The organism is Paraburkholderia sp. AV2 (genome assembly GCF_054968425.1).
Map to the genome: position 1 here is coordinate 71,859 of NZ_JBANLK010000006.1, position 56,584 is coordinate 128,442.

Here is a 56,584-nt window from a genome sequence, read left to right on the forward strand (position 1 = left end):
GAGTACTTGGCTACGAACCAAGGGGTCGTGGGTTCGAATCCTGCCAGCCGCGCCACTTATTCAGAGGGCCTTCCTCATACGAAGGCCCTTGTCTTTCCTGGCGGCGATTTCGTGGCTGCACCAGAAAGGCGGAAGTAGTACAGTTTTAGCGTGCGGCTGTAGCTCAGTTGGATAGAGTACTTGGCTACGAACCAAGGGGTCGTGGGTTCGAATCCTGCCAGCCGCGCCACCTCTCGAAAGGCCTTCCTGATGATTCAGGAAGGCTTTTTGTCTTTCAGCTCGCTCTTCCTCTTGTTCCGCGGCCGCCTGCGCCAATGCCCTAGCGCGGCGGCGAGCCGATATCGCCTATCTGGGCATCCGGGCGCGGCAGATCTTCGACGTCGCCGATATCGCTCGGCTCCCCCACCTGCTCGGCATGCGGGCCGTTCAGCGCCTGCGGCTGCCGCAACATCTCGCCCACCGTATCGCCGTAGCGGCTCATGACGAACGCCCGCAGCAGCGCAACGCGCACCGAGTCGCCATGCGCCTCGGCCGTCCGGTGACTGCCCGTGAATTCCGCAACGCAGAACGCCTTCGCGCCGTCACGCCGCTCGCGCAATTCGAAACGCCGCGCGCGATCGAGCACGACACCCGCCGCCTCCCACGACGTCGAGGGCGCAAAGCGCCCATCCCACGGTCGTCCACGGTCATTGCCGCGCACCGCAACCTTCGTGCCGCTGTCGGTGAAATAAATTTCGCGGACGAAATCATGCAGGCTGCGGGCCACCCAATAGTCGAGCGTCATGCCCGTCAGATCAGCTACGTTCATCGCAACTCCCTACGGGCGGAGTCCCGCCCACCGCTCAGTAGTCGCCGCGCTCGCGTTCGATCCGCATGCCGCCATCGTGGCGGTGGTGCCCTTCGTCGCTCGGACGTTCACGCACGATGCGCATCACGTCCGGGTTCGTGCGCACGCGGCGCATCACGTTCGCGAGGTGTACACGGTCGCTCACCTGGATCACGAAGCGCAGGAGGTTCGACTCCTGTGCGAGGTCGTCGTCCATGGCGATATGCACGATGTTGGCGTCGGCCGACGTGATGTCGGCGGCCACGCGTGCGAACACACCCTTCGTGTTCTTCACGAGCACCTTCACGGCCACGTCGAACAGGCGGCCAGGCTGCGGCGCCCAGGCCACGTCGATCCAGCGACCCGGGTCGCGCTTGTGAATGCGCTGCGCGACGCGGCAGTCGGTCGTGTGGATCGCCATGCCGAGGCCAATACCGATATAGCCCATGATGTCGTCGCCCGGAATTGGGCGGCAGCAGGCCGAGAGCTGCACCGACATGCCTTCGGTGCCCGTGATGACCACGGGCGGCGCATGCGGCGCGTTCGGATCGCGCGGCGTATGGTGGTGCTCGTCGTCGTCGGCCTCGAGGCCGTTGATCAGCACTTCGATACGCTTGGCCATCACGGCCGCTACGCGCCGACCCAAACCGATGTCGGCAAAGATTTCCTGACGGTCCTTGTTACCGGTCCACTGCACGAGCTTTTCCCACACTTCCGGCGTGACATCCGAAAGCTGGTAGCCATAGCCCTTGAGCGCCTGGTCGACGAGCCGCTCCCCCAACTGCACGGACTCCGTGAGCCGCATCGTCTTCAGATAGTGACGGATCGCGGAGCGCGCCTTGCCGGTGCGCACGAAGCCGAGCCAGGCGGGATTCGGCTTGGAGTACGGCGCCGTGATCACCTCGACGATGTCACCGCTCTTGAGCTCGGTGCGCAGCGGCAGCAACTCGTTGTTGATCTTCACCGCGACGCACTGGTTGCCGAGGTCGCTGTGAATCGAGTACGCGAAGTCGAGCGCCGTGGCGCCGCGCGGCAGTGCCATGATCTTCGACTTCGGCGTGAAGACGTAGACCGCGTCCGGGAACAGGTCGATCTTGACGTGTTCGAGGAACTCGCTGGAATCGCCCGCTTCGCTCTGGATGTCGAGCAGCGACTTGAGCCACTGGTGCGCGCGCTTCTGGACGTCGTTCAGATCGGCGCCGCCGTTCTTGTAGAGCCAGTGCGCCGCCACGCCCGCTTCGGCGATTTCGTGCATCTTGCGCGTGCGCACCTGGAACTCGATCGGCGCGCCGAACGGGCCCACGAGCGTGGTATGCAGGGACTGATAGCCGTTCACCTTCGGAATGGCGATGTAGTCCTTGAACTTGCCCGGCACCGGCTTGTAGAGCGCGTGCAGCGCGCCGATGCAGGTATAGCATTCGAGCGCCGACTCCACCACGACGCGAAAGCCGTACACGTCGAGCACCTGCGAGAACGACAACTGCTTGTCGCGCATCTTCTTGTAGATGCTGAAGATGGTCTTCTCGCGGCCGGTGACTTCGGCGCTGAGCTTCGCGTCCGCAATGGCGCGCTGCACCGCTTCCAGGATCTTTCCCACCACTTCGCGACGGTTGCCGCGCGCTGCCTTCACGGCCTTTTCCAGCGTGGCGTAGCGGTTCGGATTGAAATTCGCGAAGCTCAGATCCTGCAGTTCGCGATAGGTGTTGTTGAGGCCAAGGCGGTGCGCGATCGGCGCGTAGATATCGAGCGTCTCGCGCGCGACGCGGCGGCGCTTGGCCGGCGGCACCGCGCCGAGCGTGCGCATGTTGTGAAGCCGGTCCGCGAGCTTCACGAGAATCACGCGCACGTCGCGCGCCATCGCGAGCAGCATCTTGCGGAAGTTTTCCGCCTGCGCTTCCTCGCGGTTGCGAAACTCCATCTTGTCGAGTTTCGACAACCCGTCCACCAGTTCCGCGACCTTCGCGCCGAAGCGCTCGGCGATCTCCGCCTTGGTCACGCCCTGGTCCTCGATCACGTCGTGCAGCAGCGCGGCCATGATCGACTGGGCGTCGAGCTTCCAGCCGGCGCAGATTTCCGCGACGGCGACAGGATGGGTGATATAGGGTTCGCCGCTCTGACGATATTGCCCGAGGTGGGCCTCGTCGCTGAAGTGGAACGCCGCTTTGACTTCCTTGATTTCCTCGGGTGTGAGGTAAGCGGAAAGCGCGGCGGTCAGATTGGCGATGGAGACGACCCCGTGCTTGCGGGGCTGCTCCGGCGTCGCGGTGGGTCCGAACAGATGGCGAAACGACTGTTCGAGGACCGCGTCGATGTAGTTGCGCGCGGTGCTTGCGGTCTCGGCTTCCTGGTCCACCTCGGTGGCCGGCGAGGGCGTCGTGCTCATGTTCCCCTCCGTATCAGGTTGGCGTTGACGTGAAAGCGGCTCGCGCGCGTGACGACTTCAGGCCTTGGCAGAAATACGGACGAGGCGCCGTTAAACAGGCACTTTTTTCAGCATTTCCAGGCCGACCTGGCCAGCCGCGATCTCGCGCAGCGCGACGACGGTGGGCTTGTCGCGGCTTTCGATCTTCGGCGTGTGACCTTGTGCGAGCTGGCGCGCGCGATACGTCGCGGCGAGCGCCAGTTCGAAGCGGTTCGGAATCTGTTTCAGACAATCTTCGACGGTGATGCGGGCCATGTCGGTTTCCTTCTCATTCTCAGCAGGTTCTTATTCTACCTTATGTGCCCGACGACCCGGGCTGCGGCTGATGGATACCGAGCTGCACGAAGAGCCCGGTATGACGCGCGTATTGCGAGGCGAAGCGCAGGCGCGTTGCGGCCACCACGTTACGCAGTTCCTGCAGCGCGCGATCGAAGTTCTCGTTGATCACCACGTACTCCGATTCGCTCGCGTGCGCCATCTCGCTACCGGCTGCCAGAAGGCGCCGCGTGATGACGTTGGGCTCGTCTTCGCCGCGCTTTCTGAGGCGATCGGCAAGCGCATCGAGCGACGGCGGCAGAATGAAAATCTCTACCGCGTTGCGGAACTGCTTCTTCACCTGCTGCGCGCCCTGCCAGTCGATTTCCAGCAGCACGTCGTGGCCGATCTTCATCTGATCCTCGATCCACACGCGCGAAGTCGCATAGTAGTTGCCATGCACTTCGGCGCTTTCGAGAAACTCGCCGACAGCGTGGCGCGCGAGGAAATCGTCGACGGTGGTGAAGTGATAGTGCTCGCCGTCGCGCTCCTTCGAGCGCGGCGCTCGCGTGGTGTAGGAGATCGACAGGCGGATCGCGCTGTCCTCGGCGAGCAGCGCGTTGACGAGCGTCGACTTGCCGGCGCCCGAGGGGGCCACCACCATGAAGAGGTTGCCCGGATAGACGCCCGCATACGGATTGCGCGGCTTCGCTGCACTGGTCTGGTCGGTCATGTTCGTGGCTTCCTTCATTCGAGATTCTGCACCTGCTCGCGCATCTGTTCGATGAGGAGCTTGAGCGTCATCGACGCGTCCGCGAGTTCCTTCGCCGCCGCCTTCGAACCGAGCGTGTTCGCTTCGCGGTTGAGCTCCTGCATCATGAAGTCGAGCCGCTTGCCGACCTTGCCGCCTTTCTCGATCACGTGGCGCGTTTCGTTCAGATGCGCCGTGAGACGCGACAGTTCTTCGGCGATATCGATACGAATGCCGTACATCGTCACTTCCTGGCGGATGCGCTCGGCGATCTCCTCGCGCGAGACGCCACCGATCGTGCCGTTGCCGTTCGCCTCCGGCGCCGCAATGCCGAGCGCCTCCTGCAGCCGCTCGACGATCTTCTGCTGGTGCTTGACGATCAGGTCCGGCACGAGGGGCGTGATTTTCGCGACGATCGCTTCCATTTCGGTCACGTTCGCGAGCAGCATGTTCGCGAGCTGCGCACCTTCGCGCGCACGCACGTTGATGAGTTCGGCAATGGCCTCCTTGCCGCAGCCGAGCACCGCATCGCGCAGCACCTCGGGCGCGACCCCGCTTTCGGCCAGCACACCCGGCCAGCGCAGGATCTCGCCCGTGCGCAGATGCCCCGACTCCGGAAACGCTTCGAGCACGGCGCGCTCGAGCGCGGCGAGCTGATCGAGCGCATCGCGGTTCAGCGCGCCCGCGTTCGCGGTCTGCTCGCTGCGCTGCACGTTGATGCGGATATCGACCTTGCCGCGCGACAGCTTCGTCATCAGCATTTCGCGCAGCGTCGGCTCGCAGACGCGCACGTCTTCTGGCATGCGGAAATTCAGGTCGAGAAAACGCGAGTTCACGGTGCGCAATTCGACGGACACGCTGGCGCCGCCCGTACCCGAAGCCGAAGCAAGCTCGCGCGTGACGCTTGCGTAGCCGGTCATGCTGTAAATCATGGTTCGTCTCGCGAATAAAACCGTGGCGTCGCGCGTAGCGATGCGCGGGACACGGCGGAAGGATCGAGGCGCCCGGCGTGTTCATGATGACGCGGGGCGGAGAAACCGTATTATCCCATTTTGGGGGGCGGCCCGCCCAGATCGGCCCAGCCCGGGACAGGACGCGCGCCGCGCCGCCGCCCTGGCGCGGCGGCCCCGCGCGCGAGCCCGGACGCCGTTCCTCGCGCGTCGCGTCGAGGCGGTAAAATTGTGTTTTCCCCTCCCCTTTCGTGCCCGTGCGCACGCTCTCACGATGACCCAATCGATCCAGCGCCCGAGCGGCCGCCCCGCCGACCAGCTTCGCGACGTCCGCATCACCCGCCACTACACGAAGTACGCCGAAGGGTCCGTGCTCGTGGAATTTGGCGACACGAAGGTGCTGTGCACCGCGAGCGTTTCCGAAAGCGTGCCGCCCTTCCTGCGCGACAAGGGCCAGGGTTGGCTCACGGCCGAATACGGCATGCTGCCGCGCGCCACCCACACGCGCAGCGACCGCGAAGCCGCGCGCGGCAAGCAGACGGGGCGCACCCAGGAAATCCAGCGCCTGATCGGCCGCGCGCTGCGCGCCGTGTTCGACCTCGAGGCACTCGGCGCGCGCACCATCAATCTCGATTGCGACGTGATCCAGGCCGACGGCGGCACGCGCACCGCCAGCATCACGGGCGCGTTCGTCGCGGCGCACGACGCGGTGTCGAAGCTGATTGCCGACGGCCGCCTCGCGCGTTCGCCGATCACCGACTACGTCGCCGCGATCTCGGTGGGCGTGTACGAAGGCATGCCCGTCCTCGACCTCGACTACGCCGAGGACTCGGAATGCGACACCGACATGAACGTCGTGATGACGGGCTCGGGCGGACTCGTCGAAGTCCAGGGCACCGCCGAGGGCGCGCCTTTCTCGCGCGCCGAAATGGACACCCTGCTCGACCTCGCGCAGAGCGGCATCCGCTCGCTCGTCGAGAAGCAAAAGGCGGCGCTGGGGATCGCGCATGGCTGACGGCCGGAATACCCGCGGTGCCGCCGCCGGCGCGCTCTCGCGCGTCGTGCTCGCCTCGAACAATGCCGGCAAGCTGCGCGAATTCGCGGCGCTGTTCGGCACGGTCGGCATCGAGCTCCTGCCGCAGGGCCAGTTCAACGTGCCCGAGGCGGAAGAGCCGCATCCCACCTTCGTCGAAAACGCACTCGCCAAGGCGCGCCATGCGGCGAAGCTTACGGGGCTGCCCGCGCTCGCCGACGACTCGGGCCTGTGCGTGCGCGCGCTTTTCGGCGCGCCGGGCGTGTACTCGGCGCGCTTCGCGCAGCTCGCCGGCGGCGAGAAGAGCGACGCGGCCAACAACGCGCTGCTCGTCGAGCGCCTGAAGGACGAGGCGGACCGCCGCGCGTACTACTACTGCGTGCTCGCCCTCGTACGTCACGCCGCCGACCCCGAGCCGCTCATCGCCGAAGGCCGCTGGCATGGTGTCGTGCTCGACTCGCCGCGCGGCGCGAACGGCTTCGGCTACGACCCGTACTTCCTCCTGCCCGAACTGAACGCCACGGCCGCCGAACTCGATCCGGCCGTGAAAAACGCTTCGAGCCACCGCGCGATGGCGCTCAAGCACCTGCTCGCGCGCCTCAAGGAGGACGCGTGAGCGACCCGCATCAAACCGGCCTGCGTGTGATCCAGGCGTTCTCGACGCCTGGCAGCACCCGCCTGACCTCGCTGCCACCGCTCGCGCTCTATGTGCACTTCCCGTGGTGCGTGCGCAAGTGCCCTTACTGCGACTTCAACTCGCACGAATGGAAAGGCGAGCGCTTTCCCGAGGACGATTACCTCGACGCGCTGCGCTCGGATCTCGAGCAGGCCCTGCCGCTCGTCTGGGGACGCCAGGTGCACACGGTGTTCATCGGCGGCGGAACGCCGAGCCTGCTCTCCGCCGCGGGGCTCGATCGCCTGCTCTCGGACGTGCGCGCGCTGCTGCCGCTCGACGCCGACGCCGAAATCACGCTTGAAGCCAATCCGGGCACGTTCGACGCAGCAAAATTCGCGCAGTTTCGTGCAAGCGGCGTCAACCGCCTTTCTGTAGGTATCCAAAGCTTCAACGAAGCGCATCTGAAAGCGCTCGGCCGTATCCACGACGCGGTGCAGGCGCGCCACGCCGTCGAAGTCGCGGCGAATACCTTCGAGAACTTCAACCTCGACCTGATGTTCGCGCTGCCGCAGCAGACGCTCGCCGAATGCCAGGCCGACATCGAAACGGCGCTCTCGTTCGCGCCGCCGCATCTGTCGCTCTATCACCTGACGCTCGAACCGAACACGCTGTTCGCGAAGTTCCCGCCGGCACTGCCCGACGACGACCAGTCGGCCGACATGCAGGACTGGATCCACGCGCGCACGGCCGAAGCCGGCTACGAACGCTACGAGGTGTCGGCCTATGCGAAACCGGGCAGGCAGAGCCGCCATAACCTGAACTACTGGCGCTTCGGCGACTACCTCGGCATTGGCGCGGGCGCGCACACCAAGCTGTCGTTTCCCAACCGCATCCTGCGCCAGGCGCGCTACAAGCACCCGGCAACGTTCATCGAGCAGGCGCGCGCCGGCACGCCGGTGCAAGAGGAACGCGAGGTCGGTTCGCGTGATCTGCCGTTCGAGTTCATGCTCAACGCGCTGCGGCTCGTGGAGGGCTTTCCGGTGCACCGGTTCGTCGAGCGCACCGGCTTGTCGATGACGTCGATCGAGCCCGCGCTGCAGGAAGCCGAGCGACGCGGTCTGATTGTGCGCGATTACGAGAAAATCGCGCCGACCGAACTGGGGCAGCGCTTTCTGAACGACCTGCAGGAGATGTTTCTCAAAGACGCGGAGTGAGACGCTGCTGGCCGGCAGACCTTTTGGGTTACAATGCGCGGCTCCGGAGGTGTGGCAGAGTGGTTGAATGCACCGGTCTTGAAAACCGGCGAAGGGGTAACCCTTCCGTGAGTTCGAATCTCACCGCCTCCGCCAGGAGTGGAACATAAACCCCTGCAAATTCAGATATTTGCGGGGGGGTTTTTTCAGCCCATCATCACGCACAAACTCGCGGCCTTCCTACGCGTTTCAGATATCTGCGCGGCCCGTATCGTTGCCGCGACAGTCCGCTAGAATCCGCTCATTCATGTTTCCCATCGCGGGACACTTCATGGACGAGTTCGATCTCTGCAGGATCGCCGATACGTTTTCGCTTGCGGGCGCGGCGGCGTTGATTTGCGGCATCCGACCTAGCCGCGTCCAGGGGCCTGACGAATACGGCCAAAAAACTTGCCACATTCCGCGCCAGGCGAGCTTCACGGAGTTCGAGACCGGCGAAGAGGTCCAGGACGACACCCCTGAAAAGTTCAGGACCGTTCTACAGGCGTTGATGCACGCAGCGGAACGGAGAACGCTGACCGCCAATAAGGTCTACTTGGGCAAGTACACCCATATTCGATACATCAACGATGATTCAGAAGGTTATTGGGACCCCGTAGGCGAAATCGACCCACAGCGGACGACCGTCGATGTTGAAGTCCTGAAAACGTGGCTCGCGTCGCGCGGGGTAACAACGGGGTTCTTCTTCCCCGGTGCGAGTGATACGCCGGACTACCTGAACGCCGAGCATCCGCGCTATGCACGAAGGCTCGCTGCTGCCGTCAATGCGTGGCTGGCGGTTACACAGGCCAGCGGCAAAAGCGTGAAAGACGCGATCAAGAAATGGTTGCGCGAGCACGCGGCGGAATATGGGCTCACGAACGACGACGGAAATCCGAACGAGACCGGCATCGAGGAAGTCGCGAAGGTCGCCAACTGGCAACCGACAGGCGGCGCGCCGAAGACGCCCGGCCAGTAACCTACCCCGCCCCTTAAGCCTTGCTGCTATTGGGTTCGCTCGTATCGCGCACGCGAACCCACCTACCCATTCAGCACAAACCCACCCACCCCTTTGACCGTTAGCAGGGGGTGGGTTTTCTCAACCTGCCTGGCTATTCGCTGCCTACGCGCAGGAATCAAATACCGCCATGCCGCGCCAGCCCGGCGCGCACCACCACAAGCTGAGGTGCAGCATGGCCGATCAAACCATCCCCGTTCTGATTCCCCGCTCGCGCGTCTCCGCGATTACGGGACTCCAGCGCAGCGCGCTCTATGACCGCATCGCGCGAGGCGAATTCCCGAAGCCCGTCACCATCGGTTCCGCCGCCGTGCGCTGGATCGAGTCCGAAGTCGCGACCTAGGTGCAGCAGCAGATCGACGCGAGCCGCGCGCAACAACCGGTCAAGGCTGGCCGCCGTGTCCGCGCCTGAGTCCGCCAGCAACGAGGCGAGTCGCGACGATACCGACGTTTATCGTGCTAGCACGATAAAGCGCCAGCGGCGCACTCGTAGCGAACTGGATCAACTGGACGCGCAGATCATCGAGGTCCTGTGTGCCGACCACCCGCAGTCGGTGCGGCACGTTTTTTACCAGATGACGAACCCCAGGCTGGCGGTTCCGGTCGAGAAGTCGGACCGGGGGTATCGCCATGTCCAGGAACGTTGCGTCCGGCTGCGCCGCGCGGGCGTATTGCCGTACGACTGGATCGCCGATATGTCCAGGCGTGGATACTTCGTCGACACGTTCAGCGGCGCGGGCGATTTCCTTCGGCGCATGCGGGGGCTTTACCGCGCTGACCTCTGGCGCGGTGCCGACTGCCGGTGCGAAGTCTGGGTCGAATCGCGCTCGATCGCTTCGGTCGTGCTGGACGACTGCCAGGAACTGGCCGTCCCTCTCTACCCATGCGGCGGGTTCAGTAGTGTGAGCTTCGTCCACGAAGCGGCCGCGCAGCACAACGACAGCGACGATGGTCGCCCGCTCGTCGTGTTCTACGTCGGCGATTTCGACCCGGCGGGGGTACTAATCGACCGGTCGCTGGAGCGCGAGTTGCGTAAGCACCTCGATTCGGCAATCGACCTCGATTTCGCGCGCATCGCGATCAACGAAGAACAGATCGCTCAGTACGACCTCCCGACCAAACCGCGCAAGGTCACGGACCGCCGTTCGCCGGAGGTTGCGGCAACGGTTGAAGCCGAAGCGATGCCTGCCAGCGTTCTGCGCGGTCTGTTGCGCATCGCGATTGAGGAACTGTTGCCCGAGAACGCGCTGGCGGTCGCGAAGGTTGCCGAAGAGTCGGAGCGCGAGCATATCGGGCGCATGGCGGCGCTGTTCAACGGAGCTAACGAATGAAGCGAGCTAACCATGCCGAGGTCCGGGGGGACCGCCGCCAGCATCCACCACGCACGGTGGACGCGCTTGAGGCTTACGCACAAAGTCTGCTGGCCGTCGAACTGGCCCGATGCGAACGCGCCATGACGGCGGAACAATGGGCTGAGCATCGCGAATGGGTCGAGGAGAACGCACGCGCGTCGCTGGTGGCGGCGCTGCGTGAACGCGCGCAACGGGGGGAGCTATGAGCAACGACTTTTGCCGTGCAACGTTCGCGGAGATCGTCGCAACCGATGAGGTCGCGAGGCGGGAACGCGCCGAGCGTGAGGCTATCCAAGCGAAGCGTGAAGCCTTCTTCACTCGCGCGAGCGCCGTGGCGGACGATCCGCCAGCCTGGCCGCAACCGCAGCCGTTGACGGTACGGGTAGAGCCGGAACCCTATCCGGTCGACGCCTTGCCGCCAGCTATACGCGCCGCCGTGGAAGAGGTGCAGTGCTACGTTCAGGCTCCCTTGCCGATGGTCGCGTGTTCCGCGCACGCCGCGCTCAGCGTGGCCATACAGGCGCATGTCGACGTGCAGCGTGATAGCCGCCTGAGCGGGCCGGTAAGCCTGTTCGTGGTGGTGATCGCGGACAGCGGCGAGCGCAAGACGACGTGCGACAGCTTTTTCATGCGTGCCATACGTGACTACGAACGCGAACAGGCGGAAGCCGCCAACGATCCAAGAGCCACGTCCGACAAATGTGCCGGTGCGATGATCGACCCGGACGGCGGACCTTACCTGCCGTGGGGGCCGTATCTCGCGGAGGACAACGTGCGGCGGTTGCGCGCCGAACTGTTCGCGATGGTGGACGAACTTGCGCGTGCTGAGGGATGGACGCGCGAGCGTCACGCCGAAACGTTAGGGCGAGCCGCGAACGGCCCGCTCTCGGACCTGCTGCCGAACATCGCGTACTTTCACGCGAAAGTGATTGAGTGTCGCGCCGAAGCTGAGGCGCAAGTCGCAATGGCAGCGAGTGGCTGGCGGTACGATCCAGCCGGGCGCTAAGGCGTCACGAACAGGCGCATGGGTCCTTCCTGAGACCATCCGCAATGCGGGCGCGAAGACTCGCGAAATGTCCGTAGCCAAGGGTCCGCAAAGGTGTCCGCATCGGGCAAGGGGTACGCATCCATGCAAGGCCAAAGGAATCCGACACGGGCGCGGACAATGCGGACCCGTCGCGCATTTCCTCATTCGGATTCAACATATGTTGCGATACGCATGATTTTCGCACCGAGGGTACTTTGAACAACGGCGAAGCAGGACAGGCGGCGTTTGAGCGAGTCCCCCGCGAGAACGAGACCGGACTCGCGCACTGGGTCGAACGTGAAGGCGGGCACGGCCCATATCGCTTGCGGGCAACCCGCCAGCCAGCAGCCAACGCCTAAGACGATGGCGAATACACAGTCGACGGTCCGCCCGTCTAAATTAGAGAAAGTTAGATCGGAGGGAGTAGAACTATGGCTCTCGGACGCAAAACGGGCGGTCGCCTGCCCGGCTCGTTAAACAAAACGACGCTGAGGATGCGCGATCTCGCCGGGCAGCATGCACCTGCCGCCATCGAAACGATCATCGCGATCATGCAGCACGGCACAACTGAAGGGGTGCGCCTTTCTGCTGCTTGCGCGATTCTCGACCGTGCCTATGGCCGCCCGACGGTCTGCACCGAAACCGACAAGGACGACGACATTCTGTTCGCCAACCTGTTTGGAAACGGCCACGACGAAGCGGACGAAACCGGGACGACCTAGGTGATTGCACCGCTTTAAAAAAGAAGCGCACAGCGCCCGGCGAACGGCGGCGTATTCGAGCGGCGACCACCGATAACCATCTCAAAAACAATGCCCTCCGGCTTACGTCCGGTTAGGCGAGGCTCAACATTGCGCCCTGACAATTGTTGACCAATTTTCTGACGTTTCCGTATTGAGGCACTGCGTATTGCGCGTTATAAGCCGTGAAGAGCGGAAATAGCTTCGTATCGCGGCCTGCCTTGTCTTTGCAGTCCTGATGTATTGGGCCGCGTCTCCCCCAATCCAGCAAGGAGGCCAGCCTATGGCAGACCAGGACGCGTCGCACGCGATATCCAGGCACCAACCGCATTTCCACAACACGACACCCTACAGGTGCTCAATTGCATACTCGCGCACGGTCGCGCTTGCCGCTGGCGCACTGCTCGCCCTGTCGGCCTGCACGGCGGACAGCGCACTGGTGTCCGACGATCCGCTCGCGAGCGAGCACCCCCTGTACATGGTCCCGATCAGTCAGACCGACCAATGGGCGATCAACATGGCTGTTGACCATTATGGCATGGGGGGCAGCCCACCACATGGCGGTGGTGGTGCAGCGGCCTGCTGTTATCCCAGCCCCAAGGACTGGAGCGAACCGGTAACAGTTCATTGGACGTGGGGCACGGAACTCGACCCGAAGACGAAGGCCGTCATCAAGCCGCGCGAACCCCATTCTGCTGTCCTGCATTTCCCACCCGGTGGCCCCGCGAAGGATGACCGCTACCTCTGCTTGATCGTGCGCGACCGTGATACGGCCGAACTGGCGTTTGCACGAAGCCGCACGCGCTGCGCCACAAAATAACCCCGCAACCATAAGGAATTCAGCATGACAGTACGCCAGGCGGGCGCACCTGTGAGTGACGCCGAACTGGACCGCGCTACTGCACGCGGAATGAGCAAACGGATCGCCGCCGAACTCCCCAGCGACCCGAAGGCTCGCTTGCAGTGCCGTCTTTATCCGAAACTCAGTTTCTTCTTTGACGGCACTGGCAACAACATGTATCAGGAACTGGAGAAGCCTGAGCACGAACAGGCGCTGTCGAACGTGGCTAAGCTCTTTCTGGCCGCGATTGACGATCCGGCCAGACAGGGTGCCACGCCCACTTACATCTCCGGTGTCGGCACCCCGTTCCAGGTTCCCCGGCGAGTGCCCGGTTACTTTACCGAACTGCTGCGCAATGACGACGGCGGGGCGTTGGGTCTCGGCCTGGGTGCTGGAGGACAGACGCGCATCGATTCGGCGCTCGCCACATTTGACATGATTCTTGGGGAGGACTGGAGCGAGGGAGCACGGCAGCATATGCCGTTTATCAGTGTTGCAGTGTTTGGCTTCTCGCGCGGTGCGACCGAGGCGCGGGCTTTTGTGCGGAAGCTGCTTTCGCGATGCGTCGATAAGGACGGTCAACGGTGCTGGATAGGAAAGGACATGTGGCGCATTCCGCTACGTATCACGTTCCTGGGTCTGTTTGACACGGTGGCGTCGGTGGGCGGGCCGGGGCTGCACCTGGACTGGGCGTCCGAACTGGCGATACCGCCCGAGGTCGAGCGGTGTGTGCACTACGTTGCCGCCCACGAGGTCCGTGAAGCATTCCCGCTGGATTCCGTGCGTGTGAACCGGACCTATCCTGGCAACTGTGAGGAGGTGGTTTATCCTGGCGTGCATTCGGACGTGGGTGGCGGCTACGCGCCAGACGAACAGGGCCGCAGCAACCGTCTCTCGCGCATCCCGCTACGCCACATGTACGCGGCAGCGCTGGAAGCTGGCGTGCCGCTGCTGTCGCTGGACAAGATGCAGCCAGACTGGCAAGGCTATTTCGCACTCGCAAATACCGAGCCTGTGCTGAAGCTCTATCAGGACTATATGGCGGCTCTGCCTGCCGCCGAAGGCGACGATGTGGAATCGCTGATACACGTACACCGTCGCCTGAATTTCCAGTGGCGCGGCGGTCTTGCCCGAAAGGACGGCGACAACCATGTGCTCGGGGAGTTGTACGGGAAGCATGGTGTGTCCGCGTCGGCCTGTGAGGCTGTACCGGCGGCCACCGACGAGGACCACCCCGAGTGCGATCCGACCGGCTGGACGTACACCCTCCCGCGAAACCCGGCAAAGCAGGCGACCCAGTTACTAGGTGAACAGCGGCGGCTGGAGCGCCGGGTCGCCTTCCTGCGCAATCCTGTAGAACGCCATGCGGGCAGCCGGGACTGGCCGCCACCGGAGCCACGCAAGCGCACTCCTTATGAAGACCTCATTCTTGCCGCGTGGGACGATCCCGCTGCTGTCCCGCCCGCCGTGGATGGCCTGCTGGCGGAACATGTTCACGACTCAGTGGCGCACTTCACTTCGTGGCCGTGCGCCCTGTACGATCCACGGAGCGTCTTTTGTGACCGGGTGCGATACCTGGCCGAGAGGCCGTGGCTTGGACCACAACCGGAAGTCATGACCGCTTGACCCTCTAAGGTCCATACCCCCGGCTCGCGATAATCGCGATGCCGGGACCCAATCATTCCGCCGTACCGCAAACATGCGACGCCCACGCTTCCATCATTGGGCGGCGCAATTCCAGCAGGTCGGTCCGGTGATACGCCGCTTCAACCTTATTCGAGACCGTATGTGCGAGCGCCCGCTCGGCAAGGTCGCGTGCGTAGCCGTTTTCGCTGGCCCAATCTCTGAAACTTGACCGATAGCCGTGCGCGGTCGCGACGCGGCCCGGCGTATCGCTTTTCGCTTTCACCCGGCGCAGTAGAGCGGTCAAGGTCATATCGGATAGCACCTTGCCACGCGGCGACGGGAACACCAACGTCTCGTACTGCTTCTGTTCCTTCAGCTGCTTGACGAGCGCGTGCGCGGCCGCCGGGAGCGGGACGCGGTGCGGTATCTTCGCTTTCATACGTTCGCCTGGGACGGTCCAGATACCGGCGTCGAGGTCGAACTCGCCCCACGTCGCGCCGCGCACTTCGCCGCTACGCGCCGCCGTGAGAATCAGGAACAGCAAGGCCACCCGCGTGTTGTCGCCGGGTTCGATATCACGTAACTGAGCCTTCGCGAACGCCGGAACTTCGCGCCACGGCATCGCCGGTTGATGTTCTTTTTTTGCGCCCTGCTTCGGCAGGATATGGTCAACTACGCTAACCGGGTTCGCCGAGATATGGCCGTGCGCCCAGGCCCATTGCATGACGGCGTGCATACGCTGGCGGGTACGACTGGCGGTCTCTGCCTTGTCTAACCAGATAGGCCGCAACGCGTCCGCGCAGTCGGCGGGCGTGACCGCGTCGAGTGGCTTGCTGCCGATCCTCGGGAACACGTAAGTCTCAAGCGTGCTAATCCATTGGGCGGCGTGCTTCGCATTCCGCCAGCCGGGCTTGAGCTCTTCGTGGACAGTGCGCGCGGCTTTCTCGAACGTTAGCGCGGAAGCGGCGACACTCGCGGCTTGCTGTTCGCGGTCGCGTTCATCGATTGGGTCTTTCCCCGCGTCGAGTTGGGTGCGCATGGCAAGCGCCTTGTTACGCGCGTCCAGTATCGAGACTTCAGGATAGACGCCGAGACCCGCATCGCGCCGCTTGCCCGTTACCGGGCTTGTGAAACGTAGCGTCCACTTGCTGCCCGTCTTGCCTGGCGTGAGCATCAACCCCGTTACCTTCCCGTCGAATACCGGCTTGTCGCCGGGTTGCAGCCCCTTTGCCTGTCTGTCCGTAAGTGCCATTTCAGCCCATCGTCTAGCCCATCGCAAAATGGCGGATAGCGCCGGAATATTGTAGCCTGTTACAGTAGTAATATGGCTTTAACCCATTGATGTAATTGAATTCTACGGAGTGGCACGGAAATTCTCGGAATGTATTTTGGCGGTCACCGCCTCCGCCAGAACATTCCTGCACTCGGCCGTCTTCCCCCTAGAAACCTCTGGCCCAGTCGCCAGAATTCCACCCGACAAGCCTCTCCAGCATCCACTCTTCATCGAGCGTCAGACGTCGACAGCGCTACACGGAAGACATCGATCCCGAAAATTTCGCATTCCTTGACAATTCCCAGGTCTGATTGCCTTCAGCATGCGACTCCAGAGGCCAGCTTACGCGACTGGTATAGCGGACGAGCCAACTCCAAAATAAATAAGGGTTGAATCAAAACACACCCCGAAACACGGAACTAGGTGAAAACCCTAATAACGCGGTAAAATCCCACGCATTCCGGGAAATCACCACCATGCCGCACCGTTACCAAGTCCTCGAAAAGATCGCCTTCACGCTCGTCGTGTTATCTGCCGTGATGTGCTCCGGCTTCATCGCCTGGGAAAGCTCGCCCGACTTCCGCGCGAACTTCCAGCAGGGCAAGGATCTGTTCCTGAAGAGCGGGGAGTACTCGTATGCCTGCGCAACGATCGCGACCGACCCGTGCGCGCAGTTCCCGGTCGAGTAAGCCTCGGCCCGTCCCGCCTCGTTTCACCGGCGTCGCCGAATGTCCGCGCATGATACGGGCCGCTGCGGACCACCGCGGGTTGCATCCGCGAGCATTTCGACTAAGCTCGAATCTGGTCTCGCCTCCGAGCTTGTTCGACAATGCTCATCCGTGCCTGCCCGCCTGACGGCCCCGCCGCGTCATGCGCCAATCTGCTGCGGCGCGTCGGTTTCGCTTTGCCCCTGCTGATCGCAAGCGCCTGCACCATTACGCCGCCGCAGCGTCCGCTCCTGATCATTCCGCCCGCAGCCATCAACAGCAACACGCTCGACCAGTACCGAACGGCCGTTGCCCACCGCATCGTTGATCGCAACCCCTCGTATATCCTGCATGGCTCGCCCCAGGCGATGCTGCGTTCGCTCGTGGTCGTCTCCTTCGTGGTGGACCGCAACGGCCAGATCGTGAAGTCGTCGATCTACCGCACCAACGGCGACGACGAGGCCGAAGCCACCGCGCTCTCCACGCTGCGCCGTGCGGCACCCTTGCCCGTGCCGCCGGAACGGCTGCTGAACTCGGCAGGTCAACTCGAGATGTTCGAAGACTGGCTCTTCAACGACAACGGCAAATTCCAGTTGCGCACGCTCGCGTCGCCGCAGGCCCAGAACTTCGACTGAACGGCCGCCCAGCCGCCCCGCCTTTCCGCCGCCTTGCTGCGCACAACTCACGGTCGTTATAATTTTCCGCTACCCCGCCGGCCTTTGCGCCGCGAATAAAGACGTGCACCGCCCAAGCGACGACGAACCCGGCGACAACGCGCCTTACAACGACTGGAGACTCCGTACATGTCGACTTCCCCGATTTCGCCCGCGCGCGCCGGCGAGGACGGCGCCGGCGCGACGCGCACGTCGCACGTGATCTTCGCGAGCTTCATCGGCACCGCGATCGAGTTCTACGATTTCTATGTGTACGCAACGGCCGCCGCGCTCGTGATCGGCCCGGTGTTCTTCCCGCACGGCTCGGCGACGGCGCAGGCGCTTTCGGCCTTCGTCACGTTCGGCATCGCGTTTGTCGCGCGGCCCATCGGCTCCTTTCTGTTCGGTCATTTCGGCGACCGCATTGGCCGCAAATCGACGCTCGTCGCCTCGCTGCTCGTCATGGGCCTCTCCACCACGCTGATCGGCTTCGTGCCCGGCTATGACGCGATCGGCAGCCTCGCGCCGATCCTGCTGTGCGTCCTGCGCTTCGGTCAGGGAATCGGCCTTGGCGGCGAATGGGGCGGCGCCGCGCTGCTCGCGACCGAATACGCGCCGGCCGGCAAGCGCGGCTGGTTCGGCATGTTCCCGCAGCTCGGGCCGTCGGTGGGTTTTCTCGCCTCGAACGGCCTCTTCTTCGGCCTCGCCTCGACACTCTCCGACCAGCAGTTCCGCGACTGGGGCTGGCGCGTGCCGTTCGTCGTTTCGGCCGTGCTCGTCGCGCTCGGCCTCTATGTGCGTTTGAAGATTGCCGAGACGCCCGCCTTCAAGGCAGCCATCGAGCGCGAGGAGCGCGTGCGCGTACCGGTCGCGACGCTGCTCGCCGATCACTGGCGGGCCACGCTCCTGGGCGCGCTCGCCATGGTCGTCTGCTACACGCTGTTCTACAACGCCACGGTGTTCTCGCTCTCGCACGGCGTAACGGCGCTGCATATTCCGCGTCCGACTTTCCTTGGCATGCTGTGCGTCGCGGTCGTCTTCATGGGTCTCGCCACGCCGCTTTCGGCATGGGCCAGCGACCGCTGGGGCCGCAAGCCGGTGCTGGCCGCCGGCTGCATCGCAGCGATCGCCTCGGGCTTCACGATGGCGCCGCTGCTCGGCAGTGGTTCGCTGCCGCTCGTGCTGCTGTTCCTCGTGATCGAGCTGTTCCTGATGGGCGCCACCTTCGCGCCGATGGGCGCGCTCCTGCCCGAACTCTTCCCCACGAGCGTGCGCTATACCGGCGCGGGCGTGGCGTACAACCTGGGTGGCATTCTCGGCGCTTCGGTGGCGCCGTATATCGCCCAGGTGCTCGCTGCGCGCGGCGGCCTGTCGTGGGTCGGCGCGTACGTGTCGATCGCGGCTGCGATCAGCCTGTTCGGTGTCCTGTGCATGCACGAGACACGCGACAAGGCGCTGATGTAATACCCAGGGTCGCCCCTGATGAAAAAGCGGAGTCCGCAAAAGACGGACTCCGCTTTTTTTGTCCACTTTGAGCGCATGGGGTGCCTGACTATACTTCGTTCAACAGATCAGTATTTCGGTCAGCCCACGCTGTCTTCCTCATTCCGGGAGCCGACGATGAACATCCATCTGAGCAACGCCGACGTCGTCCTGATGATCGCCCTCGCGCTCGGCACTGCGCTCGTGCTGGCTTTCAGGCTGCACGCGACGAGCTGGCGCGCAGTGGTGATCGAAGCGATTGCCGCGAACGCGGCCGCCATCGCGGCGGTCGTCGCACTCGAAATACTGCTGGCCTGAGTCACCTCGTGGTGGCGGCGCGCGTGCCGCCCTCGCTCTCCCGGTCGATCCGCCTCAGTAGTAATAGCCGTGATGGTAGCCGCCATAGTAGCCGCCGGCCGGCACCACGACGCACCCGCTCAGCGCTGCCGCGAGCAATGCACCTGCAATGAGGGTAAGCGTCAGTCGTTTCACTTCATTCTCCCGTCGAGTCAATGTCTGTCGTCCTGGTGTGCCGTGTCTGGCTTCCGGACGATTCGATTGAACACGACGGCGACTTCGCCAGGCGTTGCAATTTGTAAGTAGCGATGTGACGCGTGTTACACGCGAGGCGCGATGTCCCACTGCGCCGCCGCGTACGCGGCACATTCGCCAACTCGCGGCGACACTTTTAACAAACCTGTAAACGAAAAACTACGCGAGAAGCCGTGCGAAAAGACACAAAAAAGGCGAGCGCGTGTCGCCTCCGTGTCGCGTCTGTGTCACTCACGCAGCCGAAACGGCCGAGCCTTGCAGCGATGCATCGGCACGCGGCGGATAGACTTCGCTAACGGCGTCGAGCGCAGCCTTCACAGGCGGCACGTGGTTGCCGTCTCCCACCGAAACCGATCTGCCTGGTGCACGCACGCCCGTATGTTCCGCCGACGTCGTGACGAAGATCATCACGGTGGGCTTCAGCAGCGCATGCGAGAGATGGACAAAGCCTGTATCGGTACCGACCACGAGTGCAACGTCCTCGATACGCTGCGCCACCTGCGGGACAGTCAGGCGCGGCAGGACAACGGCGCCAGGAACGATGGCGGCAATCTCTTCAGCCGTGGCGCGCTCATTATCCGAGCCCCACGGCAGTTCGATGCGCAGGCCGCGCGACTGCAGATCGCGGCAGAGTTCGCCCCAGTGCGCGACAGGCCACTTCTTTTCGTCTTTCGACGTTGCATGGAAAATCAGCGCGGTCGGCCCTTCGGGCGCGGGCAGCGCCGTCCCGTCGCGCGGGATGCGCATGTTGAACACAGGCGGCGTATCGATCGTATAGCCAAGCGCTTCGCCCGCGCTGATGCGCATGCCGAGCCAGGCATCGGTTCTCGGACGCGGTCCGAAACGCCCGTTGTACGCGAACGCCGCGCCGCGCTCGCCGAGATCCTGCGAGAGATAGCCGAAGCGTCGCTTCGAGCGCGTCAGCGCAGCGATGATGGCGCTCTTGTACACGCCATGAATGTCGACGACGGCGTCGTAGCGCACGGCGCGCAATTCGCCGATCGAAGCCCAGATGGCTTTCAGGTCGCTCCACTTGCGCGTCTTCTTGAAGCGGCGCAGCGGCGCGCAAAGCACCCGGTCGACGCCAGCGTTCCAGCGCACGATATCGGCAAACGATTCGTCCGAGGCCCAGTCCACCGTTGCACCCGGAAACTCGCGCTGTATGTCGGCCACCACCGGTAATGCCTCGACGATGTCGCCCAGCGAGGTCACCTTGATAATCAGAAACCGTTTCATTGTCCTGCCGGCTCGCTATCCATGAATTTTTTCGAGATTTTAACGGAATGCCGGCATCGTCAAGCAGATGATCCGGGCAATTCCCCAGCGATACATCGTGCCCTTGTTTATCGCGGGTAAAAGAACGGTCAGGGAAATCTCGCAGCAATCCCCAGGGGCGGCTTGCACGGACCCGCCCTATAATTTCGTCTTTGCGCCCCAACAGAGCCCATGCAACCGGTAAGCCCCGACCTTTATTCGACCTTCGTGCGGCGCGCACGACGCTTGTGGCGGCAATACGGCGTGCTGTGGCTGGGCGCGGTCGCCGTGGGCCTCGTGGCCGTGTTCTACGCCCGCCTGATCGACTGGGGCTACAACGCCTTTCTGCACCTGCAGCGCGAGCACATCTGGCTGCCTCTCATCCTGACGCCCGCCGTCGCCGCGGTCTCGGTCTGGCTCACGCGTACTTTCTTTCGCGGCGCCGAAGGCAGCGGTATTCCACAGGTGATCGCCGTACTGCACGCGAGACCCGGCGAGTCGGGCGAGCGTCTGCTCACGCTGCCCATCCTGGCCGGCAAGATCGCCGTGTCGTTTCTCGGCATTCTCGGCGGCTTCACCATCGGCCGCGAAGGGCCGACCGTGCAGGTCGGCGCCGCGCTCATGTTCCACATGCGGCGGCTCTATCCGCGCTCGAACGTGCACATCGAACGCAAGCTCGTGCTGGCCGGCGCGGCCGCGGGGCTCTCCGCCGCGTTCAACACGCCGCTTGCCGGCATCGTCTTCGCCATCGAGGAACTCACGCGCAGCTTCGAAGCGCGCGCGAGCGGCGTGGTCATCACCACCATCATCATTGCGGGCGTGATCGCGCTCGGCCTGAACGGCAACTACACCTACTTCGGCACGATCCAGATCGGCTCGCACTTTCCGGACCTGCTCGCCGTTGCGGTGCTGCTCACCGCCGTCGTCACCGGCATCGCCGGCGGCATCTTCTGCTGGCTGCTGCTCAATACCGCGCGCTGGATTCCCGCGCCGCTGCGCAAGCTGTACGGCGAGCAGCCGGTCGCGTTCGCGGCGCTCTGCGGGCTCGTCATCGCCGTGATCGGGCTCGTCTCGGGCGGCACGACGTTCGGCAGCGGCTACGCGGAAGCGCGCGGCCTGCTCGACGGCCGCGAGCATCTGTCACTCGCGTATCCGTTCCTGAAGATGGCGTCGATGGTGGGTTCTTACCTGCCCGGGATTCCGGGCGGTATTTTCGCGCCGTCGCTGTCGATCGGGGCGGGCTTCGGCAACGCGCTGCACATGGTTTTCAGCGGCATGGAGCTGCAGATGCTCATTGCGCTCGCGATGGTCGGGTATCTCGCGGCCGTCACGCAATCGCCCATTACATCGTTCGTGATCGTGATGGAGATGATCAACGGCCACGCGCTCGTGATCTCGCTGATGGCCACGGCTCTGATCGCGAGCCGCGTCTCGCGCTTTTTCGCGCCGCCGCTCTACGAGACCTTGTCGCAGCGCTACACGGCGCCGCCGCAACCGGCGGCTGCGCCGCAGCCCGCCGCAGCCGATGCGGCGCCCGCCGACGTGCCCGAGCCGCTCAGACGCAACGAGCCCGACAGCACCACCGCGAACGAAACCTCCGGTCGCTGAAACGCTGCGGGCTCGCGCTCAAGCCATTTCCTCAGGCGCGCTTTCAGGCGTGCCTCTCAGGCAGCCTCGGCAGGCTGCACCTCAAAGCAGTCCCTCAGGCTGCCCAGTGGCCGTCGACCCAGTGCCAGTTCGGGCCGTGCGCCACCCAGTGACCGGGCACCCAGTGGTAGCCCACGCGCTCGCGCTGCCAGTGGCCGGCAATCCATACGTACTGGCCGTGATCCCACCTCCAGTGGCCCTTGTCCCAGACGTAACCGGCGCGCGGTGCCGGTACCACTTCGACACGCTCGGCGGGCGGCGGAACGTTCGGTTCGACGACGACGACTGCGGCCAAGGCCGGCGCGGCGACAGCGCAAACGCCGGCGGCGAGGAAGGCGCCCTTGGCGAGCATCAGGCGGAAGGACTTTTTCATAGGGATCACCCTTGTCAGTTGTTAGACGCCAGAGTTGGCGCTACTGCAATCAATGCGCGAACCCCGGTTTTCGCTGACATGAGCGGCATTACGAGCGTGGACGAAGTGAAACCGATTGTTTCGTGCAAGGCAAATGCAGGTTTTGGGGGTCGCCGATGGCCGGCAGGCGAAGGACGCGCGTGCCGAGGAGAGCCACCGCGGCGGCACGGAACCGCCGCTTGACTGCGAAAGTAAAGCGGGAGGAGATAAGGACAACAGCGAAGCGCGCCGGCGGCAAACCGGCACGCCTCGCCGCCCCAACCATCAGGCCTGCGGAATCTCGATCTTGACCTCGAGCACTTCGAGATCGTCCTGACGTTCGAGACTCACGCGGATATCGTCGTCGGAGATCTTGACGTATTTCGAGATCACCGCAACCAGTTCGCGCTGCAACGCCGGCAGATAATCGGCGGGCGGATGGCCGCCCGCCCGCTCGTGAGCGATGATGAGCTGCAGGCGTTCCTTCGCTACCGAGGCGGACTTCTTCTTCTCGCCGAGAAAAAACGAAAGAAACGACATGACGTGCGCCTCCCTTACTTGTTGCCGAAGAGGCGCTGAAAGAGGCCCGGCTTCTGGTAATCGGTGAAACGGAGCGACTTGTCTTCACCAAGGAAGCGCGAGACGACGTCCTTGTACGACTCGGCGACATCGGTGCCGTCGAGGTGCACGGCGGGCAGGCCCTGATTCGACGCGTGCAGCACGGCTTCCGATTCGGGAATCACGCCAATCAGCTCGATGCGCAAGATTTCCTGAATGTCGGTGAGCGAGAGCATTTCGCCTTCGCTCACGCGCTTCGGGTTGTAGCGCGTGATGAGCAGGTGTTCCTTGACGGGATCCGCGCCCTCGATCGCGCGCTTCGTCTTCGAGGAGAGCATGCCGAGAATGCGGTCCGAATCGCGCACCGACGAGACTTCCGGGTTCGTCACGATGAGCGCCTCGTCGGCGAAGTGCATCGCGAGCAGCGCGCCCGATTCGATACCCGCGGGCGAATCGCAGATGATGTACTCGAAGTCCATCTTGCGCAGGTCCTCGATCACCTTTTCCACGCCCTCCTTCGTGAGCGCGTCCTTGTCGCGCGTCTGCGAGGCCGGCAGGATAAAGAGGTTCTCGCACTTCTTGTCCTTGATGAGCGCCTGGTTCAGGTTCGCTTCACCCTGGATCACGTTGATGAGGTCGTACACGACACGGCGCTCGCAACCCATGATGAGGTCGAGATTGCGCAGGCCCACGTCGAAGTCGATGACCGCGGTCTTGTGGCCGCGCAACGCGAGGCCCGATGCGAAGCTCGCGCTCGTGGTCGTCTTGCCCACGCCGCCCTTGCCCGAAGTCACCACAATGATTTTTGCCATTCCCTTAACCTTGTGTTCGTCAGTTTCTTCAGTTTGGTCCCATCGCACGCCGCCGTCCCGGCTTCTCCCGGCGCGTCAGGTGAGCCTCAACGGTTCGATCAACAGCTTTTCTTCGTCGTCCAGCCGGATCTGCACCGGCTTGCCGGCCACCTCGCCGGGAAGCGGGACTTCAGTCGTACGGTAGATGCCCGCAATCGAAATCAGTTCCGCCTCGAGACACGTGCAGAAGATGCGCGCGTCGTGGTTGCCGTGCACGCCCGCCAGCGCGCGGCCGCGCAACGGCGCGTAGATGTGAATATTGCCTTCGGCGATGACTTCCGCGCCGTTCGAAACGAGGCCAAGCACCACCAGGTCGCCCTTCGCGTAGATGCGCTGGCCCGAACGCAGCGGCCGGTCGACGACGAGCGTCGGCTCCGCACGCGCGGCGCGCGCGGCCGCGTCGCCGGCTGCCGCCGGCGTATCGGCAGGCGGCTCGCTCGCGGGGGGGAAAAGTTCGGGTTGCGCGAGCGCGGGGGACGTTGCCTGCGGCTCCACGGCGGCGGCGGCCGTGGTCACGGTAGCGGCCGGCGCGTCGGCGGCATCCGCCTCCTCCGCGGCCGTTTTGGCGCTCGCGCCGCGGCGGTCGCGCGCTTCGAGGAGCGGCAGGCCGGCCTCGGCGGCCCATGCGTGCTGCGCGGAATGCGCCACGACGCCGACCGGATGCATACGCACGCTCTCGAGCAGGCGCACGATGTCGCCAAGCGCGACCTGCTCGTTATCGCCCAGGCGCCGCACGTCGATGGCAACCGTGTCGTTCGCGAAAAATTCGGGCGTAGCTTCGAAGCGCCGCGTGAGTTCGGCGCGCATGGCATCCAGCTCGGTCGTCTTGACCACGAACAGAAGCGTATCGACTGAACCGCTCTTCAGTTCAAAATATGGCGATTTCCTGGGCGACATGGCGTTCGGCGAAAAATTTTGCGTATTTTACAGGCGTCGACGCGCACGGCCATTATTTTTAGCGGTTAAATCAGGAGCCGGTAATCCGGACCCCTCTCGCACCACGCGTGCAAACGCGAGGAAAACACGGCGTGCGCGTTCGTGCACGGGGGGCGTACCGGTGAGGGAACGATGGAAGGCGCGCGGGCCACGGCGCGCCGGGAACGCTAGTTCGATTGGGCTTGCACTGCGTCTGGTGCCCGACTGCCGACGTCGCGCATGAGCAGCGTTTCCCATTGTTCGGGCGAATGCTTGCTGCGCGCGTGATCGCCGGTCGCAATGAAGCCGAAGCGCTCGTAAAAGCGCATGGCGGTCGTGTTGTTGTCGGTGATCCAGGCGTAGACCTGCGCGGTGCCCTCGGCAACGAGCCAGTCGATCGCCGCGTTCAACAGCAGTTCGCCGCCGCGCAGGTGCCGTACGGCCGGCGCGACCCACAGCGCCGAAACGAAGGCCCGGCTTGCCGGCGCGCTCTCGAAGCTCGCGCCGATCAGCCCGGCGGGATGGCCTTCGGTGTACAGGATGAACGAGGTGACGGAATGCGAGTCCGCATAGCGGGCCGCCGCCGCATCGAAAACCGCCGCATCGGCGGAAAGCGCGTCTTCGAGCGTGGCATCGCCGAACGCGTAGGGCGCATCGCGCAACGACGCAGTTCTGAGCTCGCGAAGCACCGCACCCTGATCGGCGGCGATACGGCGAACGGTCAGTGACGGACTCATGCAGTCGTAAACCCCTATAAACCAGTAACGCGTAGCTTTAACCGAACTCGCCTGGGAGTCAAATCCTTATTTGACAAAAGTAGCCGTTCGTCGCGCCGACGCTTCACGACAGCCCCGGCACGCACGCGGCGCTTTACAGACGGCCCCGCAACAGTCATGTCCTCGCGAGAATCAGGGCGACTCGTAGTCGCCGGTACCGTCCGGCCAGGGCGTGAGGAGCTCGTAGCCTTCGTCGGTGACGGCGACCATGTGCTCCCATTGCGCCGAGAGCGAGCGGTCCTTCGTCACCACCGTCCAGCCGTCGCGCTGCACGGCCGTGCCGGCGCGGCCCGCGTTGACCATCGGCTCGATCGTGAAGACCATGCCGGGCTTCAGGCGCAGGCCATGCCCCGGCTGGCCGTAGTGCAGCACTTGCGGCTCCTCGTGGTAGACCTTGCCGATGCCGTGCCCGCAGTACTCCCGCACGATCGAAAAACCGTCCGCCTGCGCGCGGCGCTGGATCGCGTGGCCCACGTCGCCGAGCGTCGCGCCCGGCCGCACTTCGCGGATGCCGGCCACCATCGCCTCGTAGGTCGTGTCGATCAGTTGACGCCCGACCGTGCTCGGCGTGCCCACGGTGTACATTCGGCTCGTGTCCCCGAAATAGCCGTCCTTGATCACGGCGACGTCGATATTGATGATGTCGCCGTCCTTGAGGATCTCGTTGCGGTTCGGAATGCCGTGGCAGACCACCTGATTGACCGACGTGCAGATCGTCTTCGGGAAGCCGAGGTAGCCCACATTGGCCGGCACGGCCTTGAGCGTGTTGACGATGAAGTCGTTGCAGATCGCGTCGAGGTCGTCGGTGGAGGCGCCGGGCCTGACGTGCTCGCCGATCATCGCAAGCACGTCTGCGGCCAGCCGGCCGGAGATGCGCAGCCGCTCGATGTCGGCGGCGGACTTGTAGGTGATAGCCATCTGTGGACCGAAGTACGCGCGGCGCCGCTCGTCGAGCCGCGCCGCCAGTTCAAGGCAAAGGAGAGATTGTACCAGGGGGCTGAAGCCCGCCAGCCTGCGGAATCGGATATGTCCGGCTTTCCGCGCCCCTGCTGCCCTCAAGAATGGGAAATATCTTACAACGCCAGGCGCAGAACGTCCTGACCGCGATCACCGCCCCACCTTCGCGGGTGGCTCTCGCGCTTCGGCCCGCGTGCATCGTCGTCGGCCGGACGCTACGCAGTCCCGAACATCCCGGCAATACGCCTATGCCATCAAAATGCGCCGCCCAAAGCAAAACCCCCTGCAGCCTTTCGGCTTGCAGGGGGTTTTTCGTATCTGGCGGAGAGGGTGGGATTCGAACCCACGGTACGGGGGAACCGTACGCCTGATTTCGAGTCAGGTACAATCGACCACTCTGCCACCTCTCCGGTGTCCAACTACCGCGGCGAGCACTGCAAACGAGTGTTGCAAAATTTGCCACTGCTGCTTTCACCGCGATTTCGTCAGCCCGGTCGTTGACTGGCGAAGCGAAGATTATAGAACATTCCACGACACTTTCCAAGTCCCCTTTCAAAAAAGTGGGGGCGAGGAAAGCGCCCTGTTCCGGAGAGCGTCAGGCGTTCGCTGCGAGACGCGCCACACCGCCCATGTACGGGCGCAGCACTTCGGGCACCGTTACCGAGCCGTCTGCTTCCTGATAATTCTCCAGTACCGCCACGAGCGCGCGGCCGACCGCGAGGCCCGAACCATTGAGCGTGTGCACGAGTTCCGGCTTGCCTTGCGCATTGCGATAGCGCGCCTGCATGCGGCGCGCCTGGAACGCTTCGGTATTCGAGCAGCTCGAAATTTCGCGATAGGTGTTCTGCGCGGGCAGCCAGACTTCGAGGTCGTACGTCTTGGCTGCCGAGAAGCCCATGTCGCCCGTGCACAGCGTAATCACGCGATACGGCAGGCCAAGCTTCTGCAGGATCGTCTCGGCGTGGACGACCATCTGCTCCAGCGCGTCATACGACGTTTCCGGCGCGACAATCTGCACCATTTCCACCTTGTCGAACTGGTGCTGGCGAATCATGCCGCGCGTGTCGCGGCCATACGAACCGGCCTCCGAACGGAAGCACGGCGAATGCGCCGTGAGCTTGATCGGCAGGGCGTTTGCCTCGACGATGCTCTCGCGCACCGTGTTCGTGAGCGAGATCTCCGACGTCGAGATCAGGTACTGCGTAACCGTGTTCTCAGCGCCGCCCTTCTCCACGCGGAACATGTCGTCGGCGAACTTGGGCAGTTGGCCCGTGCCGTACAGGATGTCCGGGTTGACGATGTACGGCGTGTAGGTTTCCGCATAGCCGTGCTGCAGCGTATGCGTGTCGAGCATGAACTGCGCAAGCGCGCGGTGCAGGCGCGCCATCTGGCCGCGCAGCATCGTGAAGCGCGCGCCCGAGAGCTTCGCGCCGGTCTCGAAGTCGAGGCCGAGCGGCGTGCCCACGTCCACGTGGTCCTTCACTTCGAAGTCGAACTGACGCGGCGCACCCCAGCGGCGCACTTCGACGTTGTCGCTCTCGTCCTTGCCCACCGGCGCGCTTTCGTGCGGCAGATTGGGCACGCCCAGCAGCAGGTCGGACAGGCTCGACTGGATCTCTTCGAGCTTCGCGGCCGACGCCTTCATTTCGTCGCCGATACCGCCCACTTCGGCCATCACCGCCGACGTGTCCTCGCCACGGCCCTTCATCGCGCCGATCTGCTTCGACAGGCTGTTGCGGCGCGCCTGCAGTTCTTCGGTGCGGGTCTGGATGGCGCGGCGTTCCGCTTCGAGCGCGGAAAAGGCCGCGACGTCGAGGGTGTAGCCGCGGTCGGCGAGGCGCTTCGCGACGCCTTCGAGGTCTTTGCGCAGCAGCTGGATGTCGAGCATGGGATTGTGAGACGCAGTTTCGTTGTGTGAAGTGGCAATTTTAGCGCACCGGCGCGCGGGGTCCGAGGGCGCCCGTCCCGGCGGCGTTCAGCTCCGGCGCTTCTTCTCGCGAATCTCGTCCTTGTGTTCCTCGCGCCATTGCGCGTCGAGTTCGGCAAGGCGCGCGAGCTTCTCGCCGATCTTGCCTTCAAGCCCGCGCGGCGTCGGCTGATACCAGCGCGGCTCGCGCATGCCATCCGGCAGATAGGTCTCGCCTGCCGCATAGGCGTCGGGTTCGTCGTGCGCGTAACGGTATTCGTGACCGTAGCCCAACTCCTTCATGAGCTTGGTGGGCGCGTTGCGCAGATGAACCGGCACGGCGCGCGACTGGTCCTTGCCGACAAAGCGCCGCGCCTCGTTGTACGCCATGTAGCCCGCGTTCGACTTGGGCGCGACGGCCAGGTAGATCACGGCCTGCGCGAGGGCGAGCTCACCCTCGGGGGAACCGAGGCGCTCGTAAGTCTCGGCGGCGTCGAGCGTGATGCGCCCCGCGCGCGGGTCGGCCAGGCCGATGTCCTCCCACGCCATGCGCACGATGCGCCGCGCGAGGTAGCGCGGGTCGGCGCCGCCGTCGAGCATGCGGCAGAACCAGTAGAGCGCGCCGTCCGGGTTGCTGCCGCGCACCGACTTGTGCAGCGCGCTGATCTGGTCGTAGAAGGCGTCGCCGCCCTTGTCGAAGCGGCGCAGATTCTCCGCGAGCGCACTGCCCAGCAGCGCCGTGTCGATTTCCGTGGACTTCTGCTGCGCGGCGGCGCGCGCCACGATTTCCAGATTGTTCAGAAGCTTGCGCCCGTCGCCGTCGGCCGAGCCGATCAACGCTTTCTTCGCCTCGTCCGCGAAGGTGAGGCCGCCCAGCTCCGCGCTCGCGCGCTCGAGCAGTTCGCCCTGCTCTTCCTCGCCGAGGCTCCGCAGCACGTACACCGCCGCGCGCGACAGCAGCGCGCTGTTCACTTCGAACGAGGGATTTTCGGTCGTCGCGCCGACGAACACGAACAGGCCCGATTCCACGTGCGGCAGGAATGCGTCCTGCTGGCTCTTGTTGAAGCGATGGACTTCGTCGACGAACACGAGCGTCTGATGGCCGTGCGCGCGATGCAGTTGCGCGGTCTCGACGGCCTCGCGGATGTCCTTCACGCCCGAGAGCACCGCCGAAAGCGCGATGAATTCGGCGTGAAAGGCGTCGGCCATGAGGCGCGCGAGCGTGGTCTTGCCGACGCCCGGCGGCCCCCAGAGGATCATCGAATGCGCTTCGCCGGACTCGAACGCGACGCGCAACGGCTTGTTGGGCCCGAGCAGATGCTTCTGGCCGATGACTTCGTCGATGGAGCGCGGGCGCAGCCGCTCGGCGAGCGGTACGTTGGCACGGGTTTCTTCGAACATGAGGTTTTCGCGATAATGTCGGCTTTTCGGCGCGACCACCCCAAAAGAGGGAGCGTCGGCCGCGCCAGATGCAATCGTGCATTATGACAGTGTGCGGCGGCGGGGCGAGGCGCACCAGGGCAAGCCGCCGCGCCGCGCAGGATCAGACCCCGAAAATACCAAAATCATTCGACGACACCAGAGGACAATTTTCCCGATGACCCAGGATTCACCCGCCGGCGCAGCCGGCTCCACCTACGCCCCGCTCCTGCCGGTGCCCGACGCGCGCCGCCAGTTCCGCACCGGCGACGCCTTCGCGCTGTGGTTCTCGCTCGGCATCGGCCTGCTCGTCGCCCAGGCGGGCGCGCTGCTCGTGCCGGGCCTCTCGCTGCCGGCCGCCTTCGCGGCCATCGGCATCGGCACCGTGATCGGCGTGGTGCTGCTCGCGCTCGCGGGCGTGATCGGCACGGATACCGGCCTCGCCGCCATGTCGTCGCTGCGCCCCACGCTCGGCGTGCGCGGCGCCTCGGTGCCGGCCATCATCAACATGGTGCAGCTCGTGGGCTGGGGCTCGTTCGAGATCATCGTGATGCGCGACTCCGCCGACGCGCTCGCGAAGCAAGCCTTCGGCTTCTCGGTCCCGCTCGTCTGGACGCTGCTGGCCGGTCTCTTCGCGACGCTGCTCGCCGTGAGCGGCCCGCTCTCGTTCGTGCGGCGCTTTTTGCGTACGTACGGCATCTGGCTGCTGCTCGCGGGCGCCGCGTGGCTCACGTGGAATCTGCTCGCGCGCCATGACCTGGGCGCCCTGATGCGTCGCCCCGGCACGGGCGACATGCCGTTCGGCAGCGCGATCGACCTCGTGGTGGCGATGCCGCTCTCGTGGCTGCCGCTGATCGCCGATTACACGCGCTTCGGCCGCCGCGCCGGCGAAACCTTCCGCGGCACGCTGGTCGGCTACGGCATCGCCAATCTCTGGTTCTATGCGCTCGGCGCGATCTACGGCCTCGCGGCGGGCGGCGGCGACGCCCTGCTCACCTCGGCGCTCGCGCAGGCGGGCGGCGGCTTCGCGCTGCTGCTCGTGCTGATCGACGAGATCGACAACGCCTTCGCCGACATTCATTCGGCCGCCGTCTCCACCGGAACCTTCTGGACGCGCGCGAGCGTGCCCTGGCTCTCGGCGGCGTTTGGCGCGATCTGCACGGTAATCGGCATCGTGGTGCCGATGGCGCGCTACGAAAACTTCCTGCTCTTCATCGGCTCGGTGTTCGCGCCGCTCTTCGGCGTCGTGCTCGCCGATCACTTCGTGGTGCGCCGTCGCCGCATCGAACCGGAAGCGCTTGCCGATCTGGGCGGCGTCTACGGGTATTCGGGCGGCTGGCACGTGAGCGCGTTCGTGGCGTGGGTGATCGGCTTCGGCGCTTACCAGGCGCTCAATCAGTGGCTGCCGAATCTCGGTGCAACGCTGCCGTCGCTCGTGATCGGCGCGCTCTGTTATCTCGTGCTTGCCAGTCCCCGGCGTGCGGCTTACGCCTGACGCCGTTATCTGTGCCTGACGTTTGAATCCACGCCGCGCCGCAAAGCGCGGCGTTTTCATTTGCGCGGACGCGATGCGTTAAAAAAGCCACGTTGCGAATCGCTCGCAACGTGGCTTTCTTTCCGGTGGACTCGTTTTACGTTCGCGCCGCGCTCAACGCATCATTCGCAATGGCCGCAGCCGCCGTGCGCCGCCTTCTCCGATGCGGGCAGCTCCTGCGCCGCCTCCGCGCGAATGCCGAGCCGCGCAAGCAGCTTGCGGTCCGCCTCGGCCTGCGGATTGCTCGTAGTGAGCAACTGATCGCCGTAAAAGATCGAGTTCGCGCCGGCCATGAAGCACAGCGCCTGCAGCGCCTCGTCCATCTGCTCGCGGCCTGCCGAAAGCCGCACCATCGCCTTCGGCATGGTGATGCGCGCCACCGCGATCGTGCGCACGAACTCGAACGGATCGATCGGCTCGGTGCCTTCGAGCGGCGTGCCGTGCACCTGCACGAGGTTGTTGATCGGCACCGATTCCGGATACGGCTCCATGTTCGCGAGCTGCGCGATCAGGCCCGCGCGCTCGCGGCGCGACTCGCCCATGCCGACAATGCCGCCGCAGCACACGTTGATGCCCGCGTCGCGCACGCGTTCGAGCGTGTCGAGGCGGTCCTGGTACGTACGCGTCGAGATGATCTGGCCGTAGAACTCCGGCGACGTGTCGAGGTTGTGGTTGTAGTAGTCGAGGCCCGCGTCGGCGAGCGCCTTCGCCTGATGCGTTTCGAGCATGCCGAGCGTCACGCAGGTTTCGAGGCCCATCTCCTTCACGCCGCGGATCATGTCCTTGATCGGCTCCAGATGGCGGTCCTTCGGATTGCGCCATGCCGCGCCCATGCAGAAGCGCGTTGCGCCGTTGTCCTTCGCGACGCGCGCCGCCTTCAGCACTTCGTCGACGGCCATCAGCTTGTCGGCTTCGAGCCCGGTGTCGTAATGCGACGACTGCGGGCAATAGGCACAGTCCTCTTCGCAACCGCCCGTCTTGATCGACAGGAGCGTGGAAAGCTGCACGGCGTTCGCGTCGAAATGCTCGCGATGCACCTGCTGCGCGCGGAAGATCAGGTCGTTGAACGGCAGCTCGTAGAGCGCGGCGACGTCGGCAACGCGCCAGCGTGCCGCCGCGTCCTGCGCTTCGGCCGCTGCGGCCGCCGCCTTGGTCTTGCCGAGGCCGGTGATGTCGATGTGGGTTTGCGTCATGGTGTCAGGGTCCTTCGCGACGTTGACTTCAAGCAGTTCAATGCGGATCCGGTGCGGATTTCAGGGCAATGTTCAGTGCAACACGGGCGTAGTCGGGTCCGCGCCGAGGCGGCTGAGCAATGCGTCGATGTTCAGATGTTCTGCCGCGTCGTCGGCGCTCGCGCCGCGCAGATGCGGCACGATGCCGATGAGCGGCGCGCCGTACTGGGCGGCGAGGCGCTCGCGCAATGCGTCGATGTTTTCTTCGGGGAACGTCATGTCCGGGTCGATGCGGTTCGCCACCCAGCCGGCGAGCTTCAGCCCGCGCGAGGCGATCGCCTCGGCGGTAAGCAACGCATGACTGATGCAGCCGAGCCGCATGCCGACCACGAGTATGACGGGCAGATTCAGCGCGACGGCAAGATCCGCCGTGTCGTGCTGCGCCGTGAGCGGCACGCGGAAGCCGCCCACGCCTTCGACCACGACAGCCTCGGCGCGCTTGCGTGCCTCCGCATGGCATTCGACGATGCGCCCCATGTCGAGCGTCACGCCCTCCAGCGCGGCCGCGATATGCGGCGCGGCAGGCGCTTTGAGCAGGAAAGGCGTACGTATTTCGGGCGGCAGCAGCACGCTCGCGGCGGCATCGAGCTGATCGGCGTCTTCGTTGTGCCACACGCCGTCGCGCTCGTACGCGCCGGCGGCGATGGGCTTGAGCGCCGCCGCCAGCAGGCCCTTGCGGGCGAAGCCGCGCAATAACGCCGCGCTCACGAAAGTCTTGCCGATCTCCGTATCGGTGCCGGTGACGAAGAGCGAAAGCGTCATCGCGCCCCCTCCCGGGTTTCCCGGCTCGCGTGCTGCAGCGACGCGTCCAGCCGATCGAGATCCGCGTCCGAATGCGCGGCCGACAGCGAGATGCGCAGCCGCGACGTGCCTTCCGGCACGGTTGGCGGCCGGATGGCGGGCACCCACAGACCGTCGCGTTCCAGCGTGGCCTGCAGTGCGATCGTGGCGTCGTTCGCGCCCACCACGAGCGGCTGAACGGCCGTCTGCGAATCGACGGGCAGCCAGCACGTTTGCCGGAGCATCGCTCGCGTGCGCCCGATCAGCTTGCCCAGATGCGCGCGTCGCGCGTCGCCTTCGTCGCCCGCGATGATGCGCAGGCTGGCCGACACCGCGTGGGCGACCGCCGGCGCCGACGCCGTCGTAAAGATATACGGGCGCGCGCGCTGCACGAGCCACTCAACGACCGTCGCATGCGCCGCGACGAACGCGCCTGCCACGCCCGCCGCCTTGCCTAGCGTGCCGACCATCACGAGGTACGGCGAACGCAGCGCGGCTTCGGCCACGGCCCCGCGCCCCTGCGGGCCGAGCACGCCGAAGCCGTGCGCGTCGTCGACGATGAGCCAGGCCTGATGCCGCTCGGCCAGCTCGACGAGACGCGCGAGCGGCGCGACGTCGCCGTCCATGCTGAACACGGTGTCGGTGACGATCGCCTTCGGGCCGTCGGCGGACGCCTCCAGCATCGCGCTGAGCGCGTCCATATCGGCATGCGGGTAAATCTGCACGTCGGCGCGCGAAAGGCGTGCGCCGTCGATCAGCGACGCGTGATTGAGCGCATCGCAAAAGAGCGTCGTGTCGCGGCCGGCCAACGCGGTCACGACGGCCAGATTCGCCATGTAACCGGTGCTGAAATACAGCGCGCGCGCATTCTCGACGAAGCCGCCCGCGAATTCGGCGAGATCGTCCTCCAGTTGCGCATGCGCGCGCGAATGGCCGCCGAGCAGATGCGAGCCGCCGCTGCCCGCGCCATAGCGCTGCGCGCCTTCAACCAGCGCGGCGACGAGTTGCGGATGCGAAGCGAGCCCGAGATAGTCGTTGCTCGAAAAACCGATCGTCTCGCGGCCATCCACGAGCATGTGCGCGCCGCAGGGCGTGTCGATCGTGCGGCGGCGGCGGCGCAGGCCGCGCGAATCCAGCTCGCGCAAGCCTTGTTCGAGGGTGTCGAGGAGCAGCATCAACGGTCCTCCGCGACGACAGCGTCGAAGGTTTCGAGCGTGCGTTCGGCGAGCAGCGCCTGGGTCGGCGCGTCGAGAACGTACGGCGGCATAACGTAGACGGTCGTGCCGATCGGCCGCAGCAGCAGTTCGCGCGTCAGCGCCTCTTCGAAGAAGCGGCGCGAAAACGTGGCGGCGCGCGAGCGGTCTTCGATGGCAGCGTCGAATGCGAGGATCGTGCCGCACTGGCGCACGTTGCGCACGAGCGGATGCGCCGCGAGCGGGCCGAACGCCTCGCGTAGTTGCGCCGACTTGCGCGCATTGGCGGCCAGCACGTCGCCCTGCTCGATCAGATCGAGCGTGGCGAGTGCGGCGCGGCACGCGAGCGGATTGCCCGTGTACGAATGCGAGTGCAGAAAGCCGCGCGTGGTGTCGTCGTCGTAGAACGCTTCGAAAATGGTGTCGCGCGAGAGCACGATCGAAAGCGGCAGATAGCCGCCGCTGATGCCCTTCGACAGGGTCAGCAGGTCGGGCCAGATGCCGGCCTGCTCGCACGCGAAGAACGTACCGGTGCGGCCGCAGCCCACGGCGATTTCGTCGGCGATCAGATGCACGCGGTAGCGGTCGCACAGCGCGCGCAGTCCCTTGAGGTAGGCCGGATCGTGCATGGCCATGCCCGCCGCGCATTGCACGAGCGGCTCGACGATCAGCGCGGCGATATGTTCGCTGCGCGCCGCGAACAGGCGCTCGACATCGGCAAGCGCGCGCCGCGCCACGTCGGCGGCGCTCTCGCCGGCCTGGGCTCCCCGCGCATCGGGCGACGCGACCACGTGCGCATGATGCAGCAGCGGGTCGTAAGCATCCCTGAACAGCTTCACATCCGTGACGCCGAGCGCGCCGATCGTTTCGCCGTGATAGCTGTTGGCGAGGCAAACGAACTCGCGCTTGCCGTCTTCGCCGCGGTTGCGCCAGGCATGAAAGCTCATCTTCAGCGCGATCTCCACCGCCGAGGCGCCATCGGACGCGAAGAACGCGTGGCCGAGCGCATGGCCGGTGAGCGCCGCGAGCCGCTCGGCCAGTTCGACCGCCGGCTCGTGCGTGCAGCCCGCGAGCATGACGTGCTCGAGCGTGTCGAGCTGCGCCTTGAGCGCGGCGTTGATCGACGGGTTCGCGTGGCCGAACAGGTTCACCCACCACGAACTGATGGCGTCCAGATAGCGGCGACCGTCACGATCGTAGAGCCACGGCCCTTCGCCGCGGGCCACCGCGACGAGCGGCAGACGCTCGTGATGCTTCATCTGGGTGCAGGGGTGCCACACGGCGCGCAGGCTGCGCTCGATCCAGCGGTCGGTGGCGAGATTGGAATGCGGATTCAAGTACGACTCCCGATACGACAGCGGGACCGAGATTAGCGCGAACGCTCGCGCAATGCACTACCCCAAAAACGGCGCTGGAAAGCGTGGCGGAGCGAGGTTCGGCGCGGTTCGGCACAGCAAAAGACCAATCGCCCGGGATACCCGGAAAAGCGCGCAGATGACGACGGCAAAGTAAAGCTCGCTTATGCAAAAAAATCTGGGGGCGGCGGTGGAAGATCGGCGCAAAAATGGGGACGCGTCGCAGCGGGCGGCGCGGCAATGGGTCGAAACGAGGATGAAATGAGCCGTGGCACACGCTGGCGGAGCCGCTGCCACGGCTCCCAACGGCAGTCCAGGAGGCACCTGGGCGGCGGCGCACACACGCCCCGCAAGGAGAGGAATTCGAAGCGGAGAACAGCGAAGATAGCGGCGCCAGCGCCTTCGTGCGCGCGCCGCGCGAAGGCGCGCCTAGCGGCTTGCGAGTGCGTGACCGTCGTTGTCGGCGGCTTCGGCGGCGGTCGGCACAACCCCTGCGCTTGCGTCGTTGCGCGCGACGACGGCTGCGTCGTCGGACCAGACCACGGTGTTGTTGACCGCATACAGATGGCAGGCGTCGCTGCTGTGCTTTTCGCAGTTCGCGATCGCGACGGCCATCGGGTTGTCGCCGCCCTCGGCCCACGACCACGCGCCCGAATCGGAAACGGCAAACGCACGGGTCGGATACTGCTTGAGGAAGTTGCGGTAGCCGTCGCGGCCGGCCTGGTCGAGGAACGGTACGGCGCCCACCGAATCGATGGCCGCAAAACCGGTTGCGTTCGGCGCTTCGGGCGCGGCCACACGGTACTGCACGACCGTGGGCATGCCCTCGCGGGAGAGGAACGCCTCCACGCGCGGCCACCAGATCTGCACGCCGTCGCGGTCGCCCACGAGACGGTGCGCATCGTTCTTGTACGAGCCGAAGTCGACGAGCTTCGCAGCGGCGGCGGGCACCGAGTCGCCCGCTTGCGCATCTGCCTGCGCGCCGCGGTAAGCGGCGAACATCTTCGCGACGAGATCCGGCGTCCACACCGAGTCGTTGTCGCCATAGAGCCAGAGCGACGCCACGCGCGCCTTGCCGCCGTAGCCGCCGAACGCCTGGGTGAGGTTGTCCTGCCAGCCGGCGCAGGCATCCTGCCGCAGGCCGCCCGAGAAGTTGATCAGTGCGCGCACGCCCTTCGCGGCTTCGGTGCCGTAGGCGATGGTCGCGAGACCGCCGTGCGAGGTGCCGGCCACGGCGATGTGCTTCGCGTCCACGTACGGTTGCTTCGACATGTAGTCGATCGTCGCGGCGATATCGGCCGCCTGGCCAAGGCCGTTGCGCGCCACGTCGCAACCGTCCTGCTCGTAGGTGCCGCCCGAGCCCGCGAAGCCGCGGCGGTTCGGCGCGACGACCACGTAGCCGCGGCGCACGAATTCGCGCGCGAACGACACGGGGTCACTGCGCGTCTGGTAGCGCGGGTCGCCGGGAATCTTGCCGTGGTTGAACACGATCATCGGGAACGGGCCGGGGCCGTCCGGGCGGTAGATCGTGGTTTCGAGCGTGACGTCGGCGTCGCCGGCCACCGGAATCCGGATCACCTGCTCGTTGAGGTCGGCGCGCACGGCGGGCAGCCAGGCGTCGTCGAGCGCGAGGGGGGAAACTTTGGCACTGCCGAGGGGACCGGCCGCGAGCGGTGCCGGGTGCGCTGCGGGAGCGGACGTCTGCGGGTCGGACTGGAACTGCGCCTGCGTATCAGCAGGCGATGCGACAACCGACGCGGCAAGCGGCGCGGCGTAAGCGATCGAATGCGCGAACGAAAGCAGACACGCCGTGCCGGCCAACATCCATCCACCAAGGTGCTTCGTGTACGCCATTCGCAAACCCACCTGCGACAAACCTGCCTGAATCCGTCTTACCCCGGCCAGCCCGTTTCCGGCACAACGAAAGCCCTTGCGCATGCCACGAGGCACGTGCCGATGGGATCCGTCGTGGGGAAAAGCCGATCGGAACATCGCTGCGGCATCGCTGCCGCTACAGGTGCCCGCCGCACAGAGGCTCAACGGACACCGTGATTGGATCCTCACACGACAAAATATTGTTGCGCAATTCAGGGCTTACCCCGGCATAAGGCATGCCAGTGCCGCGCAGGCCCGTCTGGTGGGCGATACGCGAGAGTCCATCCGGATCAGCCCCAGTGCGTATGTCGTGCGACGTACGCATGGCGGAACTGAAATCGCTGTGTAAGGGAGGGATGCGCCAGAGCGGCGTCCAGGCTGCGGGGAAAGCCGCCAGGCGAAGATATTCAGGCGTCCGTCACGTCGCCGTCGACGTACCGCCAGCGGCCGTCCTCGCCGCGCGTGAAGCGGCTCGTCTCGTGCAGCCGCCATGCGCGGCCGCCGGTCTTGTAGCGCGCAACGAACTCGACGATGGCGTGCGTGGCGTCGATTTGCTCATGGCGTTTGACCGCGAGGCCCAGCCAGCGCGGCGCGCCGGGCGCGGCCGGATCGGCGTCGAGATCCGCCGGGCAGGTCTCCTGTGCCCAGCTCGTCCGCAAGTACGCCGTCTCCCCCAGCACATACGCCGTATAGCGCGAGCGCATCAGTTCGAGCGCGGTCGCGGGCAGTTCGCCCGCGTCGATGAAACGGCCGCAGCAGCCCGCATAGCGCGGCGGCTTTGCACCCGGCTTGAGAGTCGGCGCGGCGCCGCCGCAGGGACAGTCTGCGGGCCGTGCGGCACGCGGGGTTGCAGCATTCATTGCGAGGAAAGCCCGTTGCGATCCGGCGCATCGGTGCGCGGATCCGTCATACAGAAAGAAAGCCAACCGTCACCAGTCGAGTTCGGTGCCGTCGTACTGGAAGAAGCGGCCATTGAACACGTCGCGCGCCGCCGCGGCTTCCGCAATGACTTCGCGCATGCCCTTCACGCTGTGCGCCACGTCGATCGCGGCCTGCGCGCCGCCCATCTCGGTGCGCACCCAGCCCGGATGCAACGCGATGCAGGTCGCGCGGCGCGTCTGCAGCGAGGTGATCTTCAGCGCGTCGTTGAGCGCCGCCTTGCTCGCGCGATAGAGCCAGCCCGTCGTGCCCGTGGTCTGCGCGATGCTGCCCATCCGGCTCGACAGCACGCCCAGCACGCCGTTGGCCGGTTCGACGAGCGGCAGCAGCATCGGAATCAGCTGCATCGGGCCGCGCACGTTGGTGGTCATCACGTACTCGAAGTCCTCGGCCGTGATGGTCTCCACGCCCTCGGTGCGCGGGCCGTACACGCCCGCCACGATCAGCGCGATGTCGAGCCGCTCGCCGTCGAGCTTCCAGCCGAGCGCGGCGATCTCCTCGGGCTGCGTAATGTCGAGCTGGAACGGCTGCGCGCCGACCTCCTGCAGGGCTTCGAGCGCTTCGCCGCCGCGCGCCGTGGCGAGCACGCGCCAGCCCGCCTTCGCATACTGGCGCGCGAACTCGCGGCCGATGCCGCGCGACGCGCCCACGATCAACACGGTTTTCATGTGGACACCTTTATCGTTAGACGCGGCGCCAACGGGCCGCCGCGTGCATTGCCGCGCCGCCTCCCTGCGGCGCAGCTCGCTGCCAGCCTACCGCCGTTCGGACGGGTTACAGCAGTTCGACCCCCATCGCCGTCGCCTCGCCGCCGCCGATGCACAGGCTCGCAACGCCGCGCTTGCCGCCGCGCGCGCGCAGCGCGCCGATCAGCGTGACGAGAATGCGCGCGCCCGACGCGCCGATCGGGTGGCCCAGCGCGCACGCGCCGCCGTTCACGTTGACCTTCTCGTGCGGCAGGTCGTGCTCCTTCATCGCGGCCATGGTGACCACGGCGAATGCCTCGTTGATTTCGTAGAGGTCGACATCCTGGGCGCGCCAGCCGGTCTTTTCGTAGAGCTTCGCAATCGCGCCGACAGGGGCCGTCGTGAACTTCGCGGGCTGCTGCGCGAAACTCGAATGGCCCGTTACGCGCGCGAGCGGCGTGACGCCGAGGCGCTTCGCCGTCGATTCGCGCATCATCACGAGCGCCGCCGCGCCGTCCGAGATCGACGACGAATTCGCCGCCGTCACCGTGCCGGTCTTGCTGAACGCGGGCTTGAGCGTCGGGATCTTGTCGAGGTTCGCCTTGAACGGCTGCTCGTCGCGCTCGACGGTCGTCTCGCCCGCGCGCGACGCCACCTTCACCGGTGCGATTTCCCACGCAAACGAACCGTCTTCGTTGGCACGCTTTGCGCGCCTGAGCGATTCGATCGCGAACGCGTCCTGACGCTCGCGCGAGAAGTCGTATTCGGCCGCGCACTCTTCGGCGAAGGTGCCCATCAGGCGGCCCTTGTCATACGCGTCCTCGAGGCCGTCGAGGAACATGTGGTCGAGCACCTGGCCGTGGCCCATGCGCATGCCCGCACGCGCCTTCGGCAGCAGATACGGGGCATTCGTCATGCTCTCCATGCCGCCCGCGACGATCACGTCCACCGAGCCCGCCGCCAGCATGTCGTGCGCGAACATCGCCGCGCGCATGCCCGAACCGCACATCTTGTTGACGGTCGTCGCACCGACCGAAAGCGGCAGACCCGCGCCGAGCGCCGCCTGGCGCGCCGGCGCCTGCCCCTGCCCCGCGGGCAGCACGCAGCCCATCACGGCTTCGTCGATCTGCCCGGGCTCGAGGCCCGCGCGCGCCACCGCTGCCGCGATCGCGGCAGCGCCGAGCTGCGGCGCCGTCAGCGCCGCGAAATCGCCCTGAAAACCCGCCATCGGCGTGCGCGCCGCCGAGACGATGACGATGGGGTCCTGACTTGTCTCACTCATGTTTGAGCTCCTTGATGACGCCTGCAACGACGGCCGGTATGCCGCCAAGACTCGCCGCGTCGGCCGCGACGACGTCGTTGTCCGCCTGATGCGCGCGCTGCGCGGAAACCCCCGCGACGCAGCGCCTGTACGTGTCCTGCCACTGCTCCGGCGCAGAAATAGTCATGCCGAGGTCGCGCATGCGCCCGTCGTGCACGCCGTAGGCCCAGCCGTGAACCGTGAGCGGCTGGCCGCGCGCCCATGCGTCGCCGACGATGGTCGTGCGGCACACGTTGACGACCTGCTCGATCGTGTTGAGCTCCACGAGCCGGCGATGGCGCGCTTCGCCCATCGGCCACTCGTCGAGCAGCGCGGCGTGCTTCTCGCGCACGTCCTGCACGTGTTGCAGCCAGTTGTCGGCCAGGCCGACGCGCGTGCCGTACAGCGCCGCGCCCACGCCCGAGCAGCCGTAATGGCCGACCACCATGATGTGCTTCACCTTCAACAGTTCGACGGCGAACTGGATCACCGACAGGCAGTTGAGGTCGGTATGCACGACCACGTTCGCGATGTTGCGGTGGACGAACACTTCGCCGGAGGGCAAGCCGATGATCTCGTTGGCCGGCACGCGCGAATCGGAACAGCCGATCCACAGGTACTCGGGGGCCTGCTGATGGGCGAGCCGCGAAAAGAACTCGGGGTCGGCGGCAAGACGCGAGCTGACCCACTTTTCGTTGTTCGCAAAGAGATGGGCAAGCGGGTGGTCGGGAGAGGGGCTCATAGTGTTTCAACAGGTTGGTTCGTTCGCGGCCGACACCTCAGGCAGCGCGCACTGCCGCGGCCGGCGCTTCGCCGGCGTAGCACTCGGGATAGCGCGCGCTGAAGCGGATCGACGGATCGTAGGGAAAACAGTCCGGCACTTCGCCCGCCAGCAGGCGCGTCTTGCTCTCCTGCCAGAGCGCCGGGTCGAAGAAGTCGGGATGATGTTCGAGGAAATAGCGGCGCACGCGCGCATCGCCCAGCAGGAACGTGCGGTACGTCTCCGGAAAAATGTCGTGCGGCCCGACCGAGTACCAGGGCTCGCCAGACAGTTCGTCCTCCTCATTACGCGCTTGCGGCACCGCGCGCACGTTGCAATCGGTCAGGTACTCGATCTCGTCGTAGTCGTAAAACACCACGCGGCCGTGGCGCGTCACGCCGAAGTTCTTGTACAGCATGTCGCCGGGGAAAATGTTCGCGCGCATCAGATCCTTCACCGCGTTGCCGTACTCGCGAACGCCGTGCTCGACCTCCGCGTCGCTGCCGTTCTGCAGCCAGAGATTGAGCGGCACCATGCGGCGCTCGATATACAGATGGCGAATCACGAGATTGTCGCCCTCGTACTCGATCATCGACGGCGCGAGCTTCTGCAGCTCGCTCACGAGCGCCTCGTCGAGGCGGGCCACGGGCAGCGCGACACTCGAATATTCGAGCGTATCGGCAAGACGCCCGAGGCGGTCGTGGCGCTTCACGAGCTGGTATTTTGCCTCGACCTGCGCGCGCGTGGTCTCCTTGGGCGGCGGAAAGCTGTCCTTGATGACCTTGAACACGTACGGAAACGACGGCAGGGTGAAGACGATCATCACCATCCCGCGAATGCCGGGTGCGACGACGAACGGATCCGACGAATGCTTGAGATGGTGCAGCAGGTCTCGATAGAACAGGTTCTTGCCCTGCTTCTGCAGCCCGAGCGACGTATAGATCTCGCCTCTCGGCTTGCGCGGCATGATCGTGCGCAGGAACTCGACCCAGGCGGACGGCACCTCCATGTCCACCAGAAAGTACGAATGCGAGAAGCTGAACATGACGAGCAACTGCTCGGGGCGCAGCAGCACGGCATCGAGCGCGAGCCGGCCGGCGCCCACGTGACGGACGGGCACGGCGAACGGCGCGAGCAAATCGCCGTTGATGATGCGCCCGATGATGTACGCCGACTGGTTGCGGAAAAACAGCGACGACAGCACGTGTATCTGGAAGTTGGCCTTGGGCTCCACTTCGCCGAACGTCTCGCGCAGCGCGCGCATGACGCAGTCGACGTCCCGCGCGAGGTCCTCGAACGGCGTTTCGAGCTGGAAGTTCGTGACGATGCGTTCGAGCGTCGCCGCCAGCCCGTCCTTGCCCGGGTAATAGGCACGGTACGTCGGCTTCGCGGCGGGTTCGTCGTTCTCGATGTATTCCGTCGAGATCGCGGGCCGCACGAAGATGAAATCGTTGTTGAAGTACGAGCGGTGCAGGATCTTGCAGCACACCGAGTTGAAGAACGTCTCCGCGCACTCGGGCTGCCGGTGCGTCGTGAGGAGGCCAATGTAGTGCAGCTTGATCTGCTGCCAGACCTCGCCGTCGATGTCTTCCGCTTCGTACTCGTCTTCGAGCGTCGCCACGCATGCTTCAACGCGCTCGTCGTAGGACGCGATGCGCTCGCGCGCGAGCCGCTGCAGGCCGCGCCAGTCGGCCGACTCGAAGAGGCCCTTCGCCCGCACCGCCGCGTCGCTGAAGTTGCGGTAGTGGCGATTGAAGCCTTCGAGCAGCGTCTCGGCGACGTCGAAGCCTATCTGCGAAGAGAGCAGTTTCGGAAAGTGTTTCATCGCTTCCATGCCCGCGAAGACATGCGCTCCCGTCTAGTCCCTGGTGTCCGGCACGCTGGACGCGGTCGCATGGGTGCGGGCGAGCAGCTCGCGCGCCTGCGTCTCGTACTGCGCGAGGTCTTCGAGCGTGGCGTCGAGGTCGGCGCGCTGGCGCTCCAGAATCTCGCGATGACGCACCACCGTGTCGAGAAAAGCCTGTAGCTGCGGCAGCGTATCGGTGGGCGAGTCGTACAGGTCGAGCAGCGTGCGGATCTCCGAAAGCGTGAAGCCCAGCCGTTTGCCGCGCAACGTGAGTCGCAGCCGCGTGCGATCGCGCCCCGAAAACACGCGCTTGAGGCCGCCCGCCCCCTCGCGGCTCGGCGCGAGCAGGCCCTGATCTTCGTAAAAACGGATCGCGCGCGGCGTCACGTCGAATTCGCGGGCAAGTTCGGTAATCGTGTACTGGGTCATGGATGTGCGGTGGGCGACGGGCCCGCTGCCGCCGGGAGCGGGCTTCGGGTTGTGCCGCGGGTCACATTGGGCTGCGTTGGACTATACAATCGACGTTTACGTTATCGTCAAGCTGGCGCTTGTGCAACCGCTACGCAAAATGGCAGCCTGCAGCTTTGACGCAATGCAGCGACAATGTGGGCAAGCCGCAGGCCCGCGCCGCGGCGACAAGAATGGAGAAGACACCCCCGATGAACGCCCTCGAACACCAGCTCGACTATCCCTACGCCGACACCCTGCCGGAACCCGGGCACACCTTCGACGTCGCACCCGGCGTCAAGTGGCTGCGCATGCCGCTGCCCTTCGCGCTCGACCACATCAATCTATGGCTGCTGCGCGACGAGATCGACGGCCAGCCGGGCTGGACCGTGGTGGACTGCGGCATCACCAGCGACACGATCAAGGCGCACTGGGAACAGGTGTTCGATACCGCGCTGGAAGGCCTGCCGGTGCTGCGCGTACTGGTCACGCACTGCCACCCGGACCACATCGGCCTCGCGCACTGGATCTGCGCGGGCGGCGAGAAGCAGCGCTGGGACGTGCGCCTGTGGACGACGCTTGGCGAATACATGAGCGCCCGCGTCATGTCCTCGGGCGACGGCTCGAACGCGGGCGGCGAAGGCGCCGCGCGCCACTTCGGCCGCCACGGCCTTGCCGACCCGGAGTCGCTGGAGAAGCTGCGCAACCGCAGCGGCTACTACACGAGCCTCGTGCCCGCTCTGCCGGCGCAGTACCGGCGCCTGCGCGAAGCCGACACGGTGAAGATAGGCGGGCGCGACTGGCGCGTCGTGACGGGCTACGGCCATTCGCCGGAGCATTGCGCCCTCTTCTGCGAGGCAACGCGCGTGCTGATTTCGGGCGACATGGTGCTGCCGCGCATCTCGACCAACGTCTCGGTGTTCGAAGTCGAGCCGGAAGGCAACCCGCTCGCGCTGTACCTCGAATCGCTCGGCCGTTACGAGACGATGCCCGAGGACACCCTTGCGCTGCCGTCGCACGGCAAGCCGTTCCGCGGCGTGCGCACGCGCATCGCGCAACTGCGCGCGCACCATGACGCACGCCTTGCCGAAGTGATGGAAGCCTGCGCGGCGGCACCGCGCAGCGCGGCCGACATCGTGCCGCTCATGTTCAAGCGCCAGCTCGACATCCACCAGATGACTTTCGCCATGGGCGAGGCGCTCGCCCACCTGCATCTGCTGTGGCTTGCGGGCAAGCTTCGGCGCGAGACCGGCGCGGACGAGGTGATCCGCTTCGCCCCCGTCTGAGCCGATTCAGCGCCGTCTTAGTTCGCGCCGCCCGTCACGAGATCGGCGCCTGCCGGTCTCACGAACTTGAACGTCGAAGCCGGCAGCGACGGATTCGTCTGAATGTTCGAGAAGGTGAGCAGCGTCACGTTGCCGAACACGTCGTGCAGTTCCATCGCTTCGAGGTTGCCGTCGCGAAAGCCGATGCCCACGCTCTGGAACTGCGTGTCCTTCGACTTCGGAATCAGCTCGAGCCAGTCGATGCCGTTCTTCACGCCCGCGTCGCGCAGCGTGAAGTTCTTGTCGAGGTCGTTGCTGCCGAACAGGATCGCCGCCGGGCTCGCGCCCAGCGCGCCGCCGAGCTTGCGCTCCGTGACCTGGTTCAGGTCCTTGTCGTAGACGTAGAGGTTGTCGCCGTCGGCCTGCAGCAGTTGCTGGTACGGCTTCTCGTATTGCCAGATGAACTTGCCGGGCCGCGCGAACACGAACGTCCCGCTGGAGACCTTCGCGCTCGACATGGCCGAGGCGATCGCGTCGCTTGCGTTCTTCGCGCCCGACGGCACCTTCAGCTCGCGCTGCACGAAGTCGCCGCGCGCGGCATGCACCTGCGCGACGAATTGCTTGAGCTGATCGGTGCCGCTCGCGAACGCGTGCGACGCCATCAGTACCGAGGCGCCGAGCGCCACGGCGCAAGCGCGCGCCGCACGTGCGCCAAGTTGAGCCAGTGAGACAAAACGGCTGCCCGGTTGTCCAGCAAAAAACTGCATCAAATCATTCTCCAAGAGGAATGGAAAGCGCGCGGCCTCGGTCGGCCTCAATCGGCGTCGCGCGCGGGCACGAGGATCTCGCGGTTGCCGTTCGACGACATCGCGGAAACGAGCCCCGACTGCTCCATCTGTTCGAGCAGCCGCGCCGCCCGGTTATAGCCGATGCGCAGGTGGCGCTGCACGAGCGAGATCGACGCGCGGCGGTTCTTGATGACGACCTCGACCGCCTGGTCGTATAGCGGGTCGGACTCGTCGCCGGTGCCGCTGGTTCCCGCGCCCGCCGAACCCTCGTCGCCCTCGCCGGCCGTGCCGCCTTCGAGAATGCCCTCGATATAGTTCGGCTCGCCCTGCTCCTTGAGCTTGTCGACGACGCGGTGCACCTCGTCGTCGGCGACGAACGCGCCGTGCACGCGCACGGGCAGGCCCGAGCCCGGCGGCAGGTAAAGCATGTCGCCCATGCCGAGCAGCGACTCGGCGCCCATCTGGTCGAGAATCGTGCGCGAGTCGATCTTCGACGACACCTGGAAGGCGATACGCGTCGGCACGTTGGCCTTGATGAGGCCCGTGATGACGTCGACCGAAGGCCGCTGCGTGGCGAGAATCAGGTGAATGCCCGCCGCGCGCGCCTTCTGCGCGATGCGCGCAATCAGCTCTTCCACCTTCTTGCCGACCACCATCATGAGGTCGGCCAGTTCGTCGATCACCACGACGATATGCGGCAGCTTCTGGCACGGCTCCGGATCGTCCGGCGTGAGGCTGAACGGGTTCGGAATCTTCTCCTCGCGCTTGTTCGCTTCCTCGATCTTGTTGTTGTAGCCCGCGAGATTGCGCACGCCCAGCTTGCTCATGAGCTTGTAGCGGCGCTCCATCTCGGCCACGGTCCAGTTCAGCGCATTGCCGGCCTGGCGCATGTCGGTGACGACGGGGCACAGCAGGTGCGGAATGCCTTCGTAGACGCTCATTTCCAGCATCTTCGGATCGATCAGGATCATCCGGACCTGCTCGGCGCTCGCCTTGTAGAGGAGCGACAGGATCATCGCGTTGATCCCCACCGACTTGCCCGAACCGGTCGTGCCGGCCACGAGCAGGTGCGGCATCTTCGCGAGGTCGGCGCAGACGGGCTTGCCGCCGATGTCCTTGCCGAGGCCCATGGTGAGCGCGGACGGCGCGTCGGCATAAACCGCCGAGCCGAGAATTTCCGAGAGGCGCACCGTCTGGCGGCGCTGGTTCGGCAATTCGAGCGCCATGAAGTTCTTGCCCGGAATCGTCTCCACCACGCGGATCGACACGAGCGAGAGCGAACGCGCGAGATCCTTCGCGAGATTGACGATCTGGCTGCCCTTCACGCCCGTTGCCGGCTCGATTTCGTAGCGCGTGACGACCGGCCCCGGATAGGCCGCCACCACGGCCACATCCACGCCGAAATCCTTGAGCTTCTTTTCGATGAGGCGCGAGGTGAATTCGAGCGTGTCGTCGGAAATCGTCTCCTGGCTCGCGGGCGCGGCGTCGAGCAGCGAAATGGGCGGCAGCGTGGAGTCGCCCGGCAGGTCGGTGAAGAGCGGCACCTGGCGCTCTTTCTCCACGCGCTCCGAACGCTGCGGCGTGACCACGGGCGGCACGATCGTGACGGGCTCGTGTTCCTCGATCTTCACGCGGCCGCGCTCGACCTTGCCTTCGCGCTTGACCGCGGCGGCCTCGCCGAGCTTGCGGTCGCGCACGGCCTCGCGGCGCAGTCTTGCGAGCGTCACCGCGTCGATGATGGCCTCGCCCACCTTTTCGGCCACCGAGAGCCATGAAAAGCGGAAATACAGCGACAGGCCGATGCCAAGCGCCAGGAGGAGCGCCAGCGTCCCCCCGGTGAAGCCGAGCGCGTGCGAGACGCCGCGCGCGACGGCCTCGCCCACCACGCCGCCCGGGGCGCGCGGCAGTTGCACCTTGAGCGACCACATGCGCAGCGCCTCGATACCGTCGCAGGCCAGCAGCACGAGCACGAACGCGAAGCCTTCGGCGATCCAGCTATGGTCGCGCGGCTTGTCATCGTCGTCTTCAGGCGACTCGTGGCGCGTGATACGCCGGTAGTTCGCCGAGATGCGGCGCGCGAGCAGCACGATCCACCAGTACGCCGAGAGGCCGAAGAGCAGCAGCAGGATGTCCGAGGTCCACGCGCCCACGCGGCCTGCCCAGTTCGCGATGTGGTCGACCTGGGCGGCATGGGTCCAGCTCGGGTCGTGGCGGCTGTAGCTGATGAGCGACATCAGCAGGAAGACGCCTAGCGCCACCTGCAGCAGCCAGCGGATTTCGGTGAGAAGGCGCGACATGCGGTGAGGCAGTGCCTGCGCCTGCGCGGAATAGGGAGCTTTGGCCATTGAATCCTGGTGCTGATCCTTGATGCATACGCGGTCCGCGCGCGCCGCGCATCTCTGCAGCGTGAGGGCGCGGCCGCCGTCGTCCGATCCGGCTTATTGTAAACGGGTTGTTTAGGCCCCGGCTGTAAATGACGGTAACCGGCAACAGCGGGCGAGCGGAGCGTCACGGGCCTCACCGGCCCGTTCCGTGGCTATCGGTGCGATGAGGAAGCTTCATGAGGCAGCGATCGCCCCCCGCCTTTATAATTGCGGCTTGATGCCCACATACCTGCGTGTCCCCTGCCGCACCGGCGGGCGGCGCCGCTTTGAAGCACGCTTCGCAGCCCGCTTCGAAGCACCACCCGCAGCGTCTTTCTACGGATTTCGACCATGTCTGCAACCAAACACGCCAAAGTCCTGATTCTCGGTTCCGGCCCCGCCGGCTACACCGCTGCCGTCTATGCGGCGCGCGCGAATCTCTCGCCGCTCCTCGTCACCGGCCTCGCGCAGGGCGGTCAGCTCATGACCACGACCGACGTGGAAAACTGGCCCGCGGACCCGAACGGCGTGCAAGGCCCCGAGCTCATGCAGCGCTTCCTCGAGCACGCCGAGCGCTTCAACACGGAAATCGTGTTCGATCACATCCACACGGCGAAGCTGAACGAAAAGCCGATCCGCCTGATCGGCGATTCGGGCGAATACACCTGCGACTCGCTGATCATCGCTACCGGCGCGTCGGCGCAATACCTCGGCCTGCCTAGCGAAGAGCTGTACATGGGCCGCGGCGTTTCGGCGTGCGCCACCTGCGACGGTTTCTTCTACCGCAACCAGCACGTGGCCGTGGTGGGCGGCGGCAACACGGCCGTGGAAGAAGCGCTGTACCTCGCCGGCATTGCGAGCAAGGTGACGGTGATCCATCGCCGCGACAAGTTCCGCGCCGAGCCGATCCTGATCGACCGCCTGCTGGAGAAGGAAAAGGAAGGGAAGGTCGAGATCAAGTGGAACCACGTGCTCGACGAAGTCAAGGGTAACGACGGCGGCGTGAACGGCATTCGCATCAAGAACGCGAAGACCGGCGCAACCACCGATATCGACCTGCAGGGCCTCTTCGTCGCGATCGGCCACAAGCCGAACACCGACATTTTCGAGGGCCAGCTCGAAATGAAGAACGGCTACATCATCACGAACGGCGGCCTGAGCGGCAACGCCACCGGCACGAGCGTGGCGGGCGTGTTCGCCGCGGGCGACGTGCAGGACCACGTCTACCGCCAGGCGATCACGAGCGCCGGCACGGGCTGCATGGCCGCGCTCGACGCGCAGCGCTACCTCGAAACCGTCGACGAGATCGGCCAGCCGCACGTCATGAGCGCCGAAGCCGAGCGCTAAGCCGAGCCACCGGCGGCTGGCGCGCCGGAACGAGGGCCGCGGCCAGCCAGCCGGCGGCCCTTTTCTTTGGCGCCGACCCCGATCCATCCCACCCCTTCCGCGCCTTCTGTCATGCCGAAGAACGTGCCTCATCCCGGCGAACCCAAGCGCCCCGCTCCTGCACGCGCAGCCGAGCCCGCGCCTGCCCCGGCGGCTCCAGCGAGCGAAACCGGCGGCAAGTCGCAAGCGGGCTTCGCCGGACTCGGCGGCCTGCGCGACGCGCTGAAAAAAGAGACGCGCCAGCGCGAACGCGAGCGCGCCGCCACTCAGGCCGCCCGCGTGGAAGCCGCCGCCGACAGCGACCTCTTTCGCCGCGAAATCGGCGCCGTCGCGCCTCTGAATGCGCCGCCGCGCCCGCCCGCGCGGCGCGCGCCGCCCGTGCCGCTGCCGCTGCAGACGCAGCGGGACGAACAGGCCGTGCTGCATGAAGCGATCTCCGACGACTTCGATCCCGAAACGCTCCTCGATACCGACGACTCGCTCTACTACCACCGCCCCGGTGTCAGTGCCGAGGTCGTGAAGAAGCTGCGGCGCGGCACGTGGATCGTGCAGGCCCAGTTGGACCTGCACGGCATGCGCCGCGAGGAAGCGCGCGAGGCGCTGCAGGCGTTCATCCGCGAAGCCGGCAAGCGCGGCCTGCGCTGCGTGCGGGTGATCCACGGCAAGGGGCTCGGCTCGGTCGGCAAGGAGCCGGTGCTCAAGGGCAAGGTACGCGCCTGGCTCGTGCAGAAGGAGGAGGTCATCGCGTTCTGCCAGGCCCGGCCGCACGACGGCGGCGCCGGCGCCGTGCTCGTGCTGCTGCAGCCGCACGCGCCGGGACATCATCAGCATCATCCGCAGTTGTAGCGCTGAAGCAGCGCGCCGTCGTCCCGATCAGCCGCGGACATGAAAAAAGCCTCACGTGCGACCCGCACGTGAGGCTTTTCATTCTGAACCGCACCGCCCGGTTCAGGCGACGCGTTCTTCCGTCTTCGGATCGAACAACACGGCCTTCGACACGTCGAACAGCAGTTCCATGTTGTTGAGCGGCTGCGGATTCGAGCCCGGGTGCACGCGGCTCACCACACGCTTGCCGTTGATCTGCGCGAACACGAGCGTGTCCGGGCCGGTCGGCTCGATCACGTCCACCTTCACCGTGTGGCGCTGCAGTTCGTGGCCATGGCCGTCGTGCGAGCTGCGCGCGTCGGTGATGCGCTCGGGGCGCAGGCCCAGCACCACTTCCTGGCCGATGTGGCCGCGCACCTTGTTCGCGTCGAACGGCAGGTTCAGCACGTTGCGCGCCACGCCCGTATCCAGTTCGAGGCCCACGCCCGAGCCCTGCTCCACGAGCTTGCCGTTGATGAAGTTCATCGGCGGCGCGCCGATGAAGCCGGCGACGAACAGGTTCGATGGCGAATCGTAGATGTCCTGCGGCGCGCCGAACTGCTGGACGATGCCGTCCTTCATGACGGCGATGCGGTCGCCAAGCGTCATGGCCTCGATCTGGTCGTGCGTCACGTAGACGATCGTCTTGCCCACGCGCTGGTGCAGCAGCTTGATTTCGGAGCGCATCTCGATGCGCAGCTTCGCATCGAGGTTCGAAAGCGGCTCGTCGAACAGGAACATGATCGGATCGCGCGCGAGCGCACGGCCCATTGCAACGCGCTGGCGCTGGCCGCCCGAGAGCTGGCCCGGCTTGCGATCGAGCAGGTGCTGGATCTGCAGCATGCTCGACACGCGGTCGACGATCTGCGTCTGCTCGGCCTTCGGCACCTTGCGGATATTGAGGCCGAACGAGATGTTCTCGCGCACCGTCATCGACGGATAGAGCGCGTACGACTGGAACACCATCGCAATGTCGCGGTCCTTCGGCGAGAGGTTGTTGACGACCTTGCCGTCCATGCAGATCTCGCCCTTGGTGACGGTTTCGAGACCCGCGATCATGTTCAGGAGCGTCGACTTCCCGCAACCCGAGCCGCCGACCAGAATCAGGAACTGGCCGTCTTCGATGTCGATGTTGACGCCCTTGAGGACGGGCACCCCGTTCGGGTAGGTCTTGTAGACGTCGCGAATGGAAAGGCTTGCCATACTATGAATCCTTTAATCGAATGAGCTTGTTAGCCCTTCACCGCGCCCGCCGTGAGGCCGCGCACGAAGTAGCGGCCGGCGATCACGTAGACGAGCAGCGTGGGCAGCGCGGCGATAATCGCGCCGGCCATGTCGACGTTGTATTCCTTCACGCCCGTGGACGTGTTCACGAGATTGTTCAGCGCCACCGTGATCGGCATCGAATCGACGCCCGAGAACACGATACCGAACAGGAAGTCGTTCCAGATCTGCGTGAATTGCCAGATCAGGCACACCATGAAGATGGGCAGCGAGATCGGCAGCATGATGCGCGTGAAGATCATGAAGAAGCCGGCGCCGTCGATGCGCGCGGCCTTCACGAGTTCGGCGGGCACGCTCACGTAGAAGTTGCGGAAGAACATCGTCGTGAACGCGATGCCGTACACGACGTGGACGAGCACGAGGCCGCCGATCGTGTTCGAGAGGCCGAAGAAGCCCTCAAGGCGCGCCATCGGCAGCAGGATCGCCTGGAACGGAATGAAGCAGCCCACCAGCAGCATCGTGAAGAGCGCATCGGCCCCGCGGAAGCGCCAGTGCGTGAGCACATAGCCGTTGAACGCGCCGATGATCGACGAGATCAGCACGGCCGGAATCACCATCTTCACGGAGTTCATGAAGAACGGCTGCATGCCGTCGCAGCGCACGCCCGTGCAGGCCTCGGCCCAGGCCTTCACCCACGGCGCGAAGGTCGGGTGGGCGGGCAGCGTGAGCATGTTGCCCGCGTGCAGTTCGTCGAGCGTCTTCAGCGACGTCGAGAGCATCACGTAAAGCGGGAAGAGGAAGTACAACGCGAACAGGATCAGTACCGCGTAGATGACCACGCGGCTTACCTTCATCTTAGGCTGCATTGCGCGTGCTCCTCGATTCCAGGTACATCAGCGGCACGAGCACGGCCACCACGGTTGCAAGCATCATCATCGACGACGCGGCGCCGACGCCGAGCTCCCCGCGGTTGAACGAAAACGTGTACATGAAGATGGCGGGCAGCGACGACGACGTGCCCGGACCGCCCGCAGTGAGCGCGACGACGAGGTCGAACGTCTTGATCGTGATGTGGCACAGGATCAGCAGCACCGAAAAGAACACCGGACGCATGCTCGGAATCACGATCTTGCGGTAGATCGTGGGCAGCGTCGCGCCGTCCACCTGGGCGGCCTTGAAGATTTCGCTGTCCACGCCGCGCAGGCCGGCGAGAAAGAGCGCCATGCAAAAGCCGGTGGACTGCCAGGCGGCCGCGACCACGATACAGAAGATGGCCTTGTCCGGGTCGTTGAGCCAGCCGAGCTGGAAGCTCGTCCAGCCCCACTGGTGCATCACCTGCTGGAGGCCGAGGTCCGGATTGAAGATCCACTGCCAGGCCGTGCCGGTCACGATGTACGAAAGCGCCATCGGGTAGAGGAAAACCGCGCGCAGCGCGCCCTCCTGACGAATCTGCTGGTCGAGCAGGATCGCGAGAAAGAGGCCGAGGATCACGCAGATCGCAATGAACGGAATGCCGAACCAGCCGAGATTCTGCGCCGACGTCCACCAGACGTCGTTGGAGAAAAGCTCGCTATAGCGGTCGAATCCCGCGAAATCGTAGCGCGGCATCAATCGCGAATCGGACAGCGAGAGATAGCCGGTAATGGCGATGAAGCCGTAGACAAACACGAGGCTGATCAGAATGCTGGGCGAAAGCACCAGCTTCGGAATCCAGCGGTCTGCAAGCGCCGCCATGGGCGACGTGCGGCGGTTGGCAGGCGTGGCCGCCTTGCCGTTGCCGCTAAGAGAAGCAGTCACTGCGCAACTCCTGGTACGGTGCGTCGCGGCGCCGGTGCGCGCTTGGGGTTCACAAGCGGCGCGAAGGCCCGTTTCGCACGGGAAAAGGTTCGGGCTGAACCGTCATGCCCAGGGCGCCGCGCGCGGCGCGGCATAGACACCTACACACCGCGCGCGGAACTCACCCTGCTTACTTCGTCTTTGCTGCCTTGGCGAGCGCTTCGACTGCGCTCTTCGAGTCTTCGTCGGAGTTCATGAACTTCGTCACGACGTCGGTGATCGCACCGGCGGTCGCATCCGGCTGAGCCATGCCGTGAGCAAGCGACGGCACATAGCCGCCAGCCTTGATCGCGGTCTGCTCATCCGCGTACGACTGCTTGCCGCACGCATCGAACTTGCTCATGTCCACACCCAGACGGACCGGGATCGAACCCTTGTACAGGCTGAACTGCTCCTGGAACGCGGGGCTCATGATGGTCTTCGCGAGCGCGAGCTGGCCAGCCGTCGCCGCCTTCTCGCCCTTCTGCTGGAAGAACACGAACGAGTCGACGTTGAACGTGTAGCCCTTCGAGGTGCCCGGCACCGGCGCGCAGACATAGTCCGTGCCCGGCTGCTTGTTCGCGTTCGCGAACTCGCCCTTCGCCCAGTCGCCCATGAACTGCATGCCGGCCTTGCCGTTGATGACCATCGCCGTGGCGAGGTTCCAGTCGCGGCCCGTGCGGCCGTTATCCATGTACGACTCGATCTTGCGAACCGTGTCGAACACGCCGACCATCTGCTGCGACGTCAGGGTCTTCTGGTCCAGATCGACGATCGCCTTCTTGTAGAAGTCCGCACCCTGCGAGAGGACCACGTCTTCCCACAGCGTCAGATCCTGCCACGGCTGGCCGCCGGCGGCGACCGGCTGGATGCCGGCAGCCTTCATCTTGTCGGCGAGCGCGAAGAATTCCGGCCACGTGGTCGGCACCTTGCCGCCCACCTTGTCGAGCGCAGCCTTGTTGATCCACACCCAGTTCACGCGGTGCACCGAGAACGGCGCGGCGACGTAGTGACCGTCGGCGTGCATGATCTTGTCGATCTGCGGCGGCAGGTTGGCTTTCCAGTCGGTGGCGGCCGAATCGATCGGCACCAGCACGCCCTGCTCAGCCCATTCCTGGATCAGCGGACCCTTGATCTGGGCGGCGCTCGGCGCATTGCCCGAAATCACCTGGGTCTTCAGTGCGGTCATGGCTGCCGCGCCCGCACCACCGGCGACCGCGAAGTCCTTCCACACATAGCCCTGCTTCTGCATGTCGTCCTTGAGCACGCCGACGGCCTTCGATTCGCCGCCCGACGTCCACCAGTGCAGCACTTCGAGGGACTCGGCCGCTTGCGCGGTAACCACGCTACCCATCAGACCTGCGGCGCACAGGGCGCCCATGATCGCTCGGAATTTCATTGCTTATCTCCTCCAGACACCTGAACAAAAAAAGTTTGGCCCCTGATGTCGCCAGGGTGCGGTGTGGTTAAAACAGGCACAAAAACAGGCAAAACACTGGACGGTCGGGCGCCGGAGTGCCGCGCGCGCGTGTTTTCACTAAACGTGCGCGAGCCGCGAGCCGGTTTCCGGCCGCTGGACGCTCAAGAGATGAGTGGTTTGGAATGCAACTGACTGTCTCCTCTTTTGATTTTCACCGGCCGGCGGGCAAGATCACAGGTTGCTTGCCCCCGGCAGGTCGAGGCGCCGCTTGCGTCACGCGGCCAACCCCCTCATGGCGGCGATCCGGCCAACCGGCTCGCGCATCGACAAGTTCATTGTCCTTTAACATGAGGGATGTTCCGTCCGCTCGCGAAATCACGTCAGACCGCCCCGCACCGCAGGCCGCCACGCTTTTTTCATCGAATGAACGTTACCTCTTGATTTGGATTGTAGTTAAACTACAATTCAGTGTCAAAAAAAAATTTATCGGACTACGGCCGCCCGACTTCCCCCTGCAGCGGCCCCCAGGACTGTGACGGAGACTATGCAATTCCAGACCGATTCGGGCTTCACGTTCGTTCTTTTCGGCGCGACCGGCGACCTGTCGATGCGCAAGATCCTGCCGGCCCTGTATGAAGCCCACCGTTCGGGCATGCTTGCGGAGCCGGGCAGGATCGTGGGCGTCGCACGCCACGAAGAGAACCGCGCCGAGTACATCCAGTGGGTGGACGCGCACGTCAAGCCGCACGTCTCGAAGAACGGCCTCGACGAGGCTGCCTGGGCGAGCTTTCTCGCGCGCATCGAATATGTGAAGCTGGATCTCTCGCGCGCCGAAGACTTCGCGATGCTGCGCGACGGCATCGAAGCGCTGCCCGGCATCCGCGTGTTCTATCTCGCCACGGGCCCGTCGCTGTTCGTGCCGATCTGCCGCGCGCTCGCCGCCGTCGGCCTGAACGAAAACGCGCGCATCGTGCTGGAGAAGCCGCTGGGCTACGACCTGAAGTCGTCCAACGCGATCAACGACGCCGTGGGCGAGATCTTCGCCGAAGGCCAGATCTACCGGATCGACCACTACCTCGGCAAGGAGCCGGTGCAGAACCTGCTCGCGCTGCGCTTCGGCAATGCGCTCTTCGAGCCGCTGTGGCGCCGCGAGTGGGTGGAAAGCATCCAGATCACGATCGCGGAGGAACTCGGGGTCGAGGCGCGCGGCGATTTCTACGACAACACCGGCGCGCTGCGCGACATGGTGCAGAATCACCTGCTGCAACTGCTCTCGATCGTCGCCATGGAGCCGCCGCACTCGATGGACTCCGACTCGGTGCGCGACGAGAAGCTGCGCGTGCTGCGCGCGCTCAAGCCCATCGACGCCAACGACATCGGCAAGGTCGCGGTGCGCGGCCAGTACCATGCGGGCGTGATCCGCGGCCAGGCCGTGCCGGCCTATGCCACGGAGCCCGGCGTCAAAACCGACAGCCGCACCGA

53 protein-coding genes and 4 tRNA genes (2 of these 57 only partly in view) are annotated in these 56,584 nt (G+C 65.3%); 24 read left to right on the top strand and 33 right to left on the bottom strand.

What is annotated here, in order from left to right; translation table 11 throughout:
• Positions 1-55: transfer RNA gene (locus V8683_RS06650), tRNA-Arg, on the top strand; it begins 122 nt to the left of the window's first position.
• A gap of 97 nt (positions 56-152) precedes the next feature.
• Positions 153-229: transfer RNA gene (locus V8683_RS06655), tRNA-Arg, on the top strand.
• Positions 230-319: 90 nt separating this feature from the next.
• Here V8683_RS06655 and V8683_RS06660 read toward each other — a convergent pair.
• The 5 genes from V8683_RS06660 to V8683_RS06680 all read right to left on the bottom strand — a co-directional run bounded on the left by V8683_RS06660 (position 320) and on the right by V8683_RS06680 (position 5,186).
• On the bottom strand, positions 320-808 hold the full coding sequence (locus V8683_RS06660; protein WP_411188884.1) for a phage protein NinX family protein: 489 nt from the start codon (positions 806-808) through the stop codon (positions 320-322).
• 34 nt (positions 809-842) lie between these two features.
• Positions 843-3,209, bottom strand: coding sequence for a RelA/SpoT family protein (locus V8683_RS06665; protein ID WP_411188883.1), 2,367 nt, complete (start codon positions 3,207-3,209; stop codon positions 843-845).
• A gap of 90 nt (positions 3,210-3,299) precedes the next feature.
• Positions 3,300-3,503: a DNA-directed RNA polymerase subunit omega gene (gene rpoZ / locus V8683_RS06670; protein ID WP_006400783.1), complete on the bottom strand. Its 204-nt coding sequence runs from the start codon at positions 3,501-3,503 to the stop codon at positions 3,300-3,302.
• A gap of 40 nt (positions 3,504-3,543) precedes the next feature.
• A complete protein-coding gene (gene gmk / locus V8683_RS06675) occupies positions 3,544-4,236 on the bottom strand; it encodes a guanylate kinase (RefSeq protein WP_411190506.1) in 693 nt (230 codons plus the stop codon).
• Positions 4,237-4,250: 14 nt separating this feature from the next.
• Positions 4,251-5,186 carry a YicC/YloC family endoribonuclease gene (locus V8683_RS06680; RefSeq protein WP_411188882.1) on the bottom strand — a complete coding sequence of 312 codons (936 nt, stop codon included), beginning with the start codon at positions 5,184-5,186 and terminating at the stop codon, positions 4,251-4,253.
• 292 nt (positions 5,187-5,478) lie between these two features.
• On the opposite strand from V8683_RS06680, the gene rph reads away from it, so the two are divergent.
• The 12 genes from rph to V8683_RS06740 all read left to right on the top strand — a co-directional run bounded on the left by rph (position 5,479) and on the right by V8683_RS06740 (position 14,689).
• Positions 5,479-6,219, top strand: a complete 741-nt coding sequence (rph, locus tag V8683_RS06685; protein WP_411188881.1) for a ribonuclease PH — start codon at positions 5,479-5,481, stop codon at positions 6,217-6,219.
• Positions 6,212-6,853, top strand: a complete 642-nt coding sequence (rdgB, locus tag V8683_RS06690) for an RdgB/HAM1 family non-canonical purine NTP pyrophosphatase (protein WP_411188880.1) — start codon at positions 6,212-6,214, stop codon at positions 6,851-6,853. Before rph ends, rdgB begins: the two co-directional genes overlap by 8 nt.
• Positions 6,850-8,067: a radical SAM family heme chaperone HemW gene (gene hemW / locus V8683_RS06695; RefSeq protein ID WP_411188879.1), complete on the top strand. Its 1,218-nt coding sequence runs from the start codon at positions 6,850-6,852 to the stop codon at positions 8,065-8,067. The genes rdgB and hemW overlap by 4 nt, the downstream gene beginning before the upstream one ends.
• A gap of 45 nt (positions 8,068-8,112) precedes the next feature.
• Positions 8,113-8,202, top strand: a tRNA-Ser gene (locus tag V8683_RS06700).
• A gap of 175 nt (positions 8,203-8,377) precedes the next feature.
• Positions 8,378-9,064: a hypothetical protein gene (locus V8683_RS06705; RefSeq protein WP_411188878.1), complete on the top strand. Its 687-nt coding sequence runs from the start codon at positions 8,378-8,380 to the stop codon at positions 9,062-9,064.
• A 214-nt stretch (positions 9,065-9,278) separates the two neighbouring features.
• Positions 9,279-9,446, top strand: a complete 168-nt coding sequence (locus tag V8683_RS06710; RefSeq protein WP_411188877.1) for a helix-turn-helix transcriptional regulator — start codon at positions 9,279-9,281, stop codon at positions 9,444-9,446.
• Between the two features lie 55 nt (positions 9,447-9,501).
• On the top strand, positions 9,502-10,434 hold the full coding sequence (locus V8683_RS06715) for a hypothetical protein (protein WP_411188876.1): 933 nt from the start codon (positions 9,502-9,504) through the stop codon (positions 10,432-10,434).
• Positions 10,431-10,661 (top strand): hypothetical protein, encoded by a 231-nt coding sequence (locus V8683_RS06720; RefSeq protein ID WP_411188875.1) that lies wholly within the window; start codon positions 10,431-10,433, stop codon positions 10,659-10,661. Before V8683_RS06715 ends, V8683_RS06720 begins: the two co-directional genes overlap by 4 nt.
• Positions 10,658-11,461, top strand: coding sequence for a DUF3987 domain-containing protein (locus V8683_RS06725; RefSeq protein WP_411188874.1), 804 nt, complete (start codon positions 10,658-10,660; stop codon positions 11,459-11,461). Before V8683_RS06720 ends, V8683_RS06725 begins: the two co-directional genes overlap by 4 nt.
• A 452-nt stretch (positions 11,462-11,913) precedes the next feature.
• The gene (locus V8683_RS06730; RefSeq protein WP_411188873.1) at positions 11,914-12,204 is read left to right on the top strand and encodes a hypothetical protein; all 291 of its coding nucleotides are present in this window, start codon (positions 11,914-11,916) and stop codon (positions 12,202-12,204) included.
• 301 nt (positions 12,205-12,505) lie between these two features.
• Positions 12,506-13,042: a DUF3304 domain-containing protein gene (locus tag V8683_RS06735; protein WP_411188872.1), complete on the top strand. Its 537-nt coding sequence runs from the start codon at positions 12,506-12,508 to the stop codon at positions 13,040-13,042.
• A gap of 24 nt (positions 13,043-13,066) precedes the next feature.
• The gene (locus V8683_RS06740) at positions 13,067-14,689 is read left to right on the top strand and encodes a T6SS phospholipase effector Tle1-like catalytic domain-containing protein (protein ID WP_411188871.1); all 1,623 of its coding nucleotides are present in this window, start codon (positions 13,067-13,069) and stop codon (positions 14,687-14,689) included.
• A 52-nt stretch (positions 14,690-14,741) separates the two neighbouring features.
• Here the strand turns inward: V8683_RS06740 and V8683_RS06745 are convergent, their stop codons facing one another.
• The gene (locus V8683_RS06745) at positions 14,742-15,941 is read right to left on the bottom strand and encodes a tyrosine-type recombinase/integrase (RefSeq protein ID WP_411188870.1); all 1,200 of its coding nucleotides are present in this window, start codon (positions 15,939-15,941) and stop codon (positions 14,742-14,744) included.
• Positions 15,942-16,438: 497 nt separating this feature from the next.
• Here V8683_RS06745 and V8683_RS06750 point away from each other — a divergent pair, with 497 nt between their 5' ends.
• The 4 genes from V8683_RS06750 to V8683_RS06765 all read left to right on the top strand — a co-directional run bounded on the left by V8683_RS06750 (position 16,439) and on the right by V8683_RS06765 (position 19,122).
• Entirely contained in the window at positions 16,439-16,651 is a 213-nt protein-coding gene (locus V8683_RS06750) for a hypothetical protein (protein WP_411188869.1), read from the top strand.
• 140 nt (positions 16,652-16,791) lie between these two features.
• Complete coding sequence (locus tag V8683_RS06755) at positions 16,792-17,304, top strand: energy transducer TonB family protein (protein WP_411188868.1); 513 nt, start codon at positions 16,792-16,794, stop codon at positions 17,302-17,304.
• A gap of 168 nt (positions 17,305-17,472) precedes the next feature.
• Positions 17,473-18,786 (top strand): MFS transporter, encoded by a 1,314-nt coding sequence (locus tag V8683_RS06760; RefSeq protein WP_411188867.1) that lies wholly within the window; start codon positions 17,473-17,475, stop codon positions 18,784-18,786.
• A gap of 156 nt (positions 18,787-18,942) precedes the next feature.
• Positions 18,943-19,122, top strand: coding sequence for a hypothetical protein (locus V8683_RS06765; RefSeq protein WP_411188866.1), 180 nt, complete (start codon positions 18,943-18,945; stop codon positions 19,120-19,122).
• Positions 19,123-19,587: 465 nt separating this feature from the next.
• On the opposite strand, the gene waaC is transcribed toward V8683_RS06765, so the two are convergent.
• On the bottom strand, positions 19,588-20,592 hold the full coding sequence (gene waaC / locus V8683_RS06770; protein WP_411188865.1) for a lipopolysaccharide heptosyltransferase I: 1,005 nt from the start codon (positions 20,590-20,592) through the stop codon (positions 19,588-19,590).
• 210 nt (positions 20,593-20,802) lie between these two features.
• Between waaC and V8683_RS06775 the strand changes: the two genes are divergently transcribed.
• A complete protein-coding gene (locus V8683_RS06775; RefSeq protein WP_411188863.1) occupies positions 20,803-22,218 on the top strand; it encodes a chloride channel protein in 1,416 nt (471 codons plus the stop codon).
• A gap of 94 nt (positions 22,219-22,312) precedes the next feature.
• Here the strand turns inward: V8683_RS06775 and V8683_RS06780 are convergent, their stop codons facing one another.
• The 9 genes from V8683_RS06780 to V8683_RS06820 form a co-directional block, all read right to left on the bottom strand.
• Complete coding sequence (locus tag V8683_RS06780; RefSeq protein ID WP_411188861.1) at positions 22,313-22,630, bottom strand: hypothetical protein; 318 nt, start codon at positions 22,628-22,630, stop codon at positions 22,313-22,315.
• Between the two features lie 303 nt (positions 22,631-22,933).
• Entirely contained in the window at positions 22,934-23,188 is a 255-nt protein-coding gene (minE, locus tag V8683_RS06785) for a cell division topological specificity factor MinE (RefSeq protein ID WP_028215841.1), read from the bottom strand.
• 14 nt (positions 23,189-23,202) lie between these two features.
• Positions 23,203-24,018, bottom strand: a complete 816-nt coding sequence (gene minD / locus V8683_RS06790) for a septum site-determining protein MinD (protein WP_411188860.1) — start codon at positions 24,016-24,018, stop codon at positions 23,203-23,205.
• 75 nt (positions 24,019-24,093) lie between these two features.
• A complete protein-coding gene (minC, locus tag V8683_RS06795; protein ID WP_411188858.1) occupies positions 24,094-24,954 on the bottom strand; it encodes a septum site-determining protein MinC in 861 nt (286 codons plus the stop codon).
• A gap of 206 nt (positions 24,955-25,160) precedes the next feature.
• On the bottom strand, positions 25,161-25,709 hold the full coding sequence (locus tag V8683_RS06800; protein ID WP_411188856.1) for a GNAT family N-acetyltransferase: 549 nt from the start codon (positions 25,707-25,709) through the stop codon (positions 25,161-25,163).
• Positions 25,710-25,880: 171 nt separating this feature from the next.
• The gene (map, locus tag V8683_RS06805; RefSeq protein WP_411188854.1) at positions 25,881-26,666 is read right to left on the bottom strand and encodes a type I methionyl aminopeptidase; all 786 of its coding nucleotides are present in this window, start codon (positions 26,664-26,666) and stop codon (positions 25,881-25,883) included.
• A 358-nt stretch (positions 26,667-27,024) separates the two neighbouring features.
• Positions 27,025-27,115: transfer RNA gene (locus V8683_RS06810), tRNA-Ser, on the bottom strand.
• Positions 27,116-27,300: 185 nt separating this feature from the next.
• Complete coding sequence (serS, locus tag V8683_RS06815) at positions 27,301-28,593, bottom strand: serine--tRNA ligase (protein ID WP_411188853.1); 1,293 nt, start codon at positions 28,591-28,593, stop codon at positions 27,301-27,303.
• 87 nt (positions 28,594-28,680) lie between these two features.
• Positions 28,681-30,012 (bottom strand): replication-associated recombination protein A, encoded by a 1,332-nt coding sequence (locus V8683_RS06820; protein WP_411188851.1) that lies wholly within the window; start codon positions 30,010-30,012, stop codon positions 28,681-28,683.
• 196 nt (positions 30,013-30,208) lie between these two features.
• Here V8683_RS06820 and cytX point away from each other — a divergent pair, with 196 nt between their 5' ends.
• Positions 30,209-31,525: a putative hydroxymethylpyrimidine transporter CytX gene (cytX, locus tag V8683_RS06825; protein WP_411188849.1), complete on the top strand. Its 1,317-nt coding sequence runs from the start codon at positions 30,209-30,211 to the stop codon at positions 31,523-31,525.
• 161 nt (positions 31,526-31,686) lie between these two features.
• Here cytX and bioB read toward each other — a convergent pair whose 3' ends face one another.
• The 11 genes from bioB to V8683_RS06880 all read right to left on the bottom strand — a co-directional run bounded on the left by bioB (position 31,687) and on the right by V8683_RS06880 (position 43,959).
• A complete protein-coding gene (gene bioB, locus V8683_RS06830) occupies positions 31,687-32,757 on the bottom strand; it encodes a biotin synthase BioB (RefSeq protein WP_411188847.1) in 1,071 nt (356 codons plus the stop codon).
• Between the two features lie 72 nt (positions 32,758-32,829).
• The gene (gene bioD / locus V8683_RS06835; protein ID WP_411188845.1) at positions 32,830-33,558 is read right to left on the bottom strand and encodes a dethiobiotin synthase; all 729 of its coding nucleotides are present in this window, start codon (positions 33,556-33,558) and stop codon (positions 32,830-32,832) included.
• On the bottom strand, positions 33,555-34,751 hold the full coding sequence (gene bioF / locus V8683_RS06840) for an 8-amino-7-oxononanoate synthase (protein ID WP_411188843.1): 1,197 nt from the start codon (positions 34,749-34,751) through the stop codon (positions 33,555-33,557). Before bioF ends, bioD begins: the two co-directional genes overlap by 4 nt.
• Positions 34,751-36,106 carry an adenosylmethionine--8-amino-7-oxononanoate transaminase gene (bioA, locus tag V8683_RS06845; protein ID WP_411188841.1) on the bottom strand — a complete coding sequence of 452 codons (1,356 nt, stop codon included), beginning with the start codon at positions 36,104-36,106 and terminating at the stop codon, positions 34,751-34,753. The genes bioF and bioA overlap by 1 nt, the downstream gene beginning before the upstream one ends.
• A gap of 447 nt (positions 36,107-36,553) precedes the next feature.
• Positions 36,554-37,978: a dienelactone hydrolase family protein gene (locus V8683_RS06850; RefSeq protein WP_411188839.1), complete on the bottom strand. Its 1,425-nt coding sequence runs from the start codon at positions 37,976-37,978 to the stop codon at positions 36,554-36,556.
• Between the two features lie 428 nt (positions 37,979-38,406).
• Positions 38,407-38,859, bottom strand: coding sequence for a YchJ family protein (locus tag V8683_RS06855; protein ID WP_411188837.1), 453 nt, complete (start codon positions 38,857-38,859; stop codon positions 38,407-38,409).
• 69 nt (positions 38,860-38,928) lie between these two features.
• Positions 38,929-39,606: an SDR family oxidoreductase gene (locus V8683_RS06860; RefSeq protein ID WP_411188835.1), complete on the bottom strand. Its 678-nt coding sequence runs from the start codon at positions 39,604-39,606 to the stop codon at positions 38,929-38,931.
• Positions 39,607-39,712: 106 nt separating this feature from the next.
• Entirely contained in the window at positions 39,713-40,906 is a 1,194-nt protein-coding gene (locus tag V8683_RS06865) for an acetyl-CoA C-acetyltransferase (RefSeq protein WP_411188833.1), read from the bottom strand.
• Positions 40,899-41,666, bottom strand: a complete 768-nt coding sequence (can, locus tag V8683_RS06870) for a carbonate dehydratase (RefSeq protein WP_411188831.1) — start codon at positions 41,664-41,666, stop codon at positions 40,899-40,901. Before can ends, V8683_RS06865 begins: the two co-directional genes overlap by 8 nt.
• A gap of 37 nt (positions 41,667-41,703) precedes the next feature.
• The gene (gene aceK / locus V8683_RS06875; protein WP_411188829.1) at positions 41,704-43,509 is read right to left on the bottom strand and encodes a bifunctional isocitrate dehydrogenase kinase/phosphatase; all 1,806 of its coding nucleotides are present in this window, start codon (positions 43,507-43,509) and stop codon (positions 41,704-41,706) included.
• Positions 43,510-43,542: 33 nt separating this feature from the next.
• Entirely contained in the window at positions 43,543-43,959 is a 417-nt protein-coding gene (locus V8683_RS06880) for a MerR family transcriptional regulator (protein WP_411188827.1), read from the bottom strand.
• A gap of 230 nt (positions 43,960-44,189) precedes the next feature.
• Between V8683_RS06880 and V8683_RS06885 the strand changes: the two genes are divergently transcribed.
• Positions 44,190-45,263 carry an MBL fold metallo-hydrolase gene (locus V8683_RS06885; RefSeq protein WP_411188826.1) on the top strand — a complete coding sequence of 358 codons (1,074 nt, stop codon included), beginning with the start codon at positions 44,190-44,192 and terminating at the stop codon, positions 45,261-45,263.
• A gap of 17 nt (positions 45,264-45,280) precedes the next feature.
• On the opposite strand, the gene lolA is transcribed toward V8683_RS06885, so the two are convergent.
• Complete coding sequence (gene lolA, locus V8683_RS06890; protein WP_411188824.1) at positions 45,281-46,009, bottom strand: outer membrane lipoprotein chaperone LolA; 729 nt, start codon at positions 46,007-46,009, stop codon at positions 45,281-45,283.
• Positions 46,010-46,056: 47 nt separating this feature from the next.
• Entirely contained in the window at positions 46,057-48,375 is a 2,319-nt protein-coding gene (locus tag V8683_RS06895; RefSeq protein WP_411188823.1) for a DNA translocase FtsK, read from the bottom strand.
• 369 nt (positions 48,376-48,744) lie between these two features.
• Between V8683_RS06895 and trxB the strand changes: the two genes are divergently transcribed.
• Positions 48,745-49,740: a thioredoxin-disulfide reductase gene (gene trxB / locus V8683_RS06900; protein ID WP_411188821.1), complete on the top strand. Its 996-nt coding sequence runs from the start codon at positions 48,745-48,747 to the stop codon at positions 49,738-49,740.
• 111 nt (positions 49,741-49,851) lie between these two features.
• Entirely contained in the window at positions 49,852-50,625 is a 774-nt protein-coding gene (locus tag V8683_RS06905) for a Smr/MutS family protein (RefSeq protein ID WP_411188819.1), read from the top strand.
• 102 nt (positions 50,626-50,727) lie between these two features.
• On the opposite strand, the gene V8683_RS06910 is transcribed toward V8683_RS06905, so the two are convergent.
• The 4 genes from V8683_RS06910 to V8683_RS06925 form a co-directional block, all read right to left on the bottom strand.
• A complete protein-coding gene (locus V8683_RS06910; RefSeq protein ID WP_411188817.1) occupies positions 50,728-51,846 on the bottom strand; it encodes an ABC transporter ATP-binding protein in 1,119 nt (372 codons plus the stop codon).
• Positions 51,847-51,875: 29 nt separating this feature from the next.
• Positions 51,876-52,733: a carbohydrate ABC transporter permease gene (locus tag V8683_RS06915; protein WP_027795425.1), complete on the bottom strand. Its 858-nt coding sequence runs from the start codon at positions 52,731-52,733 to the stop codon at positions 51,876-51,878.
• The gene (locus V8683_RS06920) at positions 52,723-53,664 is read right to left on the bottom strand and encodes a carbohydrate ABC transporter permease (RefSeq protein WP_411188815.1); all 942 of its coding nucleotides are present in this window, start codon (positions 53,662-53,664) and stop codon (positions 52,723-52,725) included. The genes V8683_RS06915 and V8683_RS06920 overlap by 11 nt, the downstream gene beginning before the upstream one ends.
• A gap of 169 nt (positions 53,665-53,833) precedes the next feature.
• Positions 53,834-55,081, bottom strand: a complete 1,248-nt coding sequence (locus tag V8683_RS06925) for an ABC transporter substrate-binding protein (RefSeq protein ID WP_027795427.1) — start codon at positions 55,079-55,081, stop codon at positions 53,834-53,836.
• 565 nt (positions 55,082-55,646) lie between these two features.
• On the opposite strand from V8683_RS06925, the gene zwf reads away from it, so the two are divergent.
• A protein-coding gene (zwf, locus tag V8683_RS06930; RefSeq protein ID WP_411188813.1) for a glucose-6-phosphate dehydrogenase crosses the window boundary here: on the top strand, positions 55,647-56,584 show its 5' portion. The gene runs 529 nt beyond the window's last position; 938 of the gene's 1,467 nt are visible here — the first part of the coding sequence; the start codon lies at positions 55,647-55,649; its stop codon lies beyond the right edge, outside the window.

Coding starts and splice junctions, on each gene's coding strand:
- V8683_RS06850 (WP_411188839.1), bottom strand. CDS start 37,978: ATGGCGTACACGAAGCACCTTGGTGGATGGATGTTGGCCGGCACGGCG.
- V8683_RS06775 (WP_411188863.1), top strand. CDS start 20,803: ATGCAACCGGTAAGCCCCGACCTTTATTCGACCTTCGTGCGGCGCGCA.
- bioD (WP_411188845.1), bottom strand. CDS start 33,558: ATGACGCTTTCGCTCTTCGTCACCGGCACCGATACGGAGATCGGCAAG.
- V8683_RS06720 (WP_411188875.1), top strand. CDS start 10,431: ATGAAGCGAGCTAACCATGCCGAGGTCCGGGGGGACCGCCGCCAGCAT.
- minD (WP_411188860.1), bottom strand. CDS start 24,018: ATGGCAAAAATCATTGTGGTGACTTCGGGCAAGGGCGGCGTGGGCAAG.
- V8683_RS06800 (WP_411188856.1), bottom strand. CDS start 25,709: ATGAGTCCGTCACTGACCGTTCGCCGTATCGCCGCCGATCAGGGTGCG.
- rdgB (WP_411188880.1), top strand. CDS start 6,212: ATGGCTGACGGCCGGAATACCCGCGGTGCCGCCGCCGGCGCGCTCTCG.
- V8683_RS06745 (WP_411188870.1), bottom strand. CDS start 15,941: ATGGCACTTACGGACAGACAGGCAAAGGGGCTGCAACCCGGCGACAAG.
- V8683_RS06705 (WP_411188878.1), top strand. CDS start 8,378: ATGGACGAGTTCGATCTCTGCAGGATCGCCGATACGTTTTCGCTTGCG.
- V8683_RS06710 (WP_411188877.1), top strand. CDS start 9,279: ATGGCCGATCAAACCATCCCCGTTCTGATTCCCCGCTCGCGCGTCTCC.
- V8683_RS06740 (WP_411188871.1), top strand. CDS start 13,067: ATGACAGTACGCCAGGCGGGCGCACCTGTGAGTGACGCCGAACTGGAC.
- rpoZ (WP_006400783.1), bottom strand. CDS start 3,503: ATGGCCCGCATCACCGTCGAAGATTGTCTGAAACAGATTCCGAACCGC.
- V8683_RS06820 (WP_411188851.1), bottom strand. CDS start 30,012: ATGTTCGAAGAAACCCGTGCCAACGTACCGCTCGCCGAGCGGCTGCGC.
- V8683_RS06725 (WP_411188874.1), top strand. CDS start 10,658: ATGAGCAACGACTTTTGCCGTGCAACGTTCGCGGAGATCGTCGCAACC.
- V8683_RS06895 (WP_411188823.1), bottom strand. CDS start 48,375: ATGGCCAAAGCTCCCTATTCCGCGCAGGCGCAGGCACTGCCTCACCGC.
- V8683_RS06885 (WP_411188826.1), top strand. CDS start 44,190: ATGAACGCCCTCGAACACCAGCTCGACTATCCCTACGCCGACACCCTG.
- V8683_RS06755 (WP_411188868.1), top strand. CDS start 16,792: ATGCTCATCCGTGCCTGCCCGCCTGACGGCCCCGCCGCGTCATGCGCC.
- minC (WP_411188858.1), bottom strand. CDS start 24,954: ATGTCGCCCAGGAAATCGCCATATTTTGAACTGAAGAGCGGTTCAGTC.
- waaC (WP_411188865.1), bottom strand. CDS start 20,592: ATGAAACGGTTTCTGATTATCAAGGTGACCTCGCTGGGCGACATCGTC.
- V8683_RS06925 (WP_027795427.1), bottom strand. CDS start 55,081: ATGAAATTCCGAGCGATCATGGGCGCCCTGTGCGCCGCAGGTCTGATG.
- aceK (WP_411188829.1), bottom strand. CDS start 43,509: ATGAAACACTTTCCGAAACTGCTCTCTTCGCAGATAGGCTTCGACGTC.
- cytX (WP_411188849.1), top strand. CDS start 30,209: ATGACCCAGGATTCACCCGCCGGCGCAGCCGGCTCCACCTACGCCCCG.
- V8683_RS06665 (WP_411188883.1), bottom strand. CDS start 3,209: ATGAGCACGACGCCCTCGCCGGCCACCGAGGTGGACCAGGAAGCCGAG.
- minE (WP_028215841.1), bottom strand. CDS start 23,188: ATGTCGTTTCTTTCGTTTTTTCTCGGCGAGAAGAAGAAGTCCGCCTCG.
- V8683_RS06730 (WP_411188873.1), top strand. CDS start 11,914: ATGGCTCTCGGACGCAAAACGGGCGGTCGCCTGCCCGGCTCGTTAAAC.
- V8683_RS06660 (WP_411188884.1), bottom strand. CDS start 808: ATGAACGTAGCTGATCTGACGGGCATGACGCTCGACTATTGGGTGGCC.
- V8683_RS06750 (WP_411188869.1), top strand. CDS start 16,439: ATGCCGCACCGTTACCAAGTCCTCGAAAAGATCGCCTTCACGCTCGTC.
- V8683_RS06905 (WP_411188819.1), top strand. CDS start 49,852: ATGCCGAAGAACGTGCCTCATCCCGGCGAACCCAAGCGCCCCGCTCCT.
- V8683_RS06915 (WP_027795425.1), bottom strand. CDS start 52,733: ATGCAGCCTAAGATGAAGGTAAGCCGCGTGGTCATCTACGCGGTACTG.
- gmk (WP_411190506.1), bottom strand. CDS start 4,236: ATGACCGACCAGACCAGTGCAGCGAAGCCGCGCAATCCGTATGCGGGC.
- V8683_RS06680 (WP_411188882.1), bottom strand. CDS start 5,186: ATGATTTACAGCATGACCGGCTACGCAAGCGTCACGCGCGAGCTTGCT.
- bioB (WP_411188847.1), bottom strand. CDS start 32,757: ATGACGCAAACCCACATCGACATCACCGGCCTCGGCAAGACCAAGGCG.
- V8683_RS06880 (WP_411188827.1), bottom strand. CDS start 43,959: ATGACCCAGTACACGATTACCGAACTTGCCCGCGAATTCGACGTGACG.
- rph (WP_411188881.1), top strand. CDS start 5,479: ATGACCCAATCGATCCAGCGCCCGAGCGGCCGCCCCGCCGACCAGCTT.
- V8683_RS06760 (WP_411188867.1), top strand. CDS start 17,473: ATGTCGACTTCCCCGATTTCGCCCGCGCGCGCCGGCGAGGACGGCGCC.
- bioF (WP_411188843.1), bottom strand. CDS start 34,751: ATGCTGCTCCTCGACACCCTCGAACAAGGCTTGCGCGAGCTGGATTCG.
- can (WP_411188831.1), bottom strand. CDS start 41,666: ATGAGCCCCTCTCCCGACCACCCGCTTGCCCATCTCTTTGCGAACAAC.
- lolA (WP_411188824.1), bottom strand. CDS start 46,009: ATGCAGTTTTTTGCTGGACAACCGGGCAGCCGTTTTGTCTCACTGGCT.
- map (WP_411188854.1), bottom strand. CDS start 26,666: ATGGCTATCACCTACAAGTCCGCCGCCGACATCGAGCGGCTGCGCATC.
- V8683_RS06910 (WP_411188817.1), bottom strand. CDS start 51,846: ATGGCAAGCCTTTCCATTCGCGACGTCTACAAGACCTACCCGAACGGG.
- V8683_RS06855 (WP_411188837.1), bottom strand. CDS start 38,859: ATGAATGCTGCAACCCCGCGTGCCGCACGGCCCGCAGACTGTCCCTGC.
- V8683_RS06735 (WP_411188872.1), top strand. CDS start 12,506: ATGGCAGACCAGGACGCGTCGCACGCGATATCCAGGCACCAACCGCAT.
- serS (WP_411188853.1), bottom strand. CDS start 28,593: ATGCTCGACATCCAGCTGCTGCGCAAAGACCTCGAAGGCGTCGCGAAG.
- V8683_RS06865 (WP_411188833.1), bottom strand. CDS start 40,906: ATGAGTGAGACAAGTCAGGACCCCATCGTCATCGTCTCGGCGGCGCGC.
- V8683_RS06780 (WP_411188861.1), bottom strand. CDS start 22,630: ATGAAAAAGTCCTTCCGCCTGATGCTCGCCAAGGGCGCCTTCCTCGCC.
- V8683_RS06765 (WP_411188866.1), top strand. CDS start 18,943: ATGAACATCCATCTGAGCAACGCCGACGTCGTCCTGATGATCGCCCTC.
- trxB (WP_411188821.1), top strand. CDS start 48,745: ATGTCTGCAACCAAACACGCCAAAGTCCTGATTCTCGGTTCCGGCCCC.
- V8683_RS06860 (WP_411188835.1), bottom strand. CDS start 39,606: ATGAAAACCGTGTTGATCGTGGGCGCGTCGCGCGGCATCGGCCGCGAG.